The sequence below is a fragment of the Sphingopyxis sp. genome (assembly GCF_019459305.1).
Classification (GTDB): Bacteria; Pseudomonadota; Alphaproteobacteria; order Sphingomonadales; family Sphingomonadaceae; genus Sphingopyxis.
Genome location: NZ_JAIBES010000092.1, coordinates 1 through 49,082 on the forward strand (window position 1 = coordinate 1; position 49,082 = coordinate 49,082).

42 protein-coding genes, 1 tRNA gene and 4 pseudogenes are annotated in these 49,082 nt (G+C 62.5%); 10 read left to right on the forward strand and 37 right to left on the reverse strand.

What is annotated here, in order from left to right:
* Both tolB and pal read left to right on the forward strand, forming a co-directional pair.
* Window positions 1-414, forward strand: a pseudogene (gene tolB / locus K0M74_RS10910) (Tol-Pal system protein TolB); the annotation flags it as partial.
* Between the two features lie 106 nt (window positions 415-520).
* On the forward strand, window positions 521-1,039 hold the full coding sequence (pal, locus tag K0M74_RS10915) for a peptidoglycan-associated lipoprotein Pal (RefSeq protein ID WP_188682228.1): 519 nt from the start codon (window positions 521-523) through the stop codon (window positions 1,037-1,039).
* Here pal and K0M74_RS10920 read toward each other — a convergent pair.
* From K0M74_RS10920 to K0M74_RS10990, 15 genes and pseudogenes are all read right to left on the reverse strand, one after another.
* Entirely contained in the window at window positions 1,026-1,796 is a 771-nt protein-coding gene (locus tag K0M74_RS10920) for an A24 family peptidase (RefSeq protein ID WP_293971824.1), read from the reverse strand. The genes pal and K0M74_RS10920 overlap by 14 nt on opposite strands.
* A gap of 1 nt (window position 1,797) precedes the next feature.
* Window positions 1,798-2,514: a type II secretion system protein N gene (gspN, locus tag K0M74_RS10925; protein WP_293971827.1), complete on the reverse strand. Its 717-nt coding sequence runs from the start codon at window positions 2,512-2,514 to the stop codon at window positions 1,798-1,800.
* Window positions 2,511-2,993, reverse strand: a complete 483-nt coding sequence (gene gspM, locus K0M74_RS10930; RefSeq protein WP_293971830.1) for a type II secretion system protein GspM — start codon at window positions 2,991-2,993, stop codon at window positions 2,511-2,513. The genes gspN and gspM overlap by 4 nt, the downstream gene beginning before the upstream one ends.
* Window positions 2,990-4,135, reverse strand: a complete 1,146-nt coding sequence (gene gspL, locus K0M74_RS10935; protein ID WP_293971833.1) for a type II secretion system protein GspL — start codon at window positions 4,133-4,135, stop codon at window positions 2,990-2,992. Before gspL ends, gspM begins: the two co-directional genes overlap by 4 nt.
* Window position 4,136: 1 nt before the next feature.
* The gene (gene gspK / locus K0M74_RS10940) at window positions 4,137-5,144 is read right to left on the reverse strand and encodes a type II secretion system minor pseudopilin GspK (RefSeq protein WP_293971836.1); all 1,008 of its coding nucleotides are present in this window, start codon (window positions 5,142-5,144) and stop codon (window positions 4,137-4,139) included.
* Window positions 5,141-5,752 carry a type II secretion system minor pseudopilin GspJ gene (gspJ, locus tag K0M74_RS10945; RefSeq protein WP_293971838.1) on the reverse strand — a complete coding sequence of 204 codons (612 nt, stop codon included), beginning with the start codon at window positions 5,750-5,752 and terminating at the stop codon, window positions 5,141-5,143. Before gspJ ends, gspK begins: the two co-directional genes overlap by 4 nt.
* Window positions 5,749-6,114 (reverse strand): type II secretion system minor pseudopilin GspI, encoded by a 366-nt coding sequence (gene gspI / locus K0M74_RS10950; RefSeq protein ID WP_293971841.1) that lies wholly within the window; start codon window positions 6,112-6,114, stop codon window positions 5,749-5,751. Before gspI ends, gspJ begins: the two co-directional genes overlap by 4 nt.
* A complete protein-coding gene (locus tag K0M74_RS10955) occupies window positions 6,104-6,589 on the reverse strand; it encodes a GspH/FimT family pseudopilin (RefSeq protein WP_293971844.1) in 486 nt (161 codons plus the stop codon). Before K0M74_RS10955 ends, gspI begins: the two co-directional genes overlap by 11 nt.
* Window positions 6,573-7,037, reverse strand: coding sequence for a type II secretion system major pseudopilin GspG (gene gspG / locus K0M74_RS10960; RefSeq protein WP_293971926.1), 465 nt, complete (start codon window positions 7,035-7,037; stop codon window positions 6,573-6,575). The genes K0M74_RS10955 and gspG overlap by 17 nt, the downstream gene beginning before the upstream one ends.
* A 33-nt stretch (window positions 7,038-7,070) precedes the next feature.
* Entirely contained in the window at window positions 7,071-8,285 is a 1,215-nt protein-coding gene (gene gspF / locus K0M74_RS10965; protein ID WP_293971847.1) for a type II secretion system inner membrane protein GspF, read from the reverse strand.
* Window positions 8,278-9,771, reverse strand: a pseudogene (locus tag K0M74_RS10970) (ATPase, T2SS/T4P/T4SS family). Before K0M74_RS10970 ends, gspF begins: the two are co-directional and overlap by 8 nt.
* Complete coding sequence (gspD, locus tag K0M74_RS10975) at window positions 9,768-11,963, reverse strand: type II secretion system secretin GspD (RefSeq protein WP_293971850.1); 2,196 nt, start codon at window positions 11,961-11,963, stop codon at window positions 9,768-9,770. The pseudogene K0M74_RS10970 and the gene gspD overlap by 4 nt, the downstream one beginning before the upstream one ends.
* Window positions 11,964-11,968: 5 nt before the next feature.
* Complete coding sequence (locus tag K0M74_RS10980; RefSeq protein WP_293971853.1) at window positions 11,969-12,853, reverse strand: type II secretion system protein N; 885 nt, start codon at window positions 12,851-12,853, stop codon at window positions 11,969-11,971.
* A 168-nt stretch (window positions 12,854-13,021) separates the two neighbouring features.
* Entirely contained in the window at window positions 13,022-15,727 is a 2,706-nt protein-coding gene (locus K0M74_RS10985) for a TonB-dependent receptor (protein ID WP_293971856.1), read from the reverse strand.
* A gap of 81 nt (window positions 15,728-15,808) precedes the next feature.
* Entirely contained in the window at window positions 15,809-17,371 is a 1,563-nt protein-coding gene (locus K0M74_RS10990; RefSeq protein WP_293971859.1) for a hypothetical protein, read from the reverse strand.
* Window positions 17,372-17,690: 319 nt separating this feature from the next.
* Between K0M74_RS10990 and K0M74_RS10995 the strand changes: the two genes are divergently transcribed.
* Window positions 17,691-17,777: transfer RNA gene (locus K0M74_RS10995), tRNA-Leu, on the forward strand.
* A gap of 208 nt (window positions 17,778-17,985) precedes the next feature.
* On the opposite strand, the gene K0M74_RS11000 is transcribed toward K0M74_RS10995, so the two are convergent.
* From K0M74_RS11000 to K0M74_RS11020, 5 genes are all read right to left on the reverse strand, one after another.
* The gene (locus tag K0M74_RS11000; RefSeq protein WP_293971862.1) at window positions 17,986-19,398 is read right to left on the reverse strand and encodes a DUF2235 domain-containing protein; all 1,413 of its coding nucleotides are present in this window, start codon (window positions 19,396-19,398) and stop codon (window positions 17,986-17,988) included.
* Window positions 19,399-19,668: 270 nt separating this feature from the next.
* The gene (locus K0M74_RS11005) at window positions 19,669-20,109 is read right to left on the reverse strand and encodes a helix-turn-helix transcriptional regulator (protein WP_366932652.1); all 441 of its coding nucleotides are present in this window, start codon (window positions 20,107-20,109) and stop codon (window positions 19,669-19,671) included.
* 145 nt (window positions 20,110-20,254) lie between these two features.
* Window positions 20,255-21,991 (reverse strand): DUF885 family protein, encoded by a 1,737-nt coding sequence (locus K0M74_RS11010; protein ID WP_293971865.1) that lies wholly within the window; start codon window positions 21,989-21,991, stop codon window positions 20,255-20,257.
* Between the two features lie 19 nt (window positions 21,992-22,010).
* Entirely contained in the window at window positions 22,011-23,606 is a 1,596-nt protein-coding gene (locus K0M74_RS11015) for a peptidase S10 (protein WP_293971868.1), read from the reverse strand.
* A gap of 38 nt (window positions 23,607-23,644) precedes the next feature.
* Window positions 23,645-24,544 (reverse strand): aminotransferase class IV, encoded by a 900-nt coding sequence (locus tag K0M74_RS11020; protein ID WP_293971871.1) that lies wholly within the window; start codon window positions 24,542-24,544, stop codon window positions 23,645-23,647.
* A 90-nt stretch (window positions 24,545-24,634) separates the two neighbouring features.
* Between K0M74_RS11020 and K0M74_RS11025 the strand changes: the two genes are divergently transcribed.
* Together K0M74_RS11025 and K0M74_RS11030 are read left to right on the forward strand one after the other, a co-directional pair.
* Window positions 24,635-26,353, forward strand: coding sequence for an amidohydrolase family protein (locus tag K0M74_RS11025; protein ID WP_293971874.1), 1,719 nt, complete (start codon window positions 24,635-24,637; stop codon window positions 26,351-26,353).
* 12 nt (window positions 26,354-26,365) lie between these two features.
* Window positions 26,366-27,172 (forward strand): PhzF family phenazine biosynthesis protein, encoded by an 807-nt coding sequence (locus K0M74_RS11030; RefSeq protein ID WP_293971877.1) that lies wholly within the window; start codon window positions 26,366-26,368, stop codon window positions 27,170-27,172.
* On the opposite strand, the gene K0M74_RS11035 is transcribed toward K0M74_RS11030, so the two are convergent.
* Both K0M74_RS11035 and K0M74_RS11040 read right to left on the reverse strand, forming a co-directional pair.
* Entirely contained in the window at window positions 27,159-27,416 is a 258-nt protein-coding gene (locus K0M74_RS11035) for a hypothetical protein (RefSeq protein ID WP_293971880.1), read from the reverse strand. The genes K0M74_RS11030 and K0M74_RS11035 overlap by 14 nt on opposite strands.
* A gap of 460 nt (window positions 27,417-27,876) precedes the next feature.
* Window positions 27,877-30,795 (reverse strand): TonB-dependent siderophore receptor, encoded by a 2,919-nt coding sequence (locus K0M74_RS11040; protein ID WP_293971883.1) that lies wholly within the window; start codon window positions 30,793-30,795, stop codon window positions 27,877-27,879.
* 169 nt (window positions 30,796-30,964) lie between these two features.
* Between K0M74_RS11040 and K0M74_RS11045 the strand changes: the two are divergent.
* A pseudogene (locus K0M74_RS11045) lies at window positions 30,965-31,233 on the forward strand (IS3 family transposase); the annotation flags it as partial.
* Between the two features lie 254 nt (window positions 31,234-31,487).
* Here K0M74_RS11045 and K0M74_RS11050 read toward each other — a convergent pair.
* The 3 genes from K0M74_RS11050 to K0M74_RS11060 all read right to left on the reverse strand — a co-directional run bounded on the left by K0M74_RS11050 (window position 31,488) and on the right by K0M74_RS11060 (window position 33,513).
* Window positions 31,488-32,168: a GntR family transcriptional regulator gene (locus K0M74_RS11050; protein WP_293971886.1), complete on the reverse strand. Its 681-nt coding sequence runs from the start codon at window positions 32,166-32,168 to the stop codon at window positions 31,488-31,490.
* Between the two features lie 147 nt (window positions 32,169-32,315).
* Window positions 32,316-32,720, reverse strand: coding sequence for a hypothetical protein (locus K0M74_RS11055; protein WP_293971889.1), 405 nt, complete (start codon window positions 32,718-32,720; stop codon window positions 32,316-32,318).
* A 10-nt stretch (window positions 32,721-32,730) separates the two neighbouring features.
* Window positions 32,731-33,513 (reverse strand): pyrroline-5-carboxylate reductase, encoded by a 783-nt coding sequence (locus K0M74_RS11060; protein WP_366932655.1) that lies wholly within the window; start codon window positions 33,511-33,513, stop codon window positions 32,731-32,733.
* A gap of 265 nt (window positions 33,514-33,778) precedes the next feature.
* Between K0M74_RS11060 and K0M74_RS11065 the strand changes: the two genes are divergently transcribed.
* Window positions 33,779-35,107 (forward strand): dicarboxylate/amino acid:cation symporter, encoded by a 1,329-nt coding sequence (locus K0M74_RS11065; protein ID WP_293971893.1) that lies wholly within the window; start codon window positions 33,779-33,781, stop codon window positions 35,105-35,107.
* A gap of 165 nt (window positions 35,108-35,272) precedes the next feature.
* Window positions 35,273-35,452: pseudogene (locus tag K0M74_RS19855) on the forward strand (transposase); the annotation flags it as partial.
* A gap of 174 nt (window positions 35,453-35,626) precedes the next feature.
* Here the strand turns inward: K0M74_RS19855 and K0M74_RS11075 are convergent.
* The 3 genes from K0M74_RS11075 to K0M74_RS11085 all read right to left on the reverse strand — a co-directional run bounded on the left by K0M74_RS11075 (window position 35,627) and on the right by K0M74_RS11085 (window position 38,302).
* A complete protein-coding gene (locus K0M74_RS11075; RefSeq protein ID WP_293971896.1) occupies window positions 35,627-35,821 on the reverse strand; it encodes a transposase in 195 nt (64 codons plus the stop codon).
* Window positions 35,822-36,009: 188 nt separating this feature from the next.
* On the reverse strand, window positions 36,010-37,644 hold the full coding sequence (locus K0M74_RS11080) for a sulfatase-like hydrolase/transferase (RefSeq protein WP_293971899.1): 1,635 nt from the start codon (window positions 37,642-37,644) through the stop codon (window positions 36,010-36,012).
* A gap of 13 nt (window positions 37,645-37,657) precedes the next feature.
* Entirely contained in the window at window positions 37,658-38,302 is a 645-nt protein-coding gene (locus K0M74_RS11085) for a hypothetical protein (protein ID WP_293971902.1), read from the reverse strand.
* Window positions 38,303-38,427: 125 nt separating this feature from the next.
* Between K0M74_RS11085 and K0M74_RS11090 the strand changes: the two genes are divergently transcribed.
* On the forward strand, window positions 38,428-39,054 hold the full coding sequence (locus tag K0M74_RS11090; RefSeq protein ID WP_293971905.1) for a TetR/AcrR family transcriptional regulator: 627 nt from the start codon (window positions 38,428-38,430) through the stop codon (window positions 39,052-39,054).
* A gap of 41 nt (window positions 39,055-39,095) precedes the next feature.
* Window positions 39,096-39,992 (forward strand): formylglycine-generating enzyme family protein, encoded by an 897-nt coding sequence (locus K0M74_RS11095; protein WP_366932656.1) that lies wholly within the window; start codon window positions 39,096-39,098, stop codon window positions 39,990-39,992.
* Here K0M74_RS11095 and K0M74_RS11100 read toward each other — a convergent pair.
* From K0M74_RS11100 to K0M74_RS11140, 9 genes are all read right to left on the reverse strand, one after another.
* On the reverse strand, window positions 39,912-41,768 hold the full coding sequence (locus K0M74_RS11100) for an arylsulfatase (protein WP_293971911.1): 1,857 nt from the start codon (window positions 41,766-41,768) through the stop codon (window positions 39,912-39,914). The two genes, K0M74_RS11095 and K0M74_RS11100, sit on opposite strands and share 81 nt — an antisense overlap.
* Window positions 41,769-41,853: 85 nt before the next feature.
* On the reverse strand, window positions 41,854-42,645 hold the full coding sequence (locus tag K0M74_RS11105) for an enoyl-CoA hydratase/isomerase family protein (protein ID WP_293971914.1): 792 nt from the start codon (window positions 42,643-42,645) through the stop codon (window positions 41,854-41,856).
* On the reverse strand, window positions 42,642-43,418 hold the full coding sequence (locus K0M74_RS11110) for an SDR family NAD(P)-dependent oxidoreductase (RefSeq protein WP_293971917.1): 777 nt from the start codon (window positions 43,416-43,418) through the stop codon (window positions 42,642-42,644). The genes K0M74_RS11105 and K0M74_RS11110 overlap by 4 nt, the downstream gene beginning before the upstream one ends.
* Before the next feature lie 384 nt (window positions 43,419-43,802).
* Entirely contained in the window at window positions 43,803-44,279 is a 477-nt protein-coding gene (locus K0M74_RS11115) for a HipA domain-containing protein (RefSeq protein WP_366932657.1), read from the reverse strand.
* Window positions 44,280-44,298: 19 nt separating this feature from the next.
* Window positions 44,299-44,988, reverse strand: coding sequence for an alpha/beta fold hydrolase (locus tag K0M74_RS11120; RefSeq protein WP_293971920.1), 690 nt, complete (start codon window positions 44,986-44,988; stop codon window positions 44,299-44,301).
* Window positions 44,989-45,016: 28 nt separating this feature from the next.
* Window positions 45,017-45,628, reverse strand: a complete 612-nt coding sequence (locus K0M74_RS11125) for a glutathione S-transferase (protein WP_293971923.1) — start codon at window positions 45,626-45,628, stop codon at window positions 45,017-45,019.
* A gap of 335 nt (window positions 45,629-45,963) precedes the next feature.
* Window positions 45,964-46,713 carry an SDR family oxidoreductase gene (locus K0M74_RS11130; protein WP_293971938.1) on the reverse strand — a complete coding sequence of 250 codons (750 nt, stop codon included), beginning with the start codon at window positions 46,711-46,713 and terminating at the stop codon, window positions 45,964-45,966.
* Between the two features lie 13 nt (window positions 46,714-46,726).
* Window positions 46,727-47,671, reverse strand: a complete 945-nt coding sequence (locus K0M74_RS11135) for an alpha/beta hydrolase (RefSeq protein WP_293971941.1) — start codon at window positions 47,669-47,671, stop codon at window positions 46,727-46,729.
* 81 nt (window positions 47,672-47,752) lie between these two features.
* Complete coding sequence (locus tag K0M74_RS11140; RefSeq protein ID WP_293971944.1) at window positions 47,753-48,580, reverse strand: alpha/beta hydrolase; 828 nt, start codon at window positions 48,578-48,580, stop codon at window positions 47,753-47,755.
* Between the last annotated feature and the right edge of the window lie 502 nt (window positions 48,581-49,082).

Genomic DNA, 49,082 nt, shown 5'->3' on the forward strand with positions numbered 1-49,082 from the left:
CCCGAGGGGGGCAATATCGTGTTCTAACCCCACCGCGCGGGCTCCAACAAAATATATACGATGAACATCCAGGGGTCGAACCAGCAACGGATCAGCTTTGGCGGGGGCCGCGCCGCGACCCCCGAATGGGCGCCGCGCGGCGACCTGATCGCCTTCACCCGCATGGGCGGCGGCGAATTCCGTATCGGGGTGATGACCCCGTCAGGCGGCGGTACGCGCCTGCTGACCAACAGCTGGCAGGATGAAGCACCGACCTGGTCGCCGAACGGGCGCGTCATCCAGTTTTTCCGGACTACGCCGGGGCGCGAGGGCAAATCGAGCCTGTGGCAAGTCGACCTGACCGGCGTCAATTTGCGCCGCCTGCCGACCCCGCAGGATGGATCGGATCCCAGCTGGGGTCCGGTGCTGCCGTGACAAACAGGAACCAAAATGCCCTGCTGGGGTTCCATCATCGGGTTCTGAATAGGCCGTTTCTGGCCGTTGAACGGAAAAATTCAACAACAACAAGAGGACAGACGACATGACGATACGCAAGAGCACCGCGATGATAGCGGCGATCACCATGCTTGCCGTTGGCGCCTGCGCAAAAAAGGCGCCCGAAACGCTGCCCCCCGTCCCGGAAGGGACCGGCACCGACACCGGGACCGATACAGGCACCGGCGTGATCCCGGGATCGCAGGAAGATTTCATCGCCAGCGTTGGCGCCATGGGCGACCGCATCTTCTTTGGCTTTGATCAGTATAATGTCGATTCCGAGGACATGGCGACGCTGCAAACCCAGTCGCAGTGGCTGCAGCGCAACCCCGCGGTCCGCGTCACTCTCGAAGGCCATGCCGACGAACGCGGCACCCGTGATTATAATATCGCGCTCGGCGAACGCCGCGCCAATGCCGCGAAAAATTATCTCGCCTCGCTGGGCGTTGATCCGTCGCGGATCAGCGTCATCAGCTATGGCAAGGAACGTCCGGCCGAAATCGGTTCGACCGAAGAAGCCTATGCGCGCAATCGCCGCGCGGTAACGGTCATCATCGGCCGCTAAGCAACGGCCAGAGCGGCACCGTCGCGAATGCGGCGGCGCAGGCAAAAACACCGAAGGGGACCGGCCGATGAGCAAGCGGCGGGTCCCCTTTTTGTTGGACCACGAGCGCCCAGACGATGCCACCGAGGCTGGCGACCAGCAACATCAGCGGCAGCGCCTGCCATCCAAGCCAGCACCCGATCGCCGCGACCAGCTTGGGATCGCCGCCCCCCATGCCCTCCCCGCCGCGGGCACGGCGATAGGCCCAGGCGATGAGCGTCAACGCCCCGCCACCCGCGAGCGCGCCGATCCAGCGATCGAGCAGCGGCGCGCCGAGCAGCGGCCCGGCGAACAGCAGGCCGGCCACCGCTAGCACCGCGCTCAGCCGATCGGGAAGCCAGAGATGCCGCGCATCGAGCAGGGCGAGCGGCAGCAACACCCAACCGAACAACGCCCACAACCAGCCGGACGTCCCCGGCATGGTCGACAGCGCAATTACGCCGATCAGTGCCGATCCCAGCTCGACACGCCAGTGAAAAGGATCAATCGCTGCGCGGCACTTTCGACAACATCCGCGCGCCATCATCGCCGAAAGCAGCGGCACGAGATCCGCCACGCCGAGCGGCCGCCCACACCCGTCGCATTGCGACCGCCCGAACACCGAACGCCCGGCAGGCCAGCGCAGCACCAAAGTCGCGATAAAGCTGCCGAGGACCAGTCCAATCAACGCGGCAAAAGCGACGCCCATGCCAAAGGGCAAGGCATCGAGGATCGTCACGTCAGAAGCGGCCCGTGGTCGCCAGCACGAATCCGCCCGAACCGGCCTTGAAGCCCAGCATCGCCAGCGCCGCCGCCATTGCCGGATCGCGATCGACATTGATCGCGAACTGTGCCCGATACGCGCCGCTGCCGTCGAACGACAAGGTCAACCGCTCCATCCCCGACTGGCTGGCAAGCGCCGCCTGCGCCCGCCCGCCCACGCACGTCAGCGGTCCCGACAGGCCGCGCGACAGGTCGAGTCCGGCGATCGGCGCGGTGACCGCCAGCTGGATGCGCCCGCTCGCGCTGGTGCATTTCCCGACGCCATCGAACCGCAGCGTCGCACCTTCGAAGCGGATCGTATCGACCGGTATCATCCCCAACCCGCCCGACATCGACGTCGTGCCGTTGACGTCGGATACCCCGCGCGGGCTGCTGCCGTGCAGCTGCCCCGCCAGCGCGCCGAGCCGCTCGTCGGTGCGCGAAAAAGCAAGTTCGGTGTCGCCGCCGAGCAGCGCCAGCGGCGACAGGCTGGCGCCCACCGTGCCGAGCGGCAGGGCGCCCAGCCGCGCATCGACCAGCTCGCCCGCCCACACCGATCCGCGCACCTCGCGCGCCGTCACCCCGGCATCGGTTGCGCCCGACCACGCCAGCGCCAGCCGCATCGGGAAGGTCGCGATGATCAGGATCAGCGCCAGCAGCAGCGCCGCGATGCGCCAGCGTTGCCGCATGCTCATTGGCCGCCCTTTCGAAGTTCGGCGGTGAGCCCGACAGTGCCGTCGGCGGCAGGGGTGATCGTCAGCTGGTCGATGACAAAGCCCTGCCCCTCGAGCGACGCCAGCCAGTCGGTGAGTACTGGCGCGCGCGCGGTGGCGATCGCGATCGTCGCCTGCCCCGCGCCGCGCGCCTCGTTGCGATCGAGCGTCAGCCCGATCTCGCTCGCCGACTGCGCCAGATATTGATCGATAGCCACCGCATCGACCGCGGTCGCAACCGATTTTGCGGGACGCGCCGCCAGCAACTGCACCTTCGCCGCGACCCGACCTTCGCGCTCAATCGCCGCGCGATGCTGGTTTTCGAGATCGACAAACGCTGCATAAGCCGGGCGGCCGAAACCCCACAGGATGACGCTCAGCGCCAGTGCCCCTGCGATGCCAACCAGCCAGCGTTCGCGCTGCGACAGGCCCCGCCACCAGTTTTTCAATCGCTCGGTCATGGCACCGCCCGGATCGTGATATTCGCCATCTGCTGGCCGTCGCTGCCCGCCATCGGCTGCGCCGTGACGCGGTACCCGCGGGCCTGAAGCGCGAGCAGCACTGCGTTGATGTCCTCAACCCGCGGCGCCGCGAGCGGGGTTGTGAGTGTGCCGTCGGTGCGGTGCGACAGCGCCTTGAGCGCGACGCCCGGTGTGTCGCTCATGGCATCGTAAAGCGCCGATGCAGGAACCGAAAACGCCAGCGGGCCGCCACCCGCCGCCGCGAGCCGCCGATCGAACTCGGCCTCGGCCGCGGTGGCATCGGGCGCGGTCACGCCAGCCTTTTTGGCCATTGCAACCACTGCATCGTCGGCTCGGGCGCTGTCGGACGAGAGGCGCACGGCATGGGTGATCGGGATCAGGAGGCTGACGATAAGCAGCGCGATCGCCAGCCGCTTGGCCAGCCCCAGCAGCGCCGGGTCTAGCGACCAGTTGCGCTTCGGCTTCCAGCCGCCACTGAGCAGGTCGAGCGGCGGCGCAGCCAGCGTCATCAGCAACGCCTCGCGCATCCGGTCGGAATCAAGCGGCGCAATTGTGTGACCGCCCGCAATCAGCGGGTCGAGTTCGGGATCGGACACATAGGCATGATCGGCCGCCCGCACGATCTGTTCGCCGCCAACCTCGGCGGACCACAGGCTGTCGGGTTCGGGCGGCGGCACCGCGGCGGCCGCCGGGACAATCGCGGCCGGCGACAGGTCGCGCGCCTTGAGCCATGCGGACCATGCAGTCATCGCCGCGTGTGTCGTCACCGCCACCGGCACCGCCTGCCCGGCTTCGATCGGCTGACCCGCGACGATATGCAGCAAGGCACCATCGCCCAGACTGTCCTTCAACGTATCGACCCGCGCCGCCGATGCCGCCTGCGCCGGCGCCGCATCGGGATAATGCCGCCAGCGCAAGGGCACGTCGGCGGCTGGCGCCAATGCGATCAAGCGGTCGTCGGGACTATCGTCCTGCGGCTTTTCCCATGCGTCGACCCAGCCATCGTCCTGCCCGCTGTCCACGATGACACCGTCGTCGACGCGCAGCCAAGCAGGCGGCGGCGCATTTTCGTCACCGAGCGCCGCTACCGGAGGCAACCAAAGAACCAACGTGCGGGACATATCAGTCGCTCTCGCCCCAATCGCGGCGGACAATGACCGGCGCAGCCTGTCCGGCGGACGGCGCCCCGCCGTTGGCGTCGATGAGCGAAACTGCCGTCAAAAACCCGTCCCCCATCGTCACATTCGTCGTCAGCGTCAGCCAGCGGCTGGTCACCCCCGCCTGTTCGGCCACCTCGGTCGGCGGGTCGAACTGCGCGAGCGGACCCGACTGCCAGAATCGCACGCTGCTGCCATAGCCGCCCGCGGGCCGCGCCGCCAGCGCTGCGCGAGCGTCGGCGAGCGTCAATTCGCCGGGCAGCAGCATTGCGACCAGCGGCGCCTGCTCTGACGCCAGCGTGTTGACGTTCAACCGCACCGGATCGGTCACCGGCAGCACGCAGATCCAGGGTTTGAGCCGTGCATAGATTTTGGGCGTCATCCCCCGCACCGCGCGCAACTCGCTGATGTCGGCCATCTTGCGGTTGGCGGCCAGATAGGCGCCGGGCAGCGACCGATAGACATTGTCCTCAGCGCCGAGCGGGCCGTCGTTGCTGTCGCTGTCGATCCAGTCGGCGGTGGCGCCGGCAATCGCCTGCGCCTGCGCGGCATCGACGCCGAGCAACAACATCAACTCGCCGAACTGACGCATCGACCCCGATCGCTGGCTGAAGCGTCCCGGTACCGTCTCGGCAACCAAGCTGTTGAGGTTGAAGCAATTGTTCGCGTCGGTCAGCCGCGCACTGCCGCTCCCGTTCGGCAGCGGCAGGACGAACTCGCGCCCCAGCCAGCCACCCGCGAGCGTCAGTTTGGCGGGATCTCGCCCGACCAGGTCGGCAACGCGGCGCAGCGCAATCTGTTCGGCGGCAAAGCTGTAGGCGCGCCCCTGATCGACCGTCGCAGCGCTGCCCGCGATGCGGGTCGCGAGCGTCAGCCGGTCGAGGGCGGTCGCCGCGATCACGGCCATCACCGCGACGAGCAACAGGACGGTGAGCAGCGCGGCGCCGCGTTCATCGGGCGGACGGCGGATCATGGCGCCGAGTTCTCTGCCGCTGGCGGCGGCGGCAGCGTCGGCGCGGTCAGGAACAACATCGTCAGCGCCTCGCGCACGGTTCGCGACACGCGCACCTCGACCGCGCGCGGCAGGCGGTCGCCGGGTTCGGAGCCCCAGTTTTCGCCCCAATTGCCGGTCTCGTCGCGATAGCGCACCGCGACCGTTGTGACCTCGCCCAGCAGCCGGTCGCCTTCGCTCAGCGCAGTGCCGTCGAGCATCGGCTGCGTCGCGCGCCGCCACTCGTTGCCGACGAGCGCATAAGCGACCCGTTCGACCGCGGGACGCGGCGATCCGTCGAGCGCAGCCGCGCCGCCATGGACGAAAGCGAAGCCCGTCGATGACCCGATGAAGGCGGGCACCGCCTCGCCCGCCGGCCCGCGCGTCGATCGCTGGACCGCCTGCGCGAGGTCGTTCGCCATGACCGCGCGGAGCCGATTGACCCCGCCCATCGCCTTCAACCGCGTCTGCACCGCATCCTGCGTATCGACGCTGCTGCGTAGCAGGCCGACGCCAATCGCCGCGATCGCGGCAAACAGCGACAGCGCTACGAGCATCTCGATGAGGGTAAAGCCGCGCTCGCCCTTCATCGCGACGGCCGGATGATCGTCAGCGCCGCCTGACCGCGCCCGCTTTCGGGGCGCACGATCAGGTCGATACGCAGCAGGCTGTCGTCGGCGGTCCGCGCCACCCGCTGTTCGACACGCCAGTTGCGTCCGGCGTTGGCGACGCCGATCGCGCTACTGCCGATCGTCGGCGGCGCCGGGTCGGTCCATAGTTCAACGGCGCGATTCTGCGCAACGATGCCCGCGATCGTGCTTTCGTCGAGATCGCCCGCGGTGCGCACCGCAAAAGCATCAAGGCGGACGAGCGTCAACGCGGCGATGCTGATGACGCTGAGTGCGACCAGCATTTCGAGCAGGGTGAAACCGTGTTCGCGCTCATTCGCCACGGCTGACCTCCCCAGTCGCCGACACACGAACAATCTCGCGCGCATCGCCGCCGCTCAGCACGACGACCTGCGGGGTCGGGCTGGTGCCGACGCGGTCGAACAATATGCGAGCAGCGCCCTGCCCGCCGCCCGCCGCAAAACGAACGTCGCTGGGCCAATTGCGCTGGGTGAAGGCACGGCCGGGCAGCGGCTGCCATTCGCCCGCGATCCGGCGTTCGAAGCCATAGCCCGAGGGGGCAAAGTTGACAGCGACGCTGCGCCCCTCGATCACCGCGATATCGCGCGCACCAGCCAGCCGCGCCGCGAGCCGGTCGGCCTCGCTACGCACGCTGCGTTCTTCGCCGGGAATTGTCAGTACGACAGCGGTGGCAGCGAGCGCCATGATGGCGAGCACGACCATCAGCTCGACCAGCGTGAAGCCGCTGGTCCCCATCTTGCGATGGCGACGCGCTGATGCCTTAGCTGTCTCCGCCACGAATATCTGCATTGTCGTCGGTTCCGCCCGGCGCACCATCGGCGCCCAGCGACCAGACGTCAAATGCTGCGCCGTTCGGGCCAGGTGCCTGGTAATTATAAGGACGCCCCCACGGATCGTCAGGCAGTTTCTTGATATAGCCGCCGCGGCGGTACCGCTCCGGCTGCGTGAGCGACGGCGGCGGTGACGATAGCGCGTTCAACCCGTCGCTCGTCGCCGGATAGGTCAGATTGTCGAGACGATATTGTTCGAGTGCGGTTTCCAGCGTCGCGATGTCGGCCTTGGCCTTGGTTACCATCGCGCGGTCCTGGCTGGGTAGGACGTTGATCATCACGACGGTGGCGAGCAGCCCGATGATGAAGATGACGACCATCAGCTCTGTCAGGGTAAAGCCGCGCTCGTCCTTCTTGCGGCGGCGGGCGGACGTCGGGCGCGACGGATCGAGCATCAGGCGAATGAAAAGCTGCATCAGCGACATTTATTATATTCCGGCAAGATTCTGCAACTGAAGGATCGGCAGCAGAATGGCGAGGATGATCAGGGCAACGCATGACCCCATAAGGACTATTATGACAGGTTCGAGTAACGCCATCGACGCCGCCGTGAAGCGGTCGAATTCGCGCTCCAGATAATCGGCGGCGCGTTCGAGCATGACTTCAAGCCGCCCGGCGCTTTCGCCGCTGGCGGTCATATAAACGAGCAGCGGCGGAAACACCCCGGCATCGCGGAGCGCCGCCGACAGGCTGCCCCCGGCGCGGACCTGATCGACGATGGCGGCCGTCGCACTGGCGAGCGCGGCGTTGCGGATCGTCGGCAACGTCAGCCGCAGGCCATCGACCAGCGGCAGGCGGCTCGACACCATCGTCGCCAGGGTGCGTGCAAAACGCGCCGCATAGAGGTCGCGAAGAAGGCGCCCGAACAGCGGCAACCGCAGCAGCCGCGCATCGACGCGCGCCTTGAACGCCGGACGGCGCATCGCGGCGACCCAGCCAAAACTCGCCGCGGCGATCAGCAATGCGATCAACCACCACCAGTTCGCGGCAAAGCTGGAGATCGCGATCACGGCGCGGGTCAGGAAGGGCAATTGCTGGCCGACGTCGGTGAACTGTTCGACAACGCGTGGGACAACAAAGATCATCAGCGCCGCGACGACTCCGATCGCGACCACCGCCAGCACGATCGGATAGGCTAGCGCCGCGATCAATTTGCCGCGCACCTCGGCCTGGCGTTCGAGCAGATCGGCGAGGCGCGCGAGGATGGTGGTCAGGCTGCCCGTCGTTTCGCCCGCCGCGACCATCGCGCGATAGAGCGGCGGGAAGCTGGCGGGTTGGCGCGCCATCGCATCGGCGAGGCGGCGGCCTTCGAGCAGCCCGGCATGGACGTCGCCAATGATCGTGCGAGCGCTTTCGGCCTCGCTCTGGCGGGTCAGCGTGCGCAGCGCCTCTTCAAGCGGCGCGACCTCCGCCAGCGTTGCCAGCTGGCGCGTGAACAGCGCGAGTTCTTTGCTGCTCAGCCGCGCGCGGCGGAAGGCGAGGAGCGAGCGGCTGGCGGGTTTCGCGCCTGCCGCCTCGACCGCGACGATATGGAATTTGCGCCGGACCAGATCGGCGCGCGCGGCATCGTCGTTGGCGGCGGTCAGCCGTCCCTTGCGCTCGCGGCCCTGCGGATCGATCGCCACATAGCGATAATCAGGCATCGATTTCCTCGCGCCGAGCGATGCGGATCGCTTCTTCGGCGGTCGTCAGCCCCTTGGCGACCATCGCGCGCGCCGCCGAGGCAAGCGTCGGCGATTTCAGGAAGGCGTGGCGCGTGATCATCGCCTCGTCGCCGCCGTTGTAGATGTAACGGCGCACGGTTTCGTCGACCTTGATCGCTTCGAACACGCCGATTCGGCCCTTGTAGCCGGTGCCGCTGCACTGCTCGCAGCCCTTGGGACGCCAGATGACGGTGCCGATGTCGAGCCCGAGCATGGCGGCGACGCTGTTGTCGGCTTGCACCGGTTCGCGGCAATGATCGCAAAGTTTGCGCACAAGGCGCTGCGCGATCACTGCGCGCAAGGTCGATGCCAAAAGAAAAGGCTCTACTTTCAGATCTTTAAGCCGAGTGATTGCGCCGACTGCATCATTGGTGTGAACGGTCGACAGCACGAGGTGGCCGGTCAGCGATGCCTGAACCGCAATATCGGCGGTTTCGCGGTCGCGGATTTAGCCAACCATGACGACATCGGGATCCTGGCGCAGGATGGCGCGCAGCCCGGCGGCGAAGTCGAGCCCGACCTTGCTGTTGACCTGCGTCTGACCGACCCCGTCGACGGCATATTCGACCGGGTCTTCGACGGTCAGGATGTTGCGCTGGCCGTCGTTCAATTGCTTGAGCGCCGCATAGAGCGTCGTCGTCTTGCCCGATCCGGTCGGCCCGGTGACGAGGATGATGCCATTGGGTTCGGCGAGCGCCTCGCGCAAAATCTGGTCAGAGGTGCCCGACAGGCCGAGCACATCGAAGTCGATCCCAGCGGCATCCTTGTCGAGAATACGCATCACGACCCGCTCGCCCGCGCGACTGGGCAAGGTCGATACGCGCACGTCGACCGCCTTGCCCGCGAGCGTCAGCCCGATGCGGCCGTCCTGCGGCACGCGGCGTTCGGCAATGTCGAGCCGCGCCATCACCTTGATGCGGCTGACCACCACCGGCGCGACGTGCGGGGGCATGCGCAGATGTTCGCGCAACACGCCGTCGGTGCGCATTCGTACCACCAGCCCGCTTTCATAGGGCTCGATATGGATGTCGCTGACCCCCTGCCGAACCGCTTCGGCGATGATTGCGTTGATCAGTCGGATCGCGGGGGCGTCGTCGGCGCTATCGAGCAGGTCTTCGGCGCTGGGCAGGCTGAAATCGATGTCGTTATTGCCTACCGACCCCGCCACCGCCGCCGCCGAGCTGTCGACCGCATAATGGTCCGACAGCAGTCGGTCGAAATCGGCAACGCTCGCGGTCGCGACGCGCAGCGGCTGAGCCAGATAGCGCTTCACCTCGATCAGCACCGCGGGATCGGCATCATCACGCAGCGTGGCCAGCCACGCTCCGCCCTCACCCGGTGCGATCACGACGCCGTGCTGGCGCGCAAAGCCATAGGGAATATCCACCGGCGCCGGGGGGGCAGCGTTCGGTTCGGGATTGGTCACGGATAGTCTCCGGTCGGCGGCGCGGGCGCGTTCGAGATCGACGGTGGGACGTCGGTCGAAATCACGCGGCCATCGGGGCCGCGCAGTTCGGGCAGATTGACCGGGCCGACGGTGATGTCGGCGGCGGTCGCCTCGGTCGGCACGGGCGGCACCGCGCCCAGATAATCGCGCACCAACGTGTCGATCGCTGGCTCCTCATCGGGATTCCGGCGGAGCTGGAAGTCGCGAATATAGCCGTAGCGCCGAGCGGTCAGCGCGGCATTGTCTTCGCGGCTACGCAAGATTGTCGGGCGGATGAAGACCATCAGGTTCGTCTTCGACCGCGTCCGGCTGCGCGATTTGAACAGCTCGCCGAGCAGCGGAATATCGCTAAGCAGCGGCACCCGCTCGATCGTCCGCCGTTCATCGTCGTTGAGCAAACCGCCGATCGCCAGGATTTCGCCATCGTCGACAGTCAGCACGGTTTCGAACGAACGCTTGTTGATGATCAGGTCGCTGTTGCGCGACGACACCGGCCCGGCGACGCTCGACACTTCCTGACGCAAGAACATCTTGACCTCGCCCGCGGCATTGACCTGCGGCGTCACCTCCAATTTGATGCCGACTTCCTCACGCTGAACGGTGCGAAATGCATTTTCGAAATTGTCGCCGAGTTTTTCGCCGGTCGTGATCGGGACATCCTGCCCGACAAGGAACTTTGCCTGTTGGTTGTCGAGCGTCACAATATGCGGCGTTGCGAGCAGGTTCGACGTCGTGTCCGATTTGATCGCATTGATGATTGCGCCGAAAATCGTGTTCTTGCCAATATCGCCCGCAAAACCCGCAAAACCGCCCGTCGCCGCGAGCAGCGACGCCGCCGCGGCTTCCTGTAAACTGTTGCCGAGCGAGCTGTTCGTTTGCGTTACCGTCGTCGTTCCGTTGACCGTCGTGGTTTCCTGCGACAGCTGATTGGCGGCATAGGCACCACCCAGCGTCAGGATATTGGGCGATGCATTGCTGTAACTGGTCGCGACAAACGGAATATTCTTGCCGCCGAGCAGGAACTGGACGCCAAGGCGTTTGGCCGCATCGTCGCCGATTTCGACCACAATCGCCTCGACCAGCACCTGTTCGCGGCGGCTGTCGAGCTGGCGGATCAGCTCGCCGAGCATCCGCTGCACCTCGGGATTGGCAGCGACGATAATCGCATTGGCACCTTCATAGCGGGTGACAATCGCGGGGCCGCGCGTTGCGATACTGCCGCCCCCGCCGCCTGTCGAAACCGGCGTCGCGGCGGGTGCGGGAGACGCAGTCGCGCCGTCGCTGCCCATTGTCGATGCCGAAGGCAGTGCCGCCTTCTGCGCCGGGTCGCTGCCGCCGCCGACCAGTTGCTGTAACGTCGGGAGCAAGGTTTCGGCATTGGCGTGCGCAAGCCAATAGACGCGCAGCTCGGTGCCCGATCCGGCGCGCTGGTCGAGCTCGTTCGCCATCTGGACGAAGCGAGCGACCAGCGCCTGGTCGCCGCGCAGCGCAATCGCGTTGCTGCTGTCGATCGGCACAATCGCGACCGGCGCCGCGGCCCCCTCACCCGCCGACGGCACCAGCGCCTGCAAGGCGGCGGCGATTTCGCGTGCGCCGGCGTTTTTCAGCGTGACGATCTGGCTGGTCGAACTGTCGCGGTCGATGCTCGACGCAAGCGAGCGGATGCGGCGGATATTGTCGGCGAAGTCAGCGACGACCAGGCTGTTGGCATTGCGGTTGGCGGTCAGCGACCCCTGCGCGCTGACCAGCGGGCGCAGCGTTTCAACCGCAGCGACGGCGTCGATATGGCGCAGCCGGATAATTTCGGTGACGAACTGGTTCTGCGCCGCGCCGCGGCTGCCGATGCGGCCGGGCTGCGCGGCGGCACCGTCGATCGGCTGGACGCGGTAGCTGCCGTTGGGGCCGGGCACGGCGACAAGGCCGTTCGAGCGTAGGGTCGACAGGAAAATCTCGAAATATTCGCTGCGCGACAATGGCCGGTCGGTCACCACCGACACCTTGCCGTTGACGCGCCCGTCGATGACGAAGGTCCGTCCGGTAATCCGCGCCGCGTCCTGAATGAAGGCACGGATGTCGGCGTCGCGGACGTTGAGCGTATATTGAGCGACCGCCGGTGCCGGCGTGGCAGAAACCAGCGCGGCGGCAAGCATCAGGGACAGTTTAATGCGCATATAACCTATTGCTTCGAGAGGAAAATGGCGACGGGAACGACGCTGGCGCCCCGTTCGACTTCGAGCGATATCCGCGCGCCGGGCGCGATCTGGTTGGCGAGCGCGGCAGCATCGCTCGCCGAGCCGATCGGGCGGCCGTTCACCGAGCGGATGACATCGCCGGGACGCAGGCCCGCAGCACGGAATATCGCGCCATCGCCCTGTGGCTGGACGACCAGTCCGGTGACGCGGCCATTTTCGGTGCGCGGCGCAAAGCCGACCCCGGCCCTCAGGCTTTCTGGCGACATTTCGCCGCTCGCATTGGTACCACTGGCTGCGGCCAATCCGATTTCGGGGGTCGGCGCGGGAAGCGGGGTGGAAGCGTTGGCGACTGCAGCCTCGCCGCTCTGATCGAGGAACAGGCTTTCGCGCGCGCCGCCGCGGTCGAGCAGCACATGGTCGAAGGCGACTCCGACCAACCGCACGCCCGGTGCGACTTCGTCGCCGACGGCAAAGCTGGATTGCACCCCGTCCTCGCCCGCAATGATCGCCGAGCCGCCGCCGGTCGCTTCGTTGATGTTGATGCCAAACAATGTCAGGCCGAGCGCCGTGACGGTGGCCGAAGCCGGACCCTGCGGCGCGCTGCGAAAGAAGGGGTCAAAACTGGCGAACAGTGCGCGGCGTTCGGCGGGCGAGGCGATGACCGCGGCCTGCGGCTGCCAGGCGCCGAGCGGCGACAGCGGGGTGATGACGGTCCAGAGCAGGCGGACGAGCTGCCAGATCAGCAAGGCGCCGAGCACCGCAGCGAACAGAAACGGCCCAATCTCGCGCGGCGAGCGGCGACCCGCGCGCAGCCATACGGGCAAGCCGCGCGGCAACCTTACGGCCGATCCGGACATCAGCGTCGCCATGAATCTATTCTATCCCCCCGAGGCTGAAATTGCCGTCGCGAATCGCCTAGGGACGATTGGTGACAATCAGTTGACGGGAAGATTACAGTTTTTTGACGTGCGGGCGAGTCTGGTGGTGCTGCTTGCCGTCATTAAGCCCCTCCCCTGAAGGGGAGGGGTGGAGAACCATCAGAACTTCAACGAAGCGCTCAGCGAGAACGTCCGGCCGAGCTTGTAGCGGTTGAGGAATACGCGGTTGTCGCCGTCTTCCTGAACTTCCTGATATTTGCGCCCGGTCAGATTGCGCGCCTCGAACTTCAGTTCGATTTCCTTGTTCAGCAGGTTGATCCCCTGCCGCGCGACGAAATCGACCGAAATGCCCGGCTTTTCGCGAATGTCGGGCTGGCCCGACGGACCGCGACTGGTAACGCGCGGACTGGCATAGGTCACGAGGATCGTCTGCTGCGACAATTTGTCCTGATCCTCGAGCCCGATCTGGAAATTGACCAGATGGTCCGACTGGCCGGTCAGCGGCGAACCGTCGAAGAAGAAGTCGGCGGCGTTGAGGGTGACCCCGTTGATGATTGTGGTGTCCCCCGCCCCGACCTTAATTTCAGACTGGGTGTAGGTATAGTTGCCGATCAGGACAAGGCGGCGGCTTTGCCAGAATGGCGCGTCCGATATCTTGTCGAGCGCGAAATATTTCTGAACCTCGACCTCTCCGCCAAGCAGCGTCGCCTTGGGCGCGTTGGCAAAGCTCGAATTCGCCACCGAGTCGGTGCTGATCGACGTGTAGGTTTCGATCGGGTTATCGATCGATTTGTAGAAACCTGCCACCGTCAGGCGCTGATCCTTGGCGAAATACCATTCGTAGCGCACTTCGGCGTTGAGCAGCTCGCTGTCGATGAGTGACGGGTTGCCGCGGAACTGGCGGTTCGATTCAGGATCCTGATAAATTTGCGCGATCAACTCGCGGAACTGCGGACGCGCGATCGTCTTCGATCCATTGACGCGCAGTTGCATGTCGGGCGCCACTTCCCAGGTCAGCGTCACCGCGGGCAGCCAATAGTCATTGCTGAGGTTGGTCTGTACGATGGCGCTCCCGCCCGTGCCGAAAATGTCGATCGGGGCAACGCTCTGCTTGGCGTCCTCATAACGGACGCCGGCGTTGATATTCACCCCTGACATCAGCTCGGCCTGGATTTGCGCGTAGCCGGCGTGGGTCGTAAGGTCGGCATTGAACGCCGCGGTGCCGTCCTGCGCCGACGTTTCGACCAGCGCGATATCATAAAGCTGAATGCTCGCGTCGGAGAGCAAAAAGTCGGGGCGTAATTGCTGGACTGGAATTGGTAGATTCTGCGCACGGAACTGGAAAGCGCGACGAACGGCGACACGATGCGTATCGGTATAGGCATAACCGACGGTAGCGGTGATGCTTGGCGCGAGTTCGTAGGACACATCGACGCCGCCCGACCACAAATCCTCGTTCAGGTCGGAAAAGGCGATCGTCGCATCGCCGCGGTTGCCGCCAAGATCATTGACGAACTTATCGCCGGTGGGATCCTGCTCGGCGGGAAGGTTCGTGCGGATGTAGGTGAAGCCGCGTTCATAGGGCGCCTCGCGCTGGGAGTTAGCGTAAGCGCCGCGCACGTCCAGCTGGAGTCGGTCGAAGTCGAATTCAGCAACCAGCTGCGTGTTGATCAGCTGTCGCTCGTACCAGGCAGTATCCTGTTTCAGAATATCGCGTTCAGTCTGGTTCCGGTCTGTACCGAGCCCGAGCCGCGACTGCTTCAACGTGTCGCGAATATAGAGATTGGTCCAACGGAATTTGTGGTCACCCAGTTCCAGCCCGAAACCGAGCAGGCCGTTCACGACAATGCGGTTGTCGGTGATGATGCGGTTGTAGCTGGTCTGCGGATCGCCCGACAGATCCTGGTTGAGCGACGTCTGTTGCAGCGTGTCGCGGGTACGCCACTTATTACTGATGCCTGCAGTGGCGATTATGCCGAGCTCGCCGTCGGGCAGCGTGATCGTCGTGCCGCCGGTCACACCGGCCGACCAGTTTACCGGGATATTGTTGTTCTGCTGGAGCAATGACGTTTCGGCGTTGACCAGTTCCATCTGGATCGCTTCCAGATCGTCCTGCGTGAAATCGGCGCCCTCAAGGATCGGTTTGCCGCTGGCAAAGGCGGCTTTGAGCAGCGGCGGTATATCGCGGGTGCCGTCGTCGAAACCGGTCCAATCGGTGTCACTGCCATAATAGGTATAGCCGAGTTGGTTCGTCGTCTCGCTGTCCCAACCGATCCCACCCGAAAAGGTCAGGAACGGTTCGCGGGGGATGGCTTTGGTCGTCAAGTTGATCACGCCACCGCCGAATTCGCCGGGAAAGTTCGCTGAGAAGCTTTTCTGGACCAGCGTCGAATCGATGACATTCGACGGGAAGATGTCGAGCGGGACGACACGCTTCAGCGGCTCGGGGCTGGGCAAAGGCGAGCCGTTGAGCAGCGCTAGCGAATAACGGTCGCCAAGGCCGCGAACATAGACGAAGCCGCCGCCGACCACTGACAGGCCGGTCACGCGTTGCAGCGAGCCCGCGATGTCGCCTTCACCGGTGCGCGCAATGTCGGCCGAGGACAGCACCGACACGACTTCGGGCGTTGCACGGACGATATTGGGGGTGAAACGGCCGGTGACGACGATCTCGGCGTCGGCACCGCCGGGGATCGACACATCGGCCTCTTCGTCCGCGACGCTGTCATCGGGTTCGGACGCCTCGCTGGCCACCGGCGGCGTTTCGGCGGCAGGCTCGCCGCTCGCATCCTGGGCGAGCGCTGCGGGCGCGACGAGCGCCGAACTGAGAAGGAGCAGGCTGGCAAAGATCGGCCGCTTGGTCATGTGGAATGTCCCCAAGAATATGTAGGAAGGGAGCGGGCCAGCCCGTCAGGCGTGCCCGCTCCCAAATTGGATCGCGAGCGATCAGGTCGTCGGAATGGCGGTGCAGCTGCCGCTGCTGGTGCCAAAGTCGGCCGTCGCCGAGTTACAGGTCCAGCCCTGATACCAGGTGTCGTTGGCGTCACGGACGGCGCCGACATAGGCCGTGGTGTCGAAGAAGGCGTTGAGCGTCTTGGCATCGAACGGTGTGAAGCCCGTTTCGGTCGCCCCGTTGACGAACAGGTTCGTCAGACTGGGGACGTAGTTCGAACGGTTGTTCGTGCCGCCTTCAAAGATCGCTTGGACCTGCGCCGCGGTCACGCCGTTCGAGCCGCGGAACGGCGTCGCGTTGCACTGGAGCGACATCGAGAAGAACTTCGGCGGACCCTGTTCGTCGGGACCGACGGTCTGCACCGTCGTCGCGCTGTCGATGCGCAGGCAACTGAGGCCCGGCGCAACGATCAAACCGTTGGCGAAGGTATAGTCGGCGCCGCCGCGGATACGGATCGCCGCGCCGTTACCGGCCGCGTTGTTGCGCTGGATATAGGTAAAGTTCGACAGGTTCACACGCTGACGCGGCGTGGTGTCTTCGTTGCCGTCTGAGTCGATTTCCATCATCGAGTCGCCGACCGCGCCACCGGCGCGCTGCACGCCGATCACATATTGGATGTTGCCCTGATAGCCGACGTCGGTGTCGAGCCCATCATCTTCGGCACCGGTGATCACCAGGTGCTTCATGTTAACGCGGCCACCGAACACTTCGGCACCGTCATCCGAGCTGTTGTGGATCTGGATGTGGTCGATCTGCGTGCCCGAACCAACGCCCGACGGGGTCAGCCCCTGGAGTTCGCTGTTCGATGACAGAACGAAGCCCGAATAGCGGATCTGGACATAGGACATGCGGCCCGAATTGTCGCCCGGCTGCGCGCCGCCGTAGAGCGCGTTCGACGTTCCTTCGGTGTCGCGTTCGCACGCCGCGGTGCCGGGGGTCGCGGCGGGAGCAAGGCAGTCAGTGATCGGCGCGCGGCCGAGCAACACGACACCGCCCCACAACTGCGAGGTCTGATCGGTCGCCGAGCCGACGACGTTACCGCGACCGGTGAAGATGATCGGTTGAGTCGGGGTGCCGACGGCGTCGATCTTGTTGCCGCGGTTGACAACGAGGAACGAGACGCCCGTCGCGCCAAAGATGGTGACGCCCGGATCGATGGTCAGCGTGGCAACCGTGTTGGTCGTCGTGGCACCCTGATCCGTGCCGACATCGACGCGGCCTGGGAGCGAGTAGATGACGCCCGCCACCTTGGGGATCGCGGTCGTCGCGGTGAAGCGCGCCGGGAAGCCACAGTTGCGCCATTCGCCGCCGGGACCGCTGATTGTACCCAGGTTCGCCAACTGGTCGGGGCCAGCGATGGTCGGGCAGTTCGCGGCCGGGGTCACGCCGGTCGGCGTCGGGGTGGGAGTCGGCGTCGGCGTCGGGGCGGGCGTCGGCGCGGGAATAACGATCACGCCTTCACCCGGCGAGGCAACGCCATCGGCACCGCAAGCGGCCAGAATAGAACAAGCCACGCCGCTGAGCATGACCATACGAACGCGTGCGAAAGCCGCCATGAAAATCTCCGTTCCCGGTGTGCGCCCCCAAGTCGGTCGAGCGGCGCCCCTGATTAAAAATCACCGGTGAACGATGTGTCGCCCCCGGTGACGACGCCACTAGGGTGATTCGATGACCGTCTGACGCCAGAGCCGTGACAGATGCGTGACTCTTTTGAGTCCGGTTGATGACAAGAGCGGCGCAAAGCAGGTCGCGAGCGGCATTGCGCCTTCGCACCCGCAAAAATAAATGCAGCGAAGCTCGCTTGCATCGCCCCAAAAGCTTTGCTAGGCGCCCGCTCCTACCCGGAGCCGGACCCGTTCGGCCCCATCATGATGTGCGGTCGTGGCGGAACTGGTAGACGCGCAACGTTGAGGTCGTTGTGGCCGAAAGGCCGTGGAAGTTCGAGTCTTCTCGACCGCACCAGTCAGTCCTAAGTATTTGGGATAATTCAATTTTATTCTAAAGCACGCCGAAAGGCGCGTCTTTCTGCGCCGTTCTCGCGACCCTATTTTCGGGTGTGAGGCGAGAGACTGACTATCGAGGGAAATCTCCCTCGAAAACGCGGCGAAATCTCCGCGACGGTAAACCCCGCCTCAATGCCAAATTATAGGTTGGGATTTTGTTGCGTTCGTCAGTCGCCGTAAAAGCGAAGGACCTTCTCATGTTGACGAAGGCCGGTCGGCCGATACGGTTTCAACTCGTCATATTGAGCCACCGCAGGTTTCTCGAACCGTTCGATGACAGAGGCATGCAAGTCGGCTTGACTGTTAATACCTCGGTCCTTCGGTTTCCACGCCATGAAGCTGGGTAGTCTGCTGTCGTGGCTGGATTTCACTTCGTCATGTTGCATAGCGCCCGCATCTGGAAACAGGCGGAGCACAGACTCGTTGGCGTGGGGCGGGTTGTCGAGCGCCTTGAGCTCTTTCAGCATCCAACCCAGAGCTATGTCGGAAAGCCTCGATTCATCTTCGGGATAGCTGCCACCAATGTCTGAGTGGTTCCCCGCAAACCAAACCTGCTTTAACCAGGCGCGATCCCCGCGATTCACTCGCTGAACATCTTTTTCATACCCCCAGCCCACATAGGGAAAGCGCTCGCGGTTCTCGTCAATTGCCAGAGCATGACGGGCAAACCCGACATTGGTATCGAGAAATCGATCGTAATTTTTCAAATTCCATTTCGCAAAGTGCCAGCTGTAGCTCCTGCCGCCCGGCGGGTGCCGCATGACCTTCAGCTGTTTCCAAGATGCCCAAAGGAACGCGACGATCAAAAGCCCCGCGGGCAGATGTGAAGCAACCTTCGCAGCGAGCGACCAATTCTGAAGCCAGCTCAACGCTGCGAGCGCGACGGCGAGAATGGTTAGCCCGGCCAAAATGCGCCTTACGATCACGCCGCCCAAGGCGGCGACGGTGTCGAAAACACCGATGAAAGTCGGGGCAACATTCCCTTGCTCTTCGTCATCGAGGCCGCATCCCGCGCAATCATAGTCCGCTCGAAATCGGCGGGCCTGCTCTTCACGTTCGAGCTCATATTTTGCCCGGTCACGGCCCGAGCCATGTTCATATACTTCATAAACAGCGCGCTCAGCGATCTGCCGAAGCTTCGACCCGCCAGTTGGCAGGGGCCCACCGCCTTTATCCTGCGTCGGAACGCCGCAGAGATTTAGCACATTGGCGACGCAACGAGCCGTGTACGCACCGCGACTGAAGCCGAACAAAAAGATCCTGTCACCGGGTCGATAATGCTTCAGGATCGCTTCGTAACAATCTGCGATGTTCTGAGAGATACCGGTGCCGAAGGCCGCTGACAGGATATTCTTGATCCGACCGCCTCCCTCACCAGAGCCCAAGCCAGGATCATAATATGCAACCTGGGTTGCCGGGTCGATGTCGCTGGCGAAACCGGAACGCATCGCGCGGTACATCTTATATATGTTCGACAATCGCTGATCGGGGCGCACGCCGCCATGTTGGCCGGTCCCGTCCGAAAAGATGAGGATGTTTTTACTGCCCTCAGTCGAGCATGATTTAGAAGTCACATCCATGAAATTACGTTAGCCGCGGAGGGTAAGGAAGGCGAGTGATACTCGCCGGCTTTACCTTACTGAAGCGCCCCGGTTTCCCGGAGGCTCCTACTTGTGAGAAGAAGGAGCCACGATGAGCAAGACGACGTCTGTTGATTGCGTCAGGTCGAAGCGAGACGCTTATTGCACTGGAGGTTTCGCTACTCCGCACGCGCTTGGTCGAAACGCTCGGCTTTCTCGACAAACTGTTTCCACCAGAACCAGACGGCGCTGACGAAGGGCTTCCTAAGCCTAGTCGAGCAGCCGAGAAGCACTGACCTCGAAGGGCACTGCGAGCTTCTGGACAATTGTGATAGTGAGGTTGCGCCTCCCCCTCTCGATGTCGCTAACGTAGGTCCGGTGAATGTCGGCTCGGTCGGCATAATCCTTCTGGCTCCAGCCCTTTTCCTGGCGAAGCGTGCAAGTATTCGAGCAAGGCGAAGGCGTATATCCACGGCTGCATAAGCAGCGGGATGTGACCGATATATCTACATACGATGAGAGACAATCGACTTGACTTGCCGCGGCTGCCGTAGGCGCCTCGTCGGCGCTCGACCTTGCCGGCTGCAACAGTTTTCCCGGTAACGAACAACTCAAGGCGCTCGGCATGGGCGGACGGTCGCCGGACATGCTCGACTGTCTCGCCTTCGACCCCGGTCCGATTTTCGACGACTGGGTTGGCCGCCTGACCATCCAGTGGCGGAAGCCGTCTCAGAAATGGTGGCGATGGGGTTCGAGCGGGAGCTTCTTGAGATCGTTGACGAGAACCACCCCATCGCTGTCCCGGAGGATGTCGCCAATCGCGGCGCGTACTTCGGCCTACCTGGAAAGCGAGTCATTACTTCTGCTGTACGATCCATTCATCCATATAGATGTCGAGCATGTCGAGCGGCATCGGGCCACCGTGAAGCAAGGCGTCGTGAAAGATACGAATATCGAATTTGGGGCCCAGCGCCTTTTCCGCGCGTTGCCGCACGGCCCGAATCCGCATTTCACCGATCTTGTAAGCCAGCGCCTGTCCGGGCTGGCTGATGTACCGGTTGGTTTCGAAATCGATCATCGCGGGGCTCAGTGCGGTGTTGCGTGCAAGGCATTCCCTCGCCTGGTCGCGTGTCCAGCGCATCCAGTGGATTCCAGTGTCCATCACCAGACGGCAGGCGCGGTACATTTCGAACGACAGGCGTCCGAACTGTTCCTTCGCGTCGCGATAAAGACCCATTTCCCCGGCTAGACCCTCGGCATAGAGCGCCCACCCCTCGATAAATGGGGTCACGCGGGCCTCACGGCGGAATGCCGAAAGCTCGTCATTTTCCTGTGACAGCGAAATCTGGAAATGATGCCCCGGAACGCCTTCATGAACGACCCATGCTGGGAGCTGGTACAGCGGCGACGTCTTGGCGTCGCGATACGACATCATGATGCTGCCCGGCACGCCCTTTTCGAGCGACCCGCGCATGTAGATGTTCGCGGTTCCTTCCTGAGCGGGCGTCTTGAACAGCGGGCCCCAGGTGAGGCGGGGCAGTTTGCCGAACCAACGCGGTACGGCGCGGTCGGCGCGTTTCGATACTTCCGCCGCCTTTTCCATATAGTCTTCGGGGCTGGCGGCATAGTTGGCGGGGTCGGCGCGGAGAGCATCGTTGAATTCGGCGATGTTGCCCTGGAATCCCGTCGATCGAGCGATGGCCTCCATTTCACCCAAAATGCGCGCGACTTCCTGTTTGCCCATTTCATGGACCTGTTCGGGCGTCAGGTCGGTCGTCGTGAATTTCCGCACCAGATAGAGATAATAGGCCTCTCCGTCGGGAAGGTCGCGGACCGCCAGCGTGGTGCGGGCGGTGGGGCGATATTCGTTGCGCATGAAGGCGATGGCCGCCCGTTGTGCAGGCCGGACCTGGCTTTCGATCAGTTCGGCCGCGCGGGCGCGCAACCGGACCTGTTCCTCCGCCGGGATCGATGGAGGCAGCTTGGCAAAGGGTTTCAGAAGCGCGTCTTCCGCGACCGGCGTCGCCGCAGCCGCTTCCAGCGGTTCGAGCACCTGATCGACTATCAGCACGGGCTGAGTAAAGCCATCCTTCAGCCCACGCCGCATGTTGGCAATATGTGCGTCATAGAAGGCCGGGACGGCAGCCAGTCGCGCGAGCCATTTGTCTGCGTCCGCGCGATCGCGGATCGTCGTGGTGTTTGCGGCACCGCCAAGTGTGCGGAAAAAGCCCTGACCGTTGGAAAAGGGCATACGACTTTCGTCGAAACGGAAAGCGGCGAGGTCGTTTTCGAGCATGTGGCGCAGCATGTCGCGATTGAACTGTTCGCCGGCATCGCTGGTCACGGGCAGGCCATCGAGCCGCGCAAGCAGCTTGCGCAGCCGCTGTTCCCGCTGCTGGCGACCGGCCGGTGACACATCGCCCCATTTTGGGGATACGCCACGTTCGCCCGCGTCGTCGGCCCCGGTCCCGCCATAGGCGTCGGCGATGGCTTCGAACGATTTCGGCTCCGCAGCGCTGGCAGGCAGAGGCGCTGCGAACAGGCAGGCCGCAAGCGCGGCGATCGGCAGACGACCGTATGGAAATGATTTCATGGCTGTCATGCCCCTTTCATCAGTCTTGATCAGCGTGGTCGGATTGGCCCGGTGAGCTCGCTGTGGTGGCGGCCGCCTCGTCATAAAAGCGGTCCAGTGCGCGTTTGAACGCGGGCATTTCTTCGGTGTTGGTGTAGATCATGTGGCCTGACCCGAAATATTCGAACCGGATGTTGCGTTGCAGTTCCCGATCGATCTGCATCCGCTTGATGTCATATTCGGCTTTGAAAAAGGGCGTTGCCAGGTCGTAATAACCATTGAGGACCAAAACTTTCATGAAGCGGTTTTCCCGCATCGTGCGGGACAGGTCCTGAGCGGTATTTGCCAGTGGCATCCGGCCGCCCGTAGGCCCGATGTGGCTACGGTCCCAGCGACCTTGAATGCGGCTGTATATGTTGGGACGATAGTCCAGCGTCGTGGCATAGCCGAGTTGGCCTGTCAGATAGAGATTAATGCCGGTTCCGAACGGGCCTGCGTTGAAGCTGCCGGTGGCGTCATATTCGGGTTCGCCGCCCAAGCCGCTGTTGTCCTGTCCGGTCAGCCGACTGTCGAGGCGGCTGACCGTCAGGCCCCGATCGCGCAGCAGCAGCTTGCGAAATGCTCCCGGTTCGATGCGCAGATGGGCGTCGAGCACGTTTTGTTCAGGGATCCCGGTGAGGGCGCCGTACTGGCGCGCGATAGCACCGCGCTCCTCATCCGTTGCGTCGTGACCTTTCGCCAGCACCGCAGCGTAGGGGCCGCGGGCCCATTCGCGGACTTGGGTAAGCCAGGGTTCCAGCGTGGCGGGGCGGTCGGTCAGACGATTGTGATACCAGGCGGTCGCGGCATAGCTCGGCAGCCAGCCGATATGACTTTCCTCGAAACCCGGTTGATAGATGCCATGGTTGAGGTTCACGCCCAGCAGAATGATCCCGTTGAGCTTGATCCCCCCGCCATCGAGACGCGATAGCTTGTAGGCGAGTCCAGTCGCGCGCGTCGTGCCATAGCTTTCGCCGAACAGATATTTCGGGCTGTTCCAGCGATTGTTAATCGTCAGATAGCGTCGGATTGCGCGGGCAAAAGCGTCGATATCGCTGTCGACACTCCAGAAATCGGCTTCCTTTGCCTTGCCCAGCGTGCGTGAATAGCCGGCGCCGACCATGTCGATGAACACCATGTCGGTGCGATCGAGCAATGTGTAGGGATTGGCGGCGATCCGGTAAGGGGCGGGCGGGATGGTCGTGCCGCGCGGGAAATCGATTCGAACCGGTGCGATCGAGCCCAGATGCAGGAACATGCTGGCCGACCCGGGGCCGCCATTGAACAGAAAGGTCAGCGGACGTTCGGCCTCGCCCGGTGCGCGATCGGCGACATAGGCGACATAGAATATGCTGGCGATCCGATCGCCGTCATCGTTGCGGATGATCAGCTTACCCGGTGTGGCGGTGTAGCGGATGACCCGGCCATTGACGGTGACGGCGGCGCGGGTGGGATGGGCGGTTTCGGTATCGGTGGAGGGGGCGGGAACGACGGTCGCCGCGTCCCGGCCCATCGCGGGGGCATCCTGCGCCACGGCGGGACAGGACAGCGCGGAAATCGCGGCGACTAGGCATTTGCGTCGATATCGTACGGCCATATGCGCCCCCTTCCTGATCAAGCCATCCCTCGCTCCGGTTAGACCACTCCGATCCGACGAAGATAGCTGTCGTTGATTGCTCGCGTTACCGGTCCGGTTCCGCCATCGCCGATCGTGCGGCCGTCAACCGCAGCGATCGGGGTGATGCCGCCCAAAGTGCCGGTGATGAAGGCTTCGTCGGCCGAATAGACTTCAGCGAGAGTGAAATCCTTTTGCTGCACCACGCCCATTTCTTCGGCGTAAAGTTCGATCGTTTTCGCGCGGGTGATGCCGTTGAAGCAATAGGAGCCGGTGGAGGTCCACAACTCCCTGCCGCGCAAGATGAAGAAATTGGTTGAATTGCAGCTTGCGACAAAACCGCGCTGGTCCAGCATCAGGGCCTCGTCGCACCCGGCGTTAATCGCTTGGATCAGCGCTTGGATATAATTCAGTCGGCTGTGGGAATTGAGCCGCAGGTCGAACACGTCAGGGGTGCTGCACCGCACGGTCGACGTAAGCAGTTTCAGCCCCTTTTTCATCGTGATCGGATTGGGTGCCTTATATTCGGCGACCACGACGATCGTCGGCTTGCCCAGCGCAAAGCGCGGATCCTGATTGGGGGTCTTTTTCATGCCGCGTGTGATCATCAAGCGGATGTGCACGTCGTCATGCATGTCGTTTTCCGCCAGAGTGGCGCGGATGGCATCCTCGACACCCTTGCGATCCATGCCGATATCGAGCTGGATGGCGTTGGCCCCTTCGAACAGCCGATTGAGATGGTCGTCGAGCGCGACGAGATTGCCGCGGACAAGGCGCAGCCCTTCCCACACGCCGTCGCCCAGCACGAAGCCAGCGTCAAAGACTGATACGGTCGCCGTCGATCGGGTGAAGAATTGTCCATTGACGTAGATCCGCACATGCTCGTTTCGGTCGTCGCTGGCATATCCCTGAGCTCCCATGCTCGTTGCGCCGACGGGTTCGCTCGAGGTAGCGAGAGATAGCTCCATGATGATGTAACCTCATTTCGACTTAATGGGTGAGGTCGAACTATGTCGTATTTCGTTGATTGTCAACAATCGATCAAGATGCTAGTCGCCGCGATGCGGTTTAAGCAGGAGATGGCAATGGCTAGGACGGGAATTGGCATGATTGCGTCCGGGCGGCGCGCTGGAACGCGGTGGTGGCGGATGATGGCGGCGGTGCTGGCAGCTGGCACCGCGGCGGTTTCGCCGGTAGTTCATGTATCCGCACAGTCAGCGGAGCAGGCCGTTGTCCCGGCGCGTACGTCGGTCGCTCCGCAATATTCCCGCATACTTGTTCGCAATGCTATGCTGATCGACGGCACAGGTTCGCCGGTCCGCGGCATGGTCGATATCCATGTCCGCGACGGCGTAATCGTCGATATTCGCGATTCGGCGCCAATCCGTTCGAGCACGGGCGCGCTATTGACGCACGAGGCCGACGCTTACGCTGTCGACCATGTTATTGATGCCGAGGGGCGCTATGTCATGCCCGGCCTGATCGACACGCATGCGCATCTGTATCCGCCCACGCCCCGCGATTTCATCTACAAGCTGTTCTTGGCACACGGCGTTACCAGCCTGCGCAATCTCGACGGTAATTTCGGCGAGGGGACGAATGTGCCCGAGGGCATCGTGGCTGAAAAGAGACGGATTGCCGCCGGGCAGGTCGTGGCTCCGCGCATGTGGGTCTATCCCTTCCTGCCCGATTCCATTAAAACGGCCTCGCAGATTCCTCCGCTGGTGAAGCGCTGGCACGCTCTGGGTGTCGACGGGATCAAGCTCGTGAAGGTGGGCAATCAATATCCCGACATGATCCGGACGCTTGGCGAGGAGACGCGGCGTTACGGCATGGGTCTTGCCGTTCATATCCCGCAGAGCGCCTCTCCGGGCGTCAACGCCTTGGTCGCCGTAGAAAACGGCGTGACAACGATCGAGCATCATTATGGCTATCCTGAAATAGCCCTGCCCAACACGACCATTCCCTTCATGCCGCTAACCTATAACTATGGCGACGAGCGTCAGCGTTTCCGGGAAACCTTGGCTATCTGGCTCCAAGCCGACATGGAAAAGATGAAAACAGTGGTCGTGCCGCAGTTAGTGAAGGCGAGTCGTGAAGGGCGCTACACAATGAACCCGACTATGGTTGTCTATGAAAAGCAGCGCGACTTTACACGCGCCGCCAATGTGCCCTGGCTGGATCTTTATGCCCGGCCCAGTGATCTACAGCGGTGGCGTACACCGGACCCGACGCGGCACGGAGCGATCTTTGACCGTTGGACCAGCAACGATGAAGCATCGGCAGCCCAATCCTATCGCAACTGGATGGCATTCCTTCGCGAATATGTGAAGCAGGGCGGCCATGCTTCGGTTGGATCGGATTCCGGAGGGCCATTCCAGCTCTATGGGTTTCAGACAATCCGCGAACTTGAACTCTTCCTCGAAGCCGGTTTGACTCCGTTGGAAGTCGTTCGAGCGGCCACGCAGGGCGGGGCCCGGACGTTGCAACAGTCAAACATGGGCGTTCTCCGACCGGGATTCGTCGCCGACATGGTCATCGTCGACGAGAATCCGTTGCAGGATTTCAAGGTGCTGATCGGGCGGGGCCCCGTTGACGGAGTGGGCAAACCACAACGCCGCAGCCGGATTCGCAGCGTGATCGTCGATGGTCGCGTCTACGATCCCGATCAATTGCTTGCCGACGTCGAACAGATTGTACTGGCCGAGCGCGCGATGACAACGCCCTGATCGGACAGGCGGATGCCGAAGAATAGCAGCGCCGCCAGCTACATCGTCGCGGCCTTCACCGATGTGCCGTTTCGCGGAAATCCTGCCGGCGTGTGCATCCTGCCCGTGCGAATCGATGCGGGGCTAATGCAGGCGATCGCCGCCGAATTGCGGCAGCCGGAAACGGCATTCCTGCTTCGCCGAGGCGACGATTGGGAGATTCGCTGGTTTTCTCCGGTGACCGAAGTCGATCTGTGTGGACATGCCACCCTCGCGGCGGCTCATGTGTTGTGGCGAACAAGAGTAGCGAGCGAGGACAGGCTGAGGTTCGTGATGCACACCGGCGTGACCCTGATTGCACGGCGCGATGCAGTGGGCTTGATCTGGCTAGAACTGCCCGCTGTCCCTGGCCAGGAAGAAGAGATGCCGGAGGCACTTGCGTCCTGTGTTGGAACGGATTGGATTGTGTCGTCCCGGCACGGCGATCGCTGGATACTGGAATGCAGCGATGCCCCCCAAGTGCGCGCCGCGCGGCCGAATTTTCCAGATCTTATGGCAACGGGGATCCGATCCCTAATCGTTACGGCGATTTCCGACGCACCAGAGTATCAGATCATCTCGCGGAATTTCGCGCCGATCGTGGGCGTGAATGAGGATCAGGTGACCGGAACCGCCCACGCCTGCCTCGCGCTTTATTGGAGTGAGCGACTTGGTCGTGAGTTAACATGCTGGCAGGCCTCGCAGCGAGGCGGAGCAGTCCGAACGCGGCTTCGCGGTACCTGTGTCGAACTGGGAGGAAGCGCGATCATTACCTTTGAAGGCGTGCTCAAGGGCCTCTGAAGAGAAAGAAACGTTCGCCCGGACCGGTGGGCCGAACCGGGACACGGAATGCAAAAAATTCGCGCCGTCTGGTGTTCAATAGCGGGCGGCGACCCCCGCGGCGCGGATCGGCGCCGCCGGTCAGGCTGCCGTCAGGGTTGTGCTGGATCGCTTGGATCGATCCGAAGCGCCAATTATCGGGCGTGGTCGGGCAGACATTGACGCCGTAACGCTTCTTGAGTTCGTCGCGCACCTTAGCCGTCATCGGCGAGGTTGATTGCCGGGGCGAAATAGTGGGCTCATTTGAGCGAGCCGAACCGGCCTATCGCGGCCTTTAGCCCCGCGACGGTCCCGGGAATAGCAATGCGCTTGCCCGACGTCTCGGGCTGCCGTCCGCCCCTGCCGCCGGTCATTTGCCTCCAAGTTAGCACTGACCTGCGCGTCCTGAGTGTGATCGAGCTAGGCGTCGAGATAATGACATTCGCCGGTATTGGCGTGAACTGCGGGTTTGGAGCCCTATTCCTCCGCGAGCGCCGATGACGCGGACAGCACAAGACCAATCGTGACCAGCAATCGATGATGCGCGCGCTCCGCACCCGTTCCATACCTTTTCTACCTCAATTGATGAACCTACGATAATATCTACGGTCGATCATTTGCACAATCTTTCGGACCTGTTCTCCGTCGAGGCCGACCCTCCCGGGACGAGGAGAGTCGGCGAGCCCTCAGAACTTTACTTCAGCCCCGACAAAGAAGCGTCGGCCCACTATGTCGTAGGTTGCTTCTGAGGTGTTGACGGGTCCCCCCATGCGGAATCCGAGAAGCGGCGGCTCGTTGTCAAACAGATTGTTGACGCCGCCGAAAAGCTCGAAACTGTCTCCGACACGGTAGCGCATCGACAGGTCGAGATAGCCTTCGCCGGGAAAATGATCGCGGTACCCAGTCTGCCCATCGCGCAAGTCAATGTCACCGATATAGCGCCCTTGCGCCGAAAGACTGATCGGGCCGCTGGTATAAACCATGCCGAGTTGAGCCTTGAAGTCGGATGAAACCGCGAGGCCCGAACCGGTACAACCCGGCCCGAACTTGCCCGAGCATTCGATCTTTGCATCGCCCGGCAACGGCGTTGTAGTGTCGTTGAACTGCCAATTGCCGGCAAACTGAAAGTTGAGCCGTGCGGGTTCACCGCCAATGTCAAGCGCGGAAGGCAGCCGGAGGCTGTAGTCGACCTGAACGTCGATGCCGCGAACGCGACGGCTCGCAACGTTGATAAGCGACGTTTCCACTAGCTCGACATCCCCATTTCCAAAGCGCGATATCCGCTGACAGAAGGGGTTATTGAGGTCGAGCGCGAGGAAGCACTGGTCAACCGTCGTTTGCGCCGTAACATTCGAGATCGCGTCATCGACGGTAATGTCATAATAATCCGCCGCAATATTGAGGCCTTGCATGAAAGGCGGGTTCAGCACGAAGCCAACTGTATAGGTATTGGATTTTTCCTCATGCAGGTTCGGGTTGCCGCCCCCCGTCGAAGTAAAGCCGGTGCCGGCCTGAATATAGGTGTTGATATCGGCAGCCGGAACACCCTGAAGAACGCAGAACGCCTTCACCGCTGCCGATGGGCTGCGTCGCGAATCGCAAGGATCACTACCGGCCGAAAAGCCAGACGACTTGCTCGCGAACAGATTGGCGAGGTCGGGCGCACGAACCGCGCGCTGATAGGCCCCGCGCAGTCGAAACCAAGGCGCCAAGGCCCATTGCGCGCCGCCCTTATAGGCATAGGTCACGCCGATCGTGGAATAGTCGGACCGGCGAAATGCCCCTTCAAGCGCCAGATCGTGGAAGAACGGGGTGTCCGCGAGAATCGGAATCCGGACCTCTGCAAATTGCTCCGCAACATCAAATGAACCTGCGTTGGCCGGCTGCGGAACGCCATTCGACGTCTGGCCTTCGGCAACCTGCACATCGGGATTGAACCGGAAGCTTTCCTTCCGATACTCGAACCCCAGTGCGACGCCGACAGGGCCGGCAGGCAGTTGGAACAATTCGCCGGCGACATTGGCTGAGGCGAGATTCCGGGTGACGCGCGTTTTTGCAGTCGCGGGCGGAGCGATGAACGCCGCCGCTTCAGGACTGAGCGATCCGACGCCAAAAATGTTGACCGGGACGCAGCCCGCGACCTGCGTGCGGCAGCGCGCCTGCTGTGTTACCGGATCGATAACCACGTCTAACCCTAGGGTGAGCCGCGGATTGGACACCGTGCCATAGGCACCTTGGAATTGGTCAAGCGCCTGATAGGAATAATAGGCGTCCCAGGTCCAGTTCCCTGAACCCAGCGCAAAATTGCCGCGCAGACCAAATGTTCCCTGATAAGAGGTGCGCTCGAAATCATAGGATCGCGGCCCAAGTTCGATCGGCCGTGTCTGGAGGTTGGTTACATTGAAGATGCCGTCATTATTGGCATCAAATATGCTGCGATTTGCAGCAAAAAAGGCCCGTGTCGATGGGGAAAGGGCGGGATTGATATCGGCATTCGGAATATTGAGAGGACCTGTCTGTCCAGACCTTGCTGTAAAGGCGACAGGCGCGATCTGATAGCTATTTTCGTTCCGGACAAAATAACCTTCTGCATAGGCGGTAACGGAATCGCTGATCTTGTAATGCCCCAGCACGGTGAGCTGATAGCGCGTCTGCGGACGGATCAACAAATTGTCCGCCGCAAAATTATACAGATCCTGCGGGTTACAGAAAGGCTGCGCCGCGCCGCTGGCGTCAAAACGAAGACCGGTAGCGGTGCACCCGGGAATATTGAAATTCACCCCGGAAATCTGTGCCCGCTGAGCGGACGACAGTGGTATAAAGCTGCCAGGAATTTGCGTGGCACCGCCGGGTATCAGCGTGTCGCCCGACTCGTTCAGTGTGACCGCAGAAAAATCGCGCGAACCGGCCAAAATCTGCTCCTGTCGATTATAAGAAAAATTCGCCACGACGTTGCCGCGATCCTCTGCAAAATTCGCACCGATCGTCAGGTCCGCCTTGTCCCGGCGTCCGTCGCCACGCTCGGTGATGCCCATCGAGTAGCGAGCCTTGATCCCGTCGAATGCATCGTGGAGGATGAAATTGACCACACCCGCCACGGCGTCCGATCCATACACAGCAGATGCGCCACCCGTCACCACGTCGACACGCTTGATCAGCGCCTCAGGGATCGTCGAGAGATCGACCCTTAGGCTAGTGTTCGCAGGAACAAAGCGTCGACCGTTCACAAGAACAAGTGTCCGCCCATCCCCGAGACCGCGTAGGTCAGCCGTGTAGACGCCCGAGGCGTTGGTATTCCCGGATGTTGCCCCGCCCTGCCCCTTGAGCTGCGGCAGTTGGTTAAGCGTCTGCTCGAGGGTGCCATTGCCCGAGAGCGCAATTCTTTCTTCCGAGACGATGTTGATCGGGCTGGTCGCGGTCAGATCGGGCCGCGTTAGCCGCGTTCCGGTTACCACGATGGGTTCTTCTCTCGATGTTTCGGCGCTTTCCGCTGCACCCTGGGCAATCGCAGGCGTGCTCGTGAGCACTGCAGCGGCGAGCATCGCCACCAAACTGCATCGGAACAGAAGCGCCCCCTTTGCGGAAGCCGATATGCCACGTGCCATCCCTTTTCTCCTATCTTCGTGATGTGAAGAACGCAGTAATATTGTTGACAATCGATCATATGCCACGCTGCCCCGTTACGGGCAAGATTTTTTCGTCCGGCCCAATTTTCCTGCGCGCGCAGTAGGAAGCGCGGACATTCCCCAGTTCGCCACCAACGTAGCTGGGGCATTGTCGCTCAACCGTAAGAAGACCCCGCGGCTCTATCGCGAGGAGGGGCTGGCGGTCAGGCGGCGACTTAGCCGCAAGCGCGGTCGGCAGGAGGGTTTACCCTGCCGAACCAGCGCTGGAGCTTGGACTTTGTGCATGATCAGACGGCGTCAGGCAGTCGGTTCCGGGTGCTCAACGGTCTATGATGTGACCAAGGAGGCTTGGCAGCAGTGCCGGACGCCTCGATTTCGCGGCGCCATGTCGTGCGTGACCTGACCGAGCTGATCGCATAGTGCGGCAAGCCCGGCATGATTGTCAGCGACAGCGGAACCGAGCTCACCATTAGAGTGATCCCCGTCAACGCCAATGGCACAGATTTGAGGTTGTGATGAAAGGAGGATTGGGGGTTCTTCGTAGTGACGAAGGAACGAAGATTAAGCCCCAACACCCCTTGAAAAAATCGTCGGTGAAGACTCCTGCTGAGCGAGTCGTTGGCAGGCCTGCTGATCGATCTGATCCGGCAATCTATTATACCTGCCGAATGTCAGTTCTCCGGATTGCGCGCTTTGAGATAGCGTTCGGTTTCTTCCCCACCAAGCCGCATGTGGGTTTCAATCTCTCGCTCCATCGCGTCCCAATCGTCGCCGAGTGCAGCGACAAGAAAACTGTCGTGGCCACCCCGGCGTGGGCCGCGGCGTCCGTGCGCGAGATGATTAGAGGCCCAGTAAAGCTGGAGTCGTCCCTTGAGTCCGTTCCATATTTCCAGCAGCAGCAGATGATCCGCGGTCTCGTAGACCAGCGAATGAAGGTGCAACTCGCGACGTATGCACTCTAGTTCGTCGCCCGCGTCGATAGCTTCCAGCAGAGCTACCTGTCTTTGCTGCAATTCGCTCCGGAAATACTCGTCGCGTCGGCCCCAGGCGAGACGGAATGCGAAGGTTTCCAGAGTTGTGCGTAGGGAATAGATTTCGCGGACCGCCTGTTCCGACAATTCGGTTACGTGAGTCCCAGTGAAGGGAACCTGGATGAGCAGTCCTTCGTCGATCAGTTGGCGAATGGCTTCGCGCAGCGGTCCACGGCTGACGCCGAACTGTTCGGCCAGTGCGGTTTCGACAAGCGGTTCGCCCGGCGCTATCTCGCCGGCAAAAATGCTTTTGCGGAGTTCATCGGCGATGCGAGCACCGAACGTTTGCTTATGTAGCTTGACGACTGCCGGTACATTCACTTCGGTTCTCCAAATTGACTGTCAACAATCTAGCGGCTTTGGTCAGTTGGGGCAATTGCCCTGTCAGGCAGCGTCACGGCATTAATCCTGTTTCCAGCACCTCGCCGCGCCGCTGGATCGTCAGATCGATCGGTGCCGATGCTCGGTTCAATGCGCGTTCAAGTTCGGAAGGAGCGACGATTGGGCACCTCCCGTTCTAATGACTATGTCGCCTGCGACAATGCCGGCACATGAAGCCGCCGGCGATGGCGCTACCAGCAATGCGACAGCGCCACGCTGCATTCCCGCCCGCATTCGCCTTATAAGGTTGGGGCCGGGCTGGTCGACGACAGGGCCGAACGGCGCGGCTGGCTTCTGGCCAGTTCGCGCAATGATGTTCGCGATGCGGGACACGGATTTGCCCGGCGGAAAGCGGGTGGCGTTGCCATCGTCTGCGGTGGAAAAGGTGATGACCCGTCCATTGCGGTCGATGAGAGGCAGGGCGATGGCGGGTTGGTCAACCGCGACGCTCAGCAGCGCGGCAGAAGCGCGCCGAGCAAGTGGATCGGTCATGGAAAAATGACTAGCCCGCGTTCAGGGACTGCGACCGTAGCGCAGCGGCGGTCATTGCGTCGCCGACCAGCCGGCGCAGGACGTCATCCCTGTCAAAGACCGCTATTGCTGCAGCGGTCGTCCCGCCTGGGCTGGTGATGGTGGCGCGAACCTTGTCCAGCGGTTCGTCACCGTGCGCCAGCAGCATGCCGATTCCGCACAGGGTCGCATGCGCCATCGCTTTGGCAGTTTCGGGTTCGAGCCCCAGCCGTTCGGCCTCTTTCTGCATCTGTTCGGCCATGAACAGAAGATAAGCCGGACCGCTCCCCGAGAGGGCGGTGACGGCATCCATTTCGGATTCGTCGCGCATCCAGAAGATCGATCCCAACGCACCGAACGCCCGCGCGATGTGTTGGCGCGTTGCTTCCTCCGGCGCGTTGTCCATGACGCAGGCCAACACGCCGCTGTTGGCCAGAACCGGCAGGTTGGGCATCATTCTAATGATCCGTGGATCCGGACCCAGCCGAGCGGAAAGACGATCAAGGTGGATTCCCGCCGCAAGCGATACGACAATTGTATCAGTGGACAGGATGGGCGCTACGATGTCGCAGGGCTGGTCGATCCCATCCGGCTTGGTTGCCAGGATGATCAATGACGGTGCGTCGATGCCGGACAGATCGTCGATGCTTTCGATCTTGTGTGCGTCTGTGATCGCCCCGACATTCGGGTCGATGAAGTAGACCACTTGGCGCCGTGTCATTCCGCGCGCCAATGATGCCCCCATGCGCCCGCAGCCGATAAACAATGTGGTCATGCCATTCTCCGTTCGCAGCGGGCATTGGTTGGAGAGGTAAGCAACCGCCTATTCTGCGGACCTCCCACGCTACCCTTTGCGTACAAAGCAATGCATTTGTCGATTGTCAACAATCAACCATCTTGGTACATCTGCGCAAGCTACTATTGTCTCGGCGCGTCTTGCCCGGGATGGGGCGGCAGGACAAGAATGGCCGATCGCGGGCAAGGGTAGATGGATCGTGCATACCCTCCAAGTGGTAGGGTGTGCGATCGGGGGAACAGGAATGACGGTAAGCCAGGATGTGAAGCATGTCGCCCAAGTCAGTTTCTGGCGACGTTACTGGTTCGACATTCCGCTATGGAAGCGGATCATTCCTGCCTTCGTGCTGGGCGTCGCGATCGGAATCGTGTGGGGCGAGGATGCCACGAGCCTGCAATGGCTCGGCGATATTTTCGTCCGGTTGGCGCGTATGCTTGTTGCGCCGCTGATCTTCTTCACGATCACTGCCGGTGTGATCGGGATGGGCGATCCAAAACGGCTGGGGTCGCTTGGTGTCCGGTCGCTCGCCTTGTTCGCTACCTCAGCCTTTGTTGCGGCGACGATCGGCATGCTGTTGGGTCTGGCGCTGCAGCCCGGTGCCGGCGTTAGTCTTGTCGGGGCCAAGCCGCAGACGATCGAAGCGGGCCGCACGCTGTCCGAACAACTGCTCGCGATCATCCCGGTCAATCCTGTTCAGGCTCTTGCGCAGGGTGACATGCTGGCGATCATCTTTTTCGCGATCTTTTTCGCGATCGGTGTACTTACGCTTGGTGAACGGGGCCGGCCGCTCATCGATGTCATCGGGGCTGCGTCCGAGGTCATGATGCGTTTGGTGATCTTCGTCATGGAGGTGGCTCCGATTGGCGTTTTCGGACTGATGGCTTCGGCGGTCGGCGCAAGCGGGCTGGGGGTGTTCATCAATATCTCGCTGCTGGCGCTCGGCACCCTCCTCGGGTGCGTGATCCACCTGTTGATCGTCCACACCGGTCTGATTGCACTTCTCGCACGGTTGTCGCCGATCCGCTATCTGCGTGGAGCGGTGGACGCACTTGTTATCGCGTTTTCCACTTCGTCGAGTTCGGCTAGCCTACCGGTCGAGATGGCGATCGCGGAAAAGAAGTTTGGCATCCACAAGAGCATCGCCTCGACGGTGCTGCCAGTCGGTGTCGGCATCGCTCGCGACGGCACGGCGATGTTCGTCGCACTACTTTCGATGTTCGCGATCCAGGCGCTGGACATCACTCCGTCGACCTCTGACCTGTTCCTTATCGTCGCGGTATCGACCATGCTTGCGCTCGGTGCTCCGCCCATTCCATCGGCAGCGATGTTCATGATGGCCGCGGTCCTTTCGGTCGTCGGCATCAGCGATGTTGAGTCGGCGCTGCTCGTTGGCTTCATTCTGCCTTTCGACCGCCTGCTAGACATGATGCGAACGACCGTCAACGTGTCGACGAACATGGTCAATGCCACCGTCATGGCATCGAGCCTTGGCGAGATGGAGCGCGATGTGTTCGCGACGGGTGGGCAGCCGCTGAATAGCGAAGCGGCAGGAGAAAATAACCCGCGACGCTGACGTGTCGTTTCCGACGTCCTTTCCTGTCCGTCGTGTCGTTGCGACGCGACCGTTGTCACGCTCATGTCAAATGGAAATCGCCGCATGCAAGAAATTTGACCTAGGGTTAGAACCCTTTGATTTGGTGTGACGACTGTGATTCAGGCTTGCAGTGGAGCCTGAATGATGAGTGATTTGTTCTGGCTGCCGGACGAGCAGATGGCGCGGCTTCAGCCCTATTTTCTGAAGAGCCATAGCCGCGAGTGCGTCGATGACCGGCGGGTTCTGAGCGGCATCATCTTCGTCAACCGGAATGGGCGGAGGTGGCGGGATGCGCCGAGAGAATATGGCCCGGCAAAGCCTGTCCGGAGCTTGTCAAAGGAAAGCTCTACGACCACAGAAAGCGGTGGAGCCACAAGGGCTCTTCATTCTGAGATGGACGGTTGCTCTGCCACCTTAATTCTGGACCAGTTGCGGTAGATTTTTCCGCCGCAGATATCCTTGGCTCGGCGAGGAGTTACGGCATGAAGGCATCGAAGCTCACGGACGCGCACCCCACGCTCGACGCCGCTGGCAGCCGTTACGCTGCGCGAGCCGCTCGCTATCCTTCTCGCCATAGGCCGCACCCGTCAGGCCGCCCACTTCCAGTTCCATCAGGCGCTGCGCGGCAAAGCTGATCATGTCGCGCAGAAAATCACCATCGGCGCTCTTCCCAACCAGCGCATTCAAGTCCATCTGATCCTGGTCATCGGTGTTCTCCGTAAGTTGAGTTTTGCAACACAAGCTTACCGAAGTTCGCCGATGACCACCCGCGAAACTGACCGGACACTACAGCGCTTTATCGATTAGCGCGTGTCCGGTCAGCTTCGCTACCGCCGGGGACACGACCGGGTACCGAGCAAGCGCCGTAAGGCCCGGCTCGCTCAGTTGCTCCAGTAAATATAGTCCTGCCCGCTCCGCCACGGCGTATTGAGCGGCACGTCGATCCGCACCGGCCCTTCGATCAGCCCGGGCCAGATCGGTTTCGCCATATCCTTGTTCTGGGCCGCGATCATCGCGCGCAGCGCCGCGACGCGCTGGGGGTCGCTGGCGGCGAGATCCTTTTGCTCGGTCGGGTCGGCGGCGAGATTATAGAGGCGAGCCTTTTCGGGCCGCTTGGTCACCTGCAATTTCCAATCGTCCGCGCGCACGGCGCGATAATCGCCCGAGCGCCAGAACATAGCCGGCCGGCGCGCCGGACCGGCGAGGATATTCTCGCTGTCGATCGTCCGGTCCGCCGGCACCGCTGCGCCCGCGGCCGCTGCAATCGTCGAAAAAACGTCGAGGTGACCGGTCACATCGGCGCGCTGTGTCCCGGGCGCGATGCCGACCGGCCAGCGCATGAACAAGGGCGTGCGGATGCCCCCTTCGAAAAAAGTCGCTTTCCAACCGCGGAACGGCGCGTTCAGTCGCTCGATTCCGTTGTACCAGGCGCCCCCATTATCGCTGGTGAAGATGACGAGCGTATTGTCGTCGATCCCCTGCTCTTTCAACTTGGCCATCACGTCTCCGATGCGCCGGTCCATCTGCGCGATCATCGCGCCATAGACGCGCGTCTCGTGGTCCTTGATCTGCGGCAGCCGGTCATAATCCGCCTTGGTCGCCTGCAACGGCGTGTGCGGCGCATTGAACGCCAGATACATGAAGAAGGGGCGGTTGCGATTGGCCTCGATCGCCTTGATCGCTTCTGCGGCAAAATAGTCGGTCATATGGCCGCGCGGATAAAAGCGCTGGCTGCCGTTGAACGTCACCGCGTGGCGCAGATTGGCCCACAGGAAACGGTCGATCGGATCCCACGGCAGCTTCGCATTGACGACGCCCGGATCGTCTTCGCGCATGAACATCGCCCCGCCGGCCAGGATGGCGAGACTTTCGTCGAAGCCCTGCGCATGCGGCCGCAACGCGGGCGCTTCGCCCAGATGCCATTTGCCGATGTGCAGCGTGTGATAGCCCGCTGCCTTGACCGCCTCGGCAATCGTCACCTCGCTCGCGGGGACGCCCATGTCGGGATAGTCAGGGATGTCGGTGGTGATCCGATCCTTGTGGAAGATTGCGCGCAGCGGACCGACACCCTCGCCATGCGCCATATTTTCGGCGAACTGGACCGGGACCGCAGTAAATTCAAAGCCGAAGCGCGTCGGATAGCGCCCCGTCATCATCGCGGCTCGCGAGGGCGAGCAGGTGGCGTTGGCGGCATAGGCGGTGGTGAAATTCACGCCTTCACGCGCGACCGCGTCGATGTTCGGCGTCTTGACGATGCCGCCGCCGACGCCGCCGCCGTTCAGGCTGATGTCGTTGAAGCCAAGGTCATCGGCGACGATCAGGATGATGTTGGGTGGCCGTTTGCCCTCGGCAGGTGTTGCCGGACCCTGCTGCCAAGCGATGGTCTGGTTGGGCTGCACCGGATCGCGCCAGTCCTGGAGGATGCCCGGCAAGCGGTATTTGTTGGCCTGAAACGCCCAATACCCCCCGGCGCCCAGCGCCGCAAAGGCTCCCAATGCAATCCATCTTTTCTTCATGACGACCCCCACCCTATCCGAATGTCAGCACGGCGATATGCGTCAGCGCTGCCAGCAACCCCAGCAGCAGGCCGACGGTGACCCGCGGGCTGGCGTAAAAGGCAATCTGCCGCTGGGTCGGGAACGAAAAGGTCGTCGCAATCCCCAGCAGCTTTGCCGGGTGCACGGCCCGAAAGGCCGGATCGCTCGCCATGCGGATCAGGTCGCGGCGACTGCGGTAGCGCATCGTGCCGACCAGTGACCAGCCTGGATCCTCCGGGGTGTTCCAGGCATCGATATAGCCGCCCACCTTGCGCCCGACGAACAGCGGATGCCCACCGCGCGCGATCAGACCGCGGACGAACGGATCGGAATAGCGCCGCAGCCATTCGCTGCCCTCCCGCGTCGCGCCGCTTTCGGGATCGGTGATCGGTCCGGCGCGGGTGCCGACCAGATTGACCATCACGAACTCGCGGCCGTCATCGGCCTCCAGAAAGGCGCGTAGCCGCGCCGCATCATTGCCCGTTTCGGCCATGCGGGGCCCCAGGGTGGCAAGAAAGGCATCAATCTCTCCAGAGCGGAGCGGGCGGCGGAACCCGTCGTAAAATAGCAGGAAAGCCAGCCACAACAGCAGCGCGCCCGTCCATACAGCCGCCACCATCGCGCCCTGTTCGGTCATAGCCCCCGCCTCTGCCATTGCATCGAATCTTATGGCACTATATGTGTCACTTTATTGGTTGCGGCGCAAGGACGATCGCGACCACACCATTGACCCCGGCGCCAAGCTGGGCCAGCGGAGAAGTCATGACCAAGGCGGCGAGCAAATCGGTGACCACAACGGCCGACCCGCCGCGGGTCGACGGCCGCCGCGAACGTGGCCGGTCGAGCCACAAGCGGATCGTCGAGGCGATGATGGAGCTGATCGTCGGCGGCGACCTCGCGCCGAGTGCGGCGCGCGTCGCCGAAGAGGCTGGGATCGGGCTGCGCACCGTGTTTCGCCATTTCGACGACATGGACGCACTGTATGCAGAAATTACCGCGACGATCACCCAGCGGGTCATGCCAATCGTCGCGGCACCCTATCCCGATCAGGATTGGCGCGCCAATGTCCGCGATCTGGTGCGGCGGCGCGTCCGCGTGTTCGAAACCACCCTGCCCTTCCGCCTCGCCGCCAATATCAAGCGTTACCAGTCGCCGTTCCTGATGGGGCAGTATGGCAAGGTGGTGATGCTGGAGCGCGAGTTGCTGCTGCGTCTGCTCCCCGGCGCGGTGTTGACCGACCGGATCAATGTCGAGGCGCTGTGCGCGTCGCTGTCGTTCCAGAACTGGCGCGCGCTGCGCCACGATCAGGGGTTGTCTGCCGAGGAAGCGGGGACAGTGACGATGCATATGGTCGATACGTTGCTGGCAACGATCGGCGAAACCGCTTGAAATACCCCGGTGCTGCGCTTTTTTCGCTTGCCTTGATCGGCGTGCTGGCGGGATGCGGCAAGGCAAAGGAAGCGCCGCTCGTCGAAACTGTGGCACCGGCATGCCCGGCGATGCCGGTGCAGGATTATGCATGGGTTCCCGGCGCGACGTTCGCGATGGGCGCCGATGCTCAACTGCCCGAGGAAGGCCCTCCACGCGAGGTCAGCGTCGCGGGCTTCTGGATCGCCACCCATGAAGTGACCAACGCCGAATATGCCGCCTTCGTCGAAGCGACCGGCTACAAGACGCTCGCCGAGCGCGATCCGCCGCCATTGCCCGGCGCGCCACCCGACATGCTGATCCCGGGATCGGCGGTGTTCACCGCGCCGACCGACGGCAATCCGAACTGGTGGCGCTGGGTCGTCGGGGCGCAGTGGCGAAATCCCGCTGGCCCCGCGTCGAATATCAGGGGCCGCGACCGCGAGCCGGTGGTCCAAATCGGCTATGACGACGCGCTGGCCTATGCCCGCTGGGCCGGCAAGGTGCTGCCGAGCGAAGAGCAATGGGAGCTGGCGGCGGCGACCGGCGGCGCCAACCGTCATGTCCCGATCGATGCTGCGGGCAAGCCGCAGGCCAATTATTATCAGGGCGCCTTCCCCGCGCGCGACCTTGGCACCGACGGCTTCACCGGCCGTGCCCCGGTCGCCTGCTTTGCCGCCGACGACCACGGCGTCCACGACCTGATCGGCAATGTGTGGGAATGGACGACAAGCAAGGCGGGCGGCGAAAGCAATGTCATCAAGGGCGGCAGCTTCCTGTGCGCCGCCAATTATTGCGCGCGCTACCGCCCCGCGGCGCGCCAGTTTCAGGAGCGCAGCCTAGGCACCGACCATATCGGTTTTCGCCTGATCGATCCTGCGCGCCCGGCGCCGACGGCGCCAGTGCCAGGCAAGAGCTGACAGCAGCAGCACGATCCCGCCGACCCACAGGCCCAGCTGGATCAGCCGTTTGCGGCCCTGCTGTTCGAAAGCGTAACGGTTGATCTGTTCGTCAGCGGTGTAGCCCGCGGGCATGTCGAGCACACCGTTCGCTTTGGCGTAGGCGCGGTAGTCCGCCAGCATTGCCGCAAAACGATCGGGCATTGCGTCGGCCAGATCGCGCGTTTCGCCGGGATCGGCCTTGATGTCGTAAAGCCGCCATTGGCCATCGCCGGTGGGCGCCAGGTTGCGAACCAACTTGTAATCGCGACGAAACAGCGCCGCATTGCCCGATAGTTCATAGCCGAGCGGCGCATCGCCATGCACGCTCGCCGACTGGCCCGTCAAAATCGGCACCAGGCTGCGCCCCGTCACCGGCTCGACCGCCTTGCCCTGCCACGCGCCGCCATGGCCGGGGACGCCTGCCAGTTCGGTCAGCGTCGGCACGATGTCGGTCACATGCGCAAGGCCGTCACTGATACCGCCTGCCCGCAGCGCCTTGTTTCCCGGCCAGGCAATGATCAGCGGCACGCGCAGCCCGCCCTCGGCTGCGCTGAATTTATAGCCCGACAGCGGCGACGCCGCCGCGCTCGCCCAGCCGGGGCCGATCGCGCTGAAACTGCCGCGGCGGCCAATATTGGCGGTCGACAGGTCGTACTGCATCCCCAGGAATAGACGGTTGCGCAGGCTGTGGAACGGATTGGTCGGCTCGGCGCCATTGTCCGACAGGAACACAAAGATCGTATTGCCATAGTCGCCGGTCGATTTCAGATGCGCGACCAGCCGGCCGACCTCGCGGTCCATTGCGGTCGCCATCCCGGCATAGGCCTGCATCACGCGAACCGCGGCGGCGCGTTCGTCGGCGTCGAGCTTGGTCCAGTCGGGGGTTGTCGGCATCGTGACAATCGGCACCCCCGCGGGTACGATCCCCAGCGCCGCAGCGCGCTTGGCCCGCGCGGCGCGCAGCGCGGTCCAGCCGTCCTTGTACAGCGCGGCATAGCGCGCGATGTCGCTGTCGGGCGCCTGCACCGGGATATGATTGGCGAGGAAGTTGATCGAAGCGAGGAAGGGTTTGCCGTTCGCGCGGCCCTCCTCGATATAATCGATCATCCGCTGCACAACGAAGGTCGACGAATAATAATCCTTTGGCAGCGTCGCAGGCTTGCCATTTTCGGTCCACGCGGCGGTGTCGTACATCCCTTCGATCGGGCGTTGCTCGAAATTGTCGGCGCCCGCATCGGCCAGGCTGAACGCCCGGTCATAGCCACGCGCTTCAGGCAGCCGCGTCGGATCGCTGCCCAGATGCCATTTCCCGGTCAGGTAGGTGCGATAGCCAGCCGCCTTCAGCAACTGCGCGATCGTGACCACGCGGTGGTTCATCACCGTGTCGTACCCCGGCTTTCCGCGATGTTCGTCGGGGATCGTTTCGGGCATGTTACCGAGACCATTGCGGTGGTTCATCACCCCGGTCTGGAGCATCGCCCGCGTCGGCGAACACGACCCCGCGACATGAAAATTGGAAAAGCGCGTCCCCGCAAAAGCCAGTGCATCGATGTTCGGGGTCGCAAACTCGGCGCCGAAGGACCCGACGTCGCTGAACCCCCAATCGTCGGCGAGCAGGATGACGATATGGGGTTGGCGCGGCGCCGCCGGTTTTGGCTGCCCCTGCGCGGGCGCCGCGGCGAGCAGCGCGGCGTAGGCGATGATGGCAGTACGCCGGAACCGGCGTTTGCGACCCGGCACCTTGGTGGTCCTCACGCGCACTGCCATCGCCCCCTCTCCCACGGGATAGTGACACTTACTATGCCAATATATCGGTGAGTCAATATCCGGAGCGAGCGACTTACCGTTCGCGATATTCGGGCGCGCGTTTTTCGAGGAAGGCGGTGAGCGCCTCGCGGTGGTCTTCGGTGGCGGACAGAATGACCTGTTGGCGATCCTCGATCGCCATCGCCGCGTCGAGGCTCTGCGCATCGATATTGAGATTCAGCGCCTGCTTCGACAACCGCAGTCCGTGCGGGCTCGTCGCCAGCATCTCGTCGGCGAGCGCCAGCCCACGCTCCAGCAACGTCTCTTCATCGATGATCTCGCTAACCAGCCCGGCGCGCAGCGCCCTTTCGGCGTCGATGAACCGCCCGGTCAGGATCATCTCGGCGGCGAGGCTGGCGCCAACCAGCCGCGGCAGGAAATAGCTCGACGCCATGTCGCAACCGCCGAGGCCGATGCGGATATAGGCGGCATTGGCGCGGAAATCGGGCGTAGCGTAGCGCACGTCCGACGCGAGCAGCAGCGAAAGCCCGCCCCCGCACGCCGCGCCATGGCCCAGCGCGATGATCGGCTGCGGACAGACGCGCATCTTGCGATAGATATTGCCGATGCGCGTCTGAGTGCGCAGCGTCCGCAGCACCGGCGTCTCGTCGCTCGACCGGTCTTCCTGGATGTCGAGCCCGGCGCAGAAGCCGCGCCCCGCACCGCGCAGGATCACGACGCGCACCTCTGGGCGGTCGGCGAGCCCGCCGAAATAGGCATTGAGGTCGTCAACCAGCTCCTCGTTAAGTGCGTTGAGCCGCTCAGGACGATTGAGCGTCGCAATCTCGACCGCGCCGCGCGCCTCGATCAGCAGTTCAGCGGTCACAGCGTCTGGCCGTCGTCGATGGTAAAGACGCTGCCGGTGATCCCCACCGCCGCGTCGGAACAGAGGAGTAGCAAGGGTGCGTGCAGGTCGCTCGGCGGACGCATCCGCTGGCGCGGAAAACTCTTCACCATCGCGGCGCCGGTCTCGCTGCCGAACAGTTCGGCGGTCATTTCGGATTCGAAATAGCCGGGCTGGATCACATTGACACAAATCCCGCGCCGCGCCCATTCGCGCGCCAGCGCCTTGCCCAGATGCCGCACCGCGGCCTTGGTCGCGCCGTAGACTGAGGTGGCCGGAAAGATCTTCTCGGCCGTGATCGACCCGATCAGCACGATGCGGCCGTGCTGTTTCTCGCGAGCACCCGCCTTGTCGAGCCGCTTGGCGCCCTCATTCGCGGTCAGGAACACGCCGCGGACATTGGCCGCGAGCAGGAAATCGACATCGCCCGCCGACAGGCTCATCGCCATCTTCTCGGTCGCCACTCCGGCGTTGGCGACAATCGTATCGACCGTTCCAAACGCCGCTTCGGCCGCGTCATAGGCGGCGATTGTCGAAGCTTCGTCGGTAACGTCCATGCTCACCGCAATCGCCTGCCCACCCGCCGCCTCGATCGCGGCAACCTGCTCGGCGAGTTTGTCGGCGCGGCGTGCTGCAAGCACCACCTTCGCACCCGCGCCCGCCAGCGCTTTGGCGAAACCGGCGCCCAGCCCGGACGACGCGCCCGTCACCAACGCAACCCGCCCGGAAAGATCGAAACTCGGTGCTGCCGCCATCACTCTCCCTTTCATTGCTCCCCCTGCATTGGCGCTGATTGACGTTTACGTCAACCGACCGGCGCCTGACAGAAAAGTGAAGAAATCAGGTTGACGAACCAAAGTTGTTCTCTTATTGTTCTTCTTGTCGACGCCAAACCTCATCCCCCGTCGCGGCCGCCAAGCGCGGCGGACGGGGGATAAAGGTTTCTCCGCTTGCTCAGTCGTTTTTCGGTGTGGACTTTTGATCGCGCACCGCGCCCACTGTTCATCCTGAATATTAAGCCAATGCGTTGGTCAGCCAGATCGACCACACGGACGTGCCGCTCGTGCCAGGCGGGGCTCAGTGTGTCCGGTCAGCTTCGCTACCGGCGGAAGCTACACCACGACCATGAACACGACTCTTCACAGTTCTGCGTCAGCTGTCTTCAACTGAGCAAGGCGTGTTCGCGCTGCTGCATAAACACTGCTGTGAATGTGAAGCGGGAAGTCAAGTGCCAGTTCCTTCTCCAGCTCGGCGAAGGCTGATTCAAAACTGTCGCGAATTTCATCGATGGCGTGCCTGATCAGTGTCCGAGACAGTCCTGCGGCGCGCCCCGTTTCAACAAAATGGCGGCCGTGGATATCAAAGATGCGGTACTTTCGATTTTTTCCGAGGGCCATTGCCACCTTGGACTGGTTTCTCCTGATCTGACGGGCATCGAGGCTGGGTTGGGCCGTTAGCACATCGTAAAATGGTGTCAGACGAAATCGTCCGCCAGGCGACAGGAATATGCTGAAATTCTTGGCGTGGCCATCGGTTGCGCCGATCAGCCAGAAGATCAGTTGCGACTTGAAGAAGTCGACTTTAACAAGATGCGAGACGGATATGTCCGGTCGCAGCCGGACGGTGAGAAGCGAACTAGCGAGCGAAAGCCGCCGTCAGGAAATCCCGGCCGAGGCGAAGTCCGACAGGATCCACGGTGTGCGCCACGCCGTAGGAGACGTGCGTCGTGACCTCGACGCCGAGGCGTTTGAGTTCACTCTCCGACATGTGTAGCGCGGCGATCGGGACGACCGGATCGGCCGTGCCGTGCACCAAGAGCACGGGCGGCTTCGGAAACTCTCCGTGATTCAGCCCCAGCGCCCCTGCCAACATGCCGGAATAGCCAACGACGGCAGCCACCGCCTGCGGTCGTCGTAGCGCGACATGCAGTGCCATCATCGTCCCCTGACTGAAGCCGACGATGGCCAGGTCAGCCTCGCTCAGACCATATTGATCAAGCTTGCGGTCGATGAAGGCGTCGATCGCTGGCGCGGCCGAGGCGGCGCCCGCGGCGAGCGCGGACGGCGCAAAGCCGGAAAGTCCCCACCATTGGTAACCCCTCCCCATCATGCCGCAGCGCTGCGGCGCGTGCGGGGCCAGAAACAGCGTGTGCGGAAGCGCCTCCTGCCACGGTGGTGCGAGCGCGATCATGTCTGTTCCGCTTGACCCGAAGCCGTGCAGTAGCAGGACGATTTTCTTGGGCGGCTCTCCGGAGCGCGGCTTGAGGCTGGCTCCGTTTACGATCTTGGACAAGGTCATGCACCCCATATGGGTATCGCTGGCCATTTGTCAGCCGGGCGTCTGCGCCCACACCTCAGTTGGCGGCAGCCGTCCAAAGCGGATGCCGGATCATCGCGCGTCCAAACAATTCCGACGAGATCAGTCTCTCAAGCCAGCGCCGCAGCTTCTGCGGCGCATGCGTTTCGAACCATGCCGGGTCGACGGCCGCAAACTGGCGCACGAAGGGAAAGATCGCGATGTCACCGAACCCTGGCGCGCTGCCGCCGAGATAATCCTGATCGGCGAACCGCGCATCGAGCTGAAGGAGCATGGCCAGACCGGCGGCGCGATGCATCAGCGGATCCTCGCCATAGCGCGGTGCATATTTGTAGCGGTCGAGATGATGCTTGAAAGCGCCGTCATAGTCCGCGACCAGGCTCGGCTCCCCAGCCGCCGCCCACCCTTCCGGATCGTTCTGACCCAACGCCCAGCGCATGATATCGATACTTTCGTCGATCACCTCGCCGTTCGCGAGGACGAGCACCGGCACGGTCCCCTTGGGGGAGACGGCCCGCATCGCGGCCGGCTTGTTGCGCAGCAATATTTCCCGATGTTCATAGGCAACGCCGCTCGCGATCAGCGCCATGCGCCCACGCATCGCATAAGGACAGCGGCGGAAGCTGTAGAGGATCGGCGGCGCGTGCATTTGCCAGCGACATAGCGGAACGACAGCACGAACGTACAGCCCCATCCGGATAACGCGCCGACCCAAACTGGGCCGCTTGTTGACCGTCGGCTTAGAGATTCAATTTTGAGAAAGCGAACACTGCCCAAAAGCTTCTGTGCAGCTTTACACGCCGGCGAAGGGTCGCTTCGCTGTCAGATCTTCGTCACGACCAAGCGTTCAATCGCCCGCGAGACTTGACGGCCATCTGCACCGCGGAGCCCTCCCATTCCGCGACGATGTGTTCGCACGAAATAAGGAGAGCGGTCTCAAGAAGGCGCCGCGGCACACGCTGAATTTGATTTCAAGGCACAGGCTCAGACTTGCGCCATGCCTCCGTCGACAAAAAGTTCAATGCCGTTGACGAAGCTGCTCTCGTCCGAAGCCAGAAAAAGGGCGGCGGCGGCGATTTCTTCAGGATTTCCAAGACGGCCCAGCGGCGTCGCTGCCTCCACCGATGCGATAATCTCTCGGTTCGCCTCGGGCGAAGCTGCGAGGCCGTGCCAGCCGGGGGTCGAGGTTGAGCCGGGCGCGAGAACATTTACCCTGATGCCTGAGGCCTTGAGGTCGAGGATCCAATTGCGCGCGAAGCTGCGGATCGCCGCCTTGCTGGCCGCGTAGATGCTGAACGCGGGGGTGCCCGTAATTGCGGCCGTGGACCCCGTAAGAATGATCGAGCCGCCATTGCGCATCAGAGGCAGCGCCTTTTGAACCGTGAACAATGTTCCCTTGACGTTGGTCGCAAAAGTGCGCTCGTAGTGGTCTTCGGTGATGTCGGCCAGCGGCAGAAACTCCCCACCGCCCGCATTGGCGAACAAGATATCGATGCCCCCCTTGGCCTTCTCCACCACCGCAAACAACCGATCAAGATCGTCGAGCCTGGCAATGTCGCTTTGGACGCCGAGCGCGTTGCTGCCAATTGCGGTTACTGCCGCGTCAAGTTCCGCCTGGCGGCGTCCGGTTATGAAGACAAACGCGCCTTCCGCAGCAAATAACGTGGCGGCCGCGAGGCCGATGCCGCTGTTCGCGCCGGTCAAGACGGCTACTTTTCCTTTCAACCTTGCCATGCTTTTTTCCTCTCTACTTTTGCAAGCCTGCGGCTCGGGCGGACCGAATTTTTCGGGCAAGGAAGTCGCGGATCAGCGGAACCATTGTGTCGAGCTGGTCCTCGAGCGCGAAGTGGCCTGTATCGAGAAGGTGAAATTCGACCTCGGGCAAATCGCGCTTGTACGGGTGCGCTCCGTCCGCCGGAAAAATGAAATCATTCTTGCCCCAAATGAGAAGGGTCGGCGGCGAATATTCGCGAAACCACGCTTGGACGGCGGGGTAGAGCGGTAGGTTCGTTCGATAATCGTAAAACATATCGAGCTGGATTTCGGCGTTGCCCGGGCGATCGAGCAGAGCCTGGTCATGCACCCAGTTGTCAGGTGCCACTCGCGTCTTGTCAGAGACGCCGTCGGTATATTGGAAGATGGTGGTTTCGATCGTCAGCAGCTTGGCCAGCGCCTGCCGCGTGTCATGAGAGCCCTCCTTCCAGTAGACCTTGATCGGGTCCCAGAACGCCTTGAGCCCTTCGTCATAGGCATTCCCATTCTGGATGATGAGGCCGGTAATCCGCGCTGGGTCCTGTAACGCCAACCGCCAGCCGACGGGTGCGCCATAGTCCATCACGTACATGGCAAATTTGGCGATGCCGAGCTGCTCCAGCAACCTATCGACGAGCCTCGCGAAGCTGTCGAACGTATAAGCAAAGCTCGCCCGGTCCGGTGAATTGCTTTGGCCGTAGCCTGGATAATCGGGTGCGATCACGCGATACTGATCGGCAAGGTGCGGGATGAGATTGCGGAACATGTGGGACGAGGTCGGGAAACCGTGCAGCAAGAGCACGACTGGGGCATCTGCCGGCCCAGCCTCGCGATAGAATATACCGATCCCATCGACTTCTGCCTTGCGGTGATGAACGACGATGGGAGCAACGGCCGATGCGCCGGTTGCTATGCGCTCAGCAAGAACATTCGTGGTCATTTTCAATCTCCGGATTAGAAGGACATCACCACTCTTGGGCAGAGTGCGTTCGGCCAACGCCGCGATTTAACGCACTGTTATTCAACCGCTTCGAATAAAGGTCAGCAGATCCTGATTGATGATCTGCGGGTGCGTCGTCGCCATACCGTGCGGCATTCCGGGATAGACTTTCAGCGTCGCCCTCGGCGCCAGCTTCGACGAAAGCAAAGCGGAGGCTGCGATCGGCACGATTTGATCGTCGTCGCCGTGCATTACGAGCAGCGGAATATCGATCTTGCGCAGGTCTCCGGTGAAATCCGTCTCTGAAAATACCGCGATACAGTCGTAATGGGCCTTGGCCCCACCCATCATGCCTTGGCGCCACCAATTATCGACCAACGCTTGCGAAGTTGCTGCGCCGGTACGGTTGAAACCGTAAAATGGGCCTGCCGCGACATCGTGGTAAAATTGCGCGCGATTGGCGAGGAACGCGCTCCGAAACCCGTCGAACACGGATATGGGCAGGCCGCCGGGATTAGTCTCGGATTTCAGCATGACCGGCGGAATCGCGCCAATGATTACTGCCTTGGCCGCACGGCTTGTGCCGTGCCGAGCGAGGAAGCGCACAACTTCTCCACCTCCGGTGGAATGGCCAACATGCACGACATCCTTGAGGTCAAGCGCTTTGATCAGTTCGGCAAGGTCGTCGGCATATGTGTCCATGTCATTGCCTGTGTCGGTCTGGGTGGATCGCCCATGACCGCGCCGATCGTGCGCTATTACCCGATACCCCTTCTCCAGAAAGAACATTATCTGGGCATCCCAGTCATCGGCGCTGAGCGGCCATCCATGGTGGAATATGATCGGCTGACCCTGGCCCCAATCCTTGTAGAATATCTCAGTGCCATCCTTCATGGTAATGGAGGTCATCGACGATCCTTTCGGCTTGGGCTGGTGCAGAATTACGCTTGTCGCGCCGTCTGAAGGAGAGGCACGCGCCGACTTTGGGAGGACGCTCGCGCCGGAAATGACGGCGACTGCGACGAGCAATTGCCGACGGGTTGTAGGGGCGTTGATGCTGGAACTCGTCACCATGGATCACCTCGGTCGCACTGCCTGATTCCTGTCCGACGCAAGGGTTCAGTGCCGGGCATCCGGATAGCGCATGGGCAGTGTTGCAGATTGAATGAATCAGGCGCGGATTGAACAAACGCATTGCGAACCGCCAGAACCCGGCTCAGCCACGAATGAGATTTGTCGGTCGCCGCGAGCGGGCTCGATTGGCTGGCGGCCTAGTACTACAGTTGCATTTAATGTCGTGTTCTTCGGTGACATTGAGCCGCGATCGCTTGGTGGGTTTGGCGCCATCGGGACCAAGCCCAGATGAAGGCGGGATGGTGTTGAGCCGCGAATATGAGCTTTGCGATGAGGC

Bases quoted from the DNA above. Each gene is read 5' to 3' on its own strand.
- K0M74_RS11135 (WP_293971941.1), bottom strand. From the start codon at position 47,671: ATGACCACGAATGTTCTTGCTGAGCGCATAGCAACCGGCGCATCGGCC.
- K0M74_RS11130 (WP_293971938.1), bottom strand. From the start codon at position 46,713: ATGGCAAGGTTGAAAGGAAAAGTAGCCGTCTTGACCGGCGCGAACAGC.
- K0M74_RS11080 (WP_293971899.1), bottom strand. From the start codon at position 37,644: ATGAAGAAAAGATGGATTGCATTGGGAGCCTTTGCGGCGCTGGGCGCC.
- K0M74_RS11140 (WP_293971944.1), bottom strand. From the start codon at position 48,580: ATGACCTCCATTACCATGAAGGATGGCACTGAGATATTCTACAAGGAT.
- gspJ (WP_293971838.1), bottom strand. From the start codon at position 5,752: ATGAAGGGCGAGCGCGGCTTTACCCTCATCGAGATGCTCGTAGCGCTG.
- gspN (WP_293971827.1), bottom strand. From the start codon at position 2,514: ATGAGCATGCGGCAACGCTGGCGCATCGCGGCGCTGCTGCTGGCGCTG.
- K0M74_RS10990 (WP_293971859.1), bottom strand. From the start codon at position 17,371: ATGGCGGCTTTCGCACGCGTTCGTATGGTCATGCTCAGCGGCGTGGCT.
- gspM (WP_293971830.1), bottom strand. From the start codon at position 2,993: ATGACCGAGCGATTGAAAAACTGGTGGCGGGGCCTGTCGCAGCGCGAA.
- K0M74_RS11015 (WP_293971868.1), bottom strand. From the start codon at position 23,606: ATGGCCGTACGATATCGACGCAAATGCCTAGTCGCCGCGATTTCCGCG.
- pal (WP_188682228.1), top strand. From the start codon at position 521: ATGACGATACGCAAGAGCACCGCGATGATAGCGGCGATCACCATGCTT.
- K0M74_RS11035 (WP_293971880.1), bottom strand. From the start codon at position 27,416: ATGACGGCTAAGGTGCGCGACGAACTCAAGAAGCGTTACGGCGTCAAT.
- K0M74_RS11030 (WP_293971877.1), top strand. From the start codon at position 26,366: ATGCCGAAGAATAGCAGCGCCGCCAGCTACATCGTCGCGGCCTTCACC.
- K0M74_RS11120 (WP_293971920.1), bottom strand. From the start codon at position 44,988: ATGGCCAGCGATACCCATATGGGGTGCATGACCTTGTCCAAGATCGTA.
- K0M74_RS11000 (WP_293971862.1), bottom strand. From the start codon at position 19,398: ATGGATGTGACTTCTAAATCATGCTCGACTGAGGGCAGTAAAAACATC.
- K0M74_RS11025 (WP_293971874.1), top strand. From the start codon at position 24,635: ATGTCGTATTTCGTTGATTGTCAACAATCGATCAAGATGCTAGTCGCC.
- gspG (WP_293971926.1), bottom strand. From the start codon at position 7,037: ATGCTCGATCCGTCGCGCCCGACGTCCGCCCGCCGCCGCAAGAAGGAC.
- gspK (WP_293971836.1), bottom strand. From the start codon at position 5,144: ATGATCCGCCGTCCGCCCGATGAACGCGGCGCCGCGCTGCTCACCGTC.
- K0M74_RS11065 (WP_293971893.1), top strand. From the start codon at position 33,779: ATGACGGTAAGCCAGGATGTGAAGCATGTCGCCCAAGTCAGTTTCTGG.
- gspF (WP_293971847.1), bottom strand. From the start codon at position 8,285: ATGCCTGATTATCGCTATGTGGCGATCGATCCGCAGGGCCGCGAGCGC.
- K0M74_RS11060 (WP_366932655.1), bottom strand. From the start codon at position 33,513: ATGACCACATTGTTTATCGGCTGCGGGCGCATGGGGGCATCATTGGCG.
- K0M74_RS10980 (WP_293971853.1), bottom strand. From the start codon at position 12,853: ATGGCGACGCTGATGTCCGGATCGGCCGTAAGGTTGCCGCGCGGCTTG.
- K0M74_RS11020 (WP_293971871.1), bottom strand. From the start codon at position 24,544: ATGGGAGCTCAGGGATATGCCAGCGACGACCGAAACGAGCATGTGCGG.
- K0M74_RS11040 (WP_293971883.1), bottom strand. From the start codon at position 30,795: ATGGCACGTGGCATATCGGCTTCCGCAAAGGGGGCGCTTCTGTTCCGA.
- gspL (WP_293971833.1), bottom strand. From the start codon at position 4,135: ATGTCCCGCACGTTGGTTCTTTGGTTGCCTCCGGTAGCGGCGCTCGGT.
- K0M74_RS11125 (WP_293971923.1), bottom strand. From the start codon at position 45,628: ATGCACGCGCCGCCGATCCTCTACAGCTTCCGCCGCTGTCCTTATGCG.
- K0M74_RS11055 (WP_293971889.1), bottom strand. From the start codon at position 32,720: ATGACCGATCCACTTGCTCGGCGCGCTTCTGCCGCGCTGCTGAGCGTC.
- K0M74_RS11005 (WP_366932652.1), bottom strand. From the start codon at position 20,109: ATGGTCAGGCGGCCAACCCAGTCGTCGAAAATCGGACCGGGGTCGAAG.
- K0M74_RS11075 (WP_293971896.1), bottom strand. From the start codon at position 35,821: ATGGACTTGAATGCGCTGGTTGGGAAGAGCGCCGATGGTGATTTTCTG.
- K0M74_RS11110 (WP_293971917.1), bottom strand. From the start codon at position 43,418: ATGGCGGCAGCACCGAGTTTCGATCTTTCCGGGCGGGTTGCGTTGGTG.
- gspD (WP_293971850.1), bottom strand. From the start codon at position 11,963: ATGCGCATTAAACTGTCCCTGATGCTTGCCGCCGCGCTGGTTTCTGCC.
- K0M74_RS11085 (WP_293971902.1), bottom strand. From the start codon at position 38,302: ATGACCGAACAGGGCGCGATGGTGGCGGCTGTATGGACGGGCGCGCTG.
- K0M74_RS10985 (WP_293971856.1), bottom strand. From the start codon at position 15,727: ATGACCAAGCGGCCGATCTTTGCCAGCCTGCTCCTTCTCAGTTCGGCG.
- K0M74_RS11090 (WP_293971905.1), top strand. From the start codon at position 38,428: ATGACCAAGGCGGCGAGCAAATCGGTGACCACAACGGCCGACCCGCCG.
- K0M74_RS11010 (WP_293971865.1), bottom strand. From the start codon at position 21,991: ATGAAATCATTTCCATACGGTCGTCTGCCGATCGCCGCGCTTGCGGCC.